The organism is Actinomycetospora atypica (assembly GCF_042653685.1).
Taxonomy (GTDB): Bacteria; Actinomycetota; Actinomycetes; order Mycobacteriales; family Pseudonocardiaceae; genus Actinomycetospora; species Actinomycetospora atypica.
On sequence record NZ_JBHSIV010000012.1, the window covers coordinates 114,563 to 164,679 of the forward strand.

44 protein-coding genes and 2 pseudogenes (1 of these 46 cut by a window edge) are annotated in these 50,117 nt (G+C 74.8%); 21 read left to right on the plus strand and 25 right to left on the minus strand.

The window, feature by feature from the left end; all coding sequences use genetic code 11:
• Nucleotides 1–560: the 5' portion of a TetR/AcrR family transcriptional regulator gene (locus ACFPBZ_RS13750; RefSeq protein ID WP_378036626.1), read on the minus strand. 28 nt of this gene lie to the left of the window's left edge; 560 of the gene's 588 nt are visible here — the first part of the coding sequence; it begins with the start codon at nt 558–560; its stop codon lies off the left edge, out of view.
• 562 nt (nt 561–1,122) lie between these two features.
• Here ACFPBZ_RS13750 and ACFPBZ_RS13755 point away from each other — a divergent pair.
• The 3 genes from ACFPBZ_RS13755 to ACFPBZ_RS13765 all read left to right on the plus strand — a co-directional run bounded on the left by ACFPBZ_RS13755 (nt 1,123) and on the right by ACFPBZ_RS13765 (nt 3,344).
• Nucleotides 1,123–1,704 carry a hypothetical protein gene (locus tag ACFPBZ_RS13755; protein ID WP_378036627.1) on the plus strand — a complete coding sequence of 194 codons (582 nt, stop codon included), beginning with the start codon at nt 1,123–1,125 and terminating at the stop codon, nt 1,702–1,704.
• 183 nt (nt 1,705–1,887) lie between these two features.
• Nucleotides 1,888–2,454, plus strand: a complete 567-nt coding sequence (locus ACFPBZ_RS13760; RefSeq protein ID WP_378036628.1) for a mycothiol transferase — start codon at nt 1,888–1,890, stop codon at nt 2,452–2,454.
• Nucleotides 2,451–3,344, plus strand: coding sequence for an aldo/keto reductase (locus ACFPBZ_RS13765; protein ID WP_378036629.1), 894 nt, complete (start codon nt 2,451–2,453; stop codon nt 3,342–3,344). Before ACFPBZ_RS13760 ends, ACFPBZ_RS13765 begins: the two co-directional genes overlap by 4 nt.
• 16 nt (nt 3,345–3,360) lie before the next feature.
• Here ACFPBZ_RS13765 and ACFPBZ_RS13770 read toward each other — a convergent pair whose 3' ends face one another.
• From ACFPBZ_RS13770 to ACFPBZ_RS13780, 3 genes are read right to left on the minus strand one after another with little or no spacing between them, the layout of a single operon-like run.
• Nucleotides 3,361–4,596 (minus strand): cytochrome P450, encoded by a 1,236-nt coding sequence (locus ACFPBZ_RS13770; protein WP_378036630.1) that lies wholly within the window; start codon nt 4,594–4,596, stop codon nt 3,361–3,363.
• Nucleotides 4,593–5,237, minus strand: coding sequence for a TetR/AcrR family transcriptional regulator (locus ACFPBZ_RS13775; RefSeq protein ID WP_378036631.1), 645 nt, complete (start codon nt 5,235–5,237; stop codon nt 4,593–4,595). The genes ACFPBZ_RS13770 and ACFPBZ_RS13775 overlap by 4 nt, the downstream gene beginning before the upstream one ends.
• Nucleotides 5,234–6,928 (minus strand): GMC family oxidoreductase N-terminal domain-containing protein, encoded by a 1,695-nt coding sequence (locus ACFPBZ_RS13780; RefSeq protein WP_378036632.1) that lies wholly within the window; start codon nt 6,926–6,928, stop codon nt 5,234–5,236. Before ACFPBZ_RS13780 ends, ACFPBZ_RS13775 begins: the two co-directional genes overlap by 4 nt.
• A gap of 83 nt (nt 6,929–7,011) precedes the next feature.
• On the opposite strand from ACFPBZ_RS13780, the gene ACFPBZ_RS13785 reads away from it, so the two are divergent.
• Together ACFPBZ_RS13785 and ACFPBZ_RS13790 are read left to right on the plus strand one after the other, a co-directional pair.
• Nucleotides 7,012–7,434: a CopG family transcriptional regulator gene (locus ACFPBZ_RS13785; RefSeq protein WP_378036633.1), complete on the plus strand. Its 423-nt coding sequence runs from the start codon at nt 7,012–7,014 to the stop codon at nt 7,432–7,434.
• An 11-nt stretch (nt 7,435–7,445) separates the two neighbouring features.
• Nucleotides 7,446–8,570, plus strand: coding sequence for an extracellular catalytic domain type 1 short-chain-length polyhydroxyalkanoate depolymerase (locus ACFPBZ_RS13790; protein ID WP_378036634.1), 1,125 nt, complete (start codon nt 7,446–7,448; stop codon nt 8,568–8,570).
• Here the strand turns inward: ACFPBZ_RS13790 and ACFPBZ_RS13795 are convergent.
• Nucleotides 8,567–9,202, minus strand: coding sequence for a hypothetical protein (locus ACFPBZ_RS13795; RefSeq protein WP_378036635.1), 636 nt, complete (start codon nt 9,200–9,202; stop codon nt 8,567–8,569). The two genes, ACFPBZ_RS13790 and ACFPBZ_RS13795, sit on opposite strands and share 4 nt — an antisense overlap.
• 43 nt (nt 9,203–9,245) lie before the next feature.
• The gene (locus tag ACFPBZ_RS13800) at nt 9,246–9,617 is read right to left on the minus strand and encodes a DUF2255 family protein (RefSeq protein ID WP_378036636.1); all 372 of its coding nucleotides are present in this window, start codon (nt 9,615–9,617) and stop codon (nt 9,246–9,248) included.
• 179 nt (nt 9,618–9,796) lie between these two features.
• Between ACFPBZ_RS13800 and ACFPBZ_RS13805 the strand changes: the two genes are divergently transcribed.
• On the plus strand, nt 9,797–10,231 hold the full coding sequence (locus ACFPBZ_RS13805) for an MOSC domain-containing protein (protein ID WP_378036637.1): 435 nt from the start codon (nt 9,797–9,799) through the stop codon (nt 10,229–10,231).
• Nucleotides 10,232–10,242: 11 nt separating this feature from the next.
• Here ACFPBZ_RS13805 and ACFPBZ_RS13810 read toward each other — a convergent pair whose 3' ends face one another.
• Together ACFPBZ_RS13810 and ACFPBZ_RS13815 are read right to left on the minus strand one after the other, a co-directional pair.
• Nucleotides 10,243–11,130, minus strand: a complete 888-nt coding sequence (locus ACFPBZ_RS13810; RefSeq protein WP_378036638.1) for a GAF domain-containing protein — start codon at nt 11,128–11,130, stop codon at nt 10,243–10,245.
• Between the two features lie 72 nt (nt 11,131–11,202).
• The gene (locus tag ACFPBZ_RS13815) at nt 11,203–12,066 is read right to left on the minus strand and encodes an alpha/beta hydrolase (RefSeq protein WP_378036639.1); all 864 of its coding nucleotides are present in this window, start codon (nt 12,064–12,066) and stop codon (nt 11,203–11,205) included.
• Nucleotides 12,067–12,285: 219 nt separating this feature from the next.
• Here ACFPBZ_RS13815 and ACFPBZ_RS13820 point away from each other — a divergent pair, with 219 nt between their 5' ends.
• Nucleotides 12,286–13,602, plus strand: coding sequence for a bifunctional o-acetylhomoserine/o-acetylserine sulfhydrylase (locus ACFPBZ_RS13820; RefSeq protein WP_378036640.1), 1,317 nt, complete (start codon nt 12,286–12,288; stop codon nt 13,600–13,602).
• A gap of 38 nt (nt 13,603–13,640) precedes the next feature.
• The gene (gene metX / locus ACFPBZ_RS13825) at nt 13,641–14,810 is read left to right on the plus strand and encodes a homoserine O-acetyltransferase MetX (protein ID WP_378036641.1); all 1,170 of its coding nucleotides are present in this window, start codon (nt 13,641–13,643) and stop codon (nt 14,808–14,810) included.
• Here metX and ACFPBZ_RS13830 read toward each other — a convergent pair.
• Entirely contained in the window at nt 14,761–15,174 is a 414-nt protein-coding gene (locus ACFPBZ_RS13830; RefSeq protein WP_378036642.1) for an ArsR/SmtB family transcription factor, read from the minus strand. The genes metX and ACFPBZ_RS13830 overlap by 50 nt on opposite strands.
• Before the next feature lie 89 nt (nt 15,175–15,263).
• Here ACFPBZ_RS13830 and ACFPBZ_RS13835 point away from each other — a divergent pair, with 89 nt between their 5' ends.
• The 9 genes and pseudogenes from ACFPBZ_RS13835 (at nt 15,264) to ACFPBZ_RS13875 (ending at nt 24,089) form a co-directional block, all read left to right on the plus strand.
• Complete coding sequence (locus tag ACFPBZ_RS13835) at nt 15,264–15,980, plus strand: alpha/beta fold hydrolase (protein ID WP_378036643.1); 717 nt, start codon at nt 15,264–15,266, stop codon at nt 15,978–15,980.
• A gap of 55 nt (nt 15,981–16,035) precedes the next feature.
• Nucleotides 16,036–16,929, plus strand: coding sequence for an oxidoreductase (locus ACFPBZ_RS13840; RefSeq protein WP_378036644.1), 894 nt, complete (start codon nt 16,036–16,038; stop codon nt 16,927–16,929).
• A gap of 80 nt (nt 16,930–17,009) precedes the next feature.
• A complete protein-coding gene (locus ACFPBZ_RS13845) occupies nt 17,010–17,813 on the plus strand; it encodes a PaaI family thioesterase (protein ID WP_378036645.1) in 804 nt (267 codons plus the stop codon).
• Between the two features lie 135 nt (nt 17,814–17,948).
• Nucleotides 17,949–19,139: an LLM class flavin-dependent oxidoreductase gene (locus ACFPBZ_RS13850; RefSeq protein WP_378036646.1), complete on the plus strand. Its 1,191-nt coding sequence runs from the start codon at nt 17,949–17,951 to the stop codon at nt 19,137–19,139.
• 232 nt (nt 19,140–19,371) lie between these two features.
• Nucleotides 19,372–20,317: pseudogene (locus tag ACFPBZ_RS13855) on the plus strand (ABC transporter ATP-binding protein); the annotation flags it as partial.
• Nucleotides 20,318–20,847: 530 nt separating this feature from the next.
• Complete coding sequence (gene cbiE / locus ACFPBZ_RS13860; RefSeq protein WP_378036647.1) at nt 20,848–22,119, plus strand: precorrin-6y C5,15-methyltransferase (decarboxylating) subunit CbiE; 1,272 nt, start codon at nt 20,848–20,850, stop codon at nt 22,117–22,119.
• Nucleotides 22,116–22,856 carry a precorrin-4 C(11)-methyltransferase gene (cobM, locus tag ACFPBZ_RS13865; protein WP_378036648.1) on the plus strand — a complete coding sequence of 247 codons (741 nt, stop codon included), beginning with the start codon at nt 22,116–22,118 and terminating at the stop codon, nt 22,854–22,856. Before cbiE ends, cobM begins: the two co-directional genes overlap by 4 nt.
• A 73-nt stretch (nt 22,857–22,929) precedes the next feature.
• Nucleotides 22,930–23,661: a cobalt-precorrin-6A reductase gene (locus ACFPBZ_RS13870; RefSeq protein ID WP_378036649.1), complete on the plus strand. Its 732-nt coding sequence runs from the start codon at nt 22,930–22,932 to the stop codon at nt 23,659–23,661.
• Between the two features lie 188 nt (nt 23,662–23,849).
• Nucleotides 23,850–24,089, plus strand: a complete 240-nt coding sequence (locus ACFPBZ_RS13875) for a ribbon-helix-helix domain-containing protein (RefSeq protein WP_378036650.1) — start codon at nt 23,850–23,852, stop codon at nt 24,087–24,089.
• Nucleotides 24,090–24,150: 61 nt separating this feature from the next.
• On the opposite strand, the gene ACFPBZ_RS13880 is transcribed toward ACFPBZ_RS13875, so the two are convergent.
• A complete protein-coding gene (locus tag ACFPBZ_RS13880) occupies nt 24,151–25,392 on the minus strand; it encodes an MFS transporter (RefSeq protein WP_378036651.1) in 1,242 nt (413 codons plus the stop codon).
• A 218-nt stretch (nt 25,393–25,610) separates the two neighbouring features.
• Here ACFPBZ_RS13880 and ACFPBZ_RS13885 point away from each other — a divergent pair, with 218 nt between their 5' ends.
• The gene (locus tag ACFPBZ_RS13885; RefSeq protein ID WP_378036652.1) at nt 25,611–27,491 is read left to right on the plus strand and encodes a S9 family peptidase; all 1,881 of its coding nucleotides are present in this window, start codon (nt 25,611–25,613) and stop codon (nt 27,489–27,491) included.
• 16 nt (nt 27,492–27,507) lie between these two features.
• Here the strand turns inward: ACFPBZ_RS13885 and ACFPBZ_RS13890 are convergent, their stop codons facing one another.
• The 8 genes from ACFPBZ_RS13890 to ACFPBZ_RS13925 all read right to left on the minus strand — a co-directional run bounded on the left by ACFPBZ_RS13890 (nt 27,508) and on the right by ACFPBZ_RS13925 (nt 37,733).
• Nucleotides 27,508–28,236: a helix-turn-helix domain-containing protein gene (locus ACFPBZ_RS13890; protein WP_378036653.1), complete on the minus strand. Its 729-nt coding sequence runs from the start codon at nt 28,234–28,236 to the stop codon at nt 27,508–27,510.
• Complete coding sequence (locus tag ACFPBZ_RS13895) at nt 28,233–28,874, minus strand: DUF3159 domain-containing protein (protein WP_378036654.1); 642 nt, start codon at nt 28,872–28,874, stop codon at nt 28,233–28,235. Before ACFPBZ_RS13895 ends, ACFPBZ_RS13890 begins: the two co-directional genes overlap by 4 nt.
• A 34-nt stretch (nt 28,875–28,908) precedes the next feature.
• Entirely contained in the window at nt 28,909–29,472 is a 564-nt protein-coding gene (locus ACFPBZ_RS13900) for a TetR/AcrR family transcriptional regulator (RefSeq protein ID WP_378036655.1), read from the minus strand.
• Nucleotides 29,469–32,597: a carboxyl transferase domain-containing protein gene (locus ACFPBZ_RS13905; RefSeq protein WP_378036656.1), complete on the minus strand. Its 3,129-nt coding sequence runs from the start codon at nt 32,595–32,597 to the stop codon at nt 29,469–29,471. Before ACFPBZ_RS13905 ends, ACFPBZ_RS13900 begins: the two co-directional genes overlap by 4 nt.
• 15 nt (nt 32,598–32,612) lie before the next feature.
• A complete protein-coding gene (locus tag ACFPBZ_RS13910; RefSeq protein ID WP_378036657.1) occupies nt 32,613–34,190 on the minus strand; it encodes an AMP-binding protein in 1,578 nt (525 codons plus the stop codon).
• Nucleotides 34,191–34,288: 98 nt separating this feature from the next.
• Nucleotides 34,289–35,761: a precorrin-3B C(17)-methyltransferase gene (gene cobJ, locus ACFPBZ_RS13915; protein ID WP_378036672.1), complete on the minus strand. Its 1,473-nt coding sequence runs from the start codon at nt 35,759–35,761 to the stop codon at nt 34,289–34,291.
• A 62-nt stretch (nt 35,762–35,823) separates the two neighbouring features.
• Entirely contained in the window at nt 35,824–36,474 is a 651-nt protein-coding gene (locus tag ACFPBZ_RS13920; protein ID WP_378036673.1) for a precorrin-8X methylmutase, read from the minus strand.
• 38 nt (nt 36,475–36,512) lie between these two features.
• Entirely contained in the window at nt 36,513–37,733 is a 1,221-nt protein-coding gene (locus tag ACFPBZ_RS13925) for a hypothetical protein (RefSeq protein WP_378036658.1), read from the minus strand.
• Nucleotides 37,734–37,780: 47 nt separating this feature from the next.
• On the opposite strand from ACFPBZ_RS13925, the gene cobN reads away from it, so the two are divergent.
• Nucleotides 37,781–41,428: a cobaltochelatase subunit CobN gene (gene cobN / locus ACFPBZ_RS13930; protein WP_378036659.1), complete on the plus strand. Its 3,648-nt coding sequence runs from the start codon at nt 37,781–37,783 to the stop codon at nt 41,426–41,428.
• 42 nt (nt 41,429–41,470) lie between these two features.
• Here cobN and ACFPBZ_RS13935 read toward each other — a convergent pair whose 3' ends face one another.
• Together ACFPBZ_RS13935 and ACFPBZ_RS13940 are read right to left on the minus strand one after the other, a co-directional pair.
• Nucleotides 41,471–42,280: an SAM-dependent methyltransferase gene (locus tag ACFPBZ_RS13935; protein WP_378036660.1), complete on the minus strand. Its 810-nt coding sequence runs from the start codon at nt 42,278–42,280 to the stop codon at nt 41,471–41,473.
• Nucleotides 42,281–42,349: 69 nt separating this feature from the next.
• Nucleotides 42,350–42,847 carry a MerR family transcriptional regulator gene (locus tag ACFPBZ_RS13940; RefSeq protein ID WP_378036661.1) on the minus strand — a complete coding sequence of 166 codons (498 nt, stop codon included), beginning with the start codon at nt 42,845–42,847 and terminating at the stop codon, nt 42,350–42,352.
• A gap of 87 nt (nt 42,848–42,934) precedes the next feature.
• Here ACFPBZ_RS13940 and ACFPBZ_RS13945 point away from each other — a divergent pair, with 87 nt between their 5' ends.
• Both ACFPBZ_RS13945 and ACFPBZ_RS13950 read left to right on the plus strand, forming a co-directional pair.
• Nucleotides 42,935–43,147, plus strand: a complete 213-nt coding sequence (locus ACFPBZ_RS13945) for a DUF2795 domain-containing protein (protein WP_378036662.1) — start codon at nt 42,935–42,937, stop codon at nt 43,145–43,147.
• A 153-nt stretch (nt 43,148–43,300) separates the two neighbouring features.
• The gene (locus tag ACFPBZ_RS13950; RefSeq protein WP_378036663.1) at nt 43,301–44,467 is read left to right on the plus strand and encodes a L,D-transpeptidase; all 1,167 of its coding nucleotides are present in this window, start codon (nt 43,301–43,303) and stop codon (nt 44,465–44,467) included.
• Nucleotides 44,468–44,476: 9 nt separating this feature from the next.
• On the opposite strand, the gene ACFPBZ_RS13955 is transcribed toward ACFPBZ_RS13950, so the two are convergent.
• The 5 genes and pseudogenes from ACFPBZ_RS13955 to ACFPBZ_RS13975 form a co-directional block, all read right to left on the minus strand.
• Entirely contained in the window at nt 44,477–45,133 is a 657-nt protein-coding gene (locus tag ACFPBZ_RS13955; RefSeq protein WP_378036664.1) for an FHA domain-containing protein, read from the minus strand.
• Nucleotides 45,133–46,422 (minus strand): vWA domain-containing protein, encoded by a 1,290-nt coding sequence (locus ACFPBZ_RS13960; RefSeq protein WP_378036665.1) that lies wholly within the window; start codon nt 46,420–46,422, stop codon nt 45,133–45,135. Before ACFPBZ_RS13960 ends, ACFPBZ_RS13955 begins: the two co-directional genes overlap by 1 nt.
• Nucleotides 46,419–47,636: a PP2C family protein-serine/threonine phosphatase gene (locus ACFPBZ_RS13965; RefSeq protein WP_378036666.1), complete on the minus strand. Its 1,218-nt coding sequence runs from the start codon at nt 47,634–47,636 to the stop codon at nt 46,419–46,421. The genes ACFPBZ_RS13960 and ACFPBZ_RS13965 overlap by 4 nt, the downstream gene beginning before the upstream one ends.
• Nucleotides 47,633–49,834, minus strand: coding sequence for a tetratricopeptide repeat protein (locus tag ACFPBZ_RS13970; protein WP_378036667.1), 2,202 nt, complete (start codon nt 49,832–49,834; stop codon nt 47,633–47,635). The genes ACFPBZ_RS13965 and ACFPBZ_RS13970 overlap by 4 nt, the downstream gene beginning before the upstream one ends.
• Nucleotides 49,831–50,117 (minus strand): annotated as a pseudogene (locus tag ACFPBZ_RS13975) (hypothetical protein); the annotation flags it as partial. The pseudogene ACFPBZ_RS13975 and the gene ACFPBZ_RS13970, both read right to left, overlap by 4 nt.

A 50,117-nucleotide genomic window follows, 5' to 3' on the forward strand; every position in this document is an offset into this window, starting at 1 on the left:
CGGGCGAGGCGGTCGGCCGCCTCCGGGTGGGGGAGTCCGGGGGAGACCAGGTGGCTCACGGTCAGGCGCACCACCGCGTCGACGGCGTCGTCGACGACGGCCCCGCGGATGTCGGGCCGCCGGCGCCGGACCCAGTCCCCGACGACGCCCGCCCCGCCCGCGATGATCGCGTCGCCCCGGGTGGTCAGGAAGGGCAGCAGGCTCGTGTCGCCGCTGCGGCTGCCGGTCAGTATCGCGCGCAGCAGCGGGTTGTCCGCGGCCTCGTCGAGGGTGAAGCGGACGGCGAGCCGGACGCCGTCGGGCACCTCGTCGGTGTTCTCCAGGATCGACGCTATCCCGCCGAAGAACCGCTCCGCCTCCCGCTGCACCAGCGCCTCGCCGACGCCGTCCTTGGTGCCGAACTCGCGGTAGAGCGTCGGGCGCGAGACCCCCGACTCGGTCGCGACCTCCCCGATGCGCACCCGGTCCCAGCCACGGTCGACGGCCAGCGTCGCGGCCGTGTCGAGCACCCGCTCGCGCACCTGGCGCCGGAACTCCACGCGGAGCGATTCGCCGGTCATGGATGGAGTGTCACTCATTGCGACCGTTCGCGTTCGCGGCGGAACCGGCTGACGGCCGTTCGGGTGTCGACACTCCGTCCGTTACCGCATCGTGACCCGACTATTTGGTGCGGGCTTTCGGCCTGACCTGCAGGTCTGTCCGGCGTAATCGGCTACGGGAACGCTAGGCCGAACGAGTGGCTTGGTCACGGTAGGCCACGTCTGTGTAACGACGGGCGAGACCTACCGATGAGTCGGCGTAACCGGTGTTCGACCGGCAGTCGGGGTAACGAAGAGGGGAGTCGCAAGGATGCGTGTACGTCCCGGTCGTCTACTGCCGAGCGTGATCGTCGGCGGACTGCTGGCCTCCGGGCTGGCCCTTGGTGCGGGTACTGCGATTGCTGCCGACGGATGGACCGACGGACAGGCATGCAAGGTCCTCCTAGTCACAGGTGTGGCAAAGGGCGACAACTGCGTGGGGAAGATGTCAGGGCTGCCGCTGGGCCCTCTTTCGCAGGCGACGGCCGTTGTTCCGGCCGCTCCTCCGGAGGAGTCGCAGGAGAGCGAAGCGCCTGCGCCCGTCGTGTCCTCCTCCACCACGACGTCACCTCGCAACACGACGGACAAGGACGCGCCCGCTACGACGACGACGACGGCGCCGCCTGCTGATTTGCAGGGTGGCGGCGCTGGCAGAGGCGGCCCGGCCATCGCAGCCGGTGGCGGGGCCCCCGCGCCGCTCGCGGGTGCGCCCGCCGGTGCCGCTGCCGGACCGCTCGGGGCCTTCTCGCCTGCTGCGTTCGGCGGCATCGCGCCCGCCGGGCTGGCGTCGAACCTGTTCGGGGCCAACGCCTACGACCCGGGCCTGCTCTTCGGCTCACCCCTCGGCGGGGCCGCCGCGCAGCTGTTCAACCCGCAGGCCGGCTCCGGCGTGACCACGGTCAGCCAGGCGCAGGTCCTGGCGAGCCCGGGCCGCGGCTACGGGACCCCGGCCACGGTCGGCGTCATCATCCTGGCGTGCCTGATCGGCTTCGCGGTCCGGCACCGGGTGATCACCCGCATGAAGGCCCGCGACCTGCCCGAGGAGACCGCTCCCCGGCACGCCGCCCCCGAGGTGGAGCAGATCGACGAGGACTCCGAGGCGAGGACCACGGTCCTCACCCGCTAGGCAGACGATCATGCCGAGCGCGACGTCGCGCTCGGCATGATCAAGTGCCTAGCGACGTACTTCCCGGGTGGTCACCGCGCCGACCTCCCGGGCCCGACGGCCGGCTCGACCGGCCACGGCGATCCGGCGACGTACCTCCCCTGGCCGTCGCCGGATCGCCGACACCTCCTACCGTCGTCGCCCGTGAGCGACACGCCCTGGGAACCGCCCCTCGCCGGCACCGAGGCCGAGCACCTCGTCGGAGCCCTCGACCGGCTGCGCGCGACGTTCCGGTGGAAGGTCGACGACCTCGACGACGACGGCCTCGCGTTCCCCCTCGGGGTCTCCGCCCTCACCCTCGGCGGGCTGCTCAAGCACCTCGCGTGGGTCGAGGCGCTGACGTTCCGGACGAAGCTCCACGGCGAGCCGCTGGGGGAGCCCTGGGACGACGGGCACTGGGACGACGACCCCGACTGGGAGTTCACGTCCGCCGCCGCCGACAGCGCGGCCGAGCTCTACGCCCGGTACGACGAGGCCGTCGCGCACTCCCGGAGCACCCTCGCCGCCGCGGTCGCCGAGGACGGGCTCGATCGGCCGGTCCACCTCACCGGCGCCGACGGCACGCCCGCGAGCCTGCGCCGCATCGTCCTCGACCTCGTCGAGGAGTACGGCCGCCACACCGGGCACGCCGACCTGCTGCGCGAGAACGTCGACGGCCGCGTCGGCGAGGACCCCCCGCCCGGATGGGCCCCTGCCACCATGGGCCGATGAGCTCCCGTCTCGTCCTGGGCTGCATGCGGATCGAGTCGCTCGACGACGAGGCCGTCCGGTCGCTCGTCGGCGCCGCGCTCGACGCCGGCATCACGGTGTTCGACCACGCCGACATCTACGGCTCCGCCCGCCACGCCTGCGAGCAGCGCTTCGGCGACGCCGTCCGGTTCACCCCGGCGAAACGCGAGCAGGTGGTCGTCCAGTCGAAGGTCGGCATCCGCGAGGGCTACTACGACTTCTCCCGCGAGCACGTCGAGCGCACCGTCGACGAGTCGCTCGCGGCGCTGCGGGTCGACCACCTCGACGTCCTGCTGCTCCACCGCCCCGACGCCCTCGCCGATCCCGACGACACCGCGGCGACCCTCGAGCGACTGGTCGCGGCCGGGAAGGTCCGCGAGGTCGGGGTCTCCAACCACACCGCGGGCCAGATGGACCTGCTGCAGCGCAGCCTGCCCCGGCGCATCTTCGTGAACCAGCTGCAGTGCGGGCTCGGGCACGCGGCGCTGATCGCGTCGGGGCTCGCGGCGAACATCGTCGGGCTGGAGCAGTCGGCCGACCGCGACGGCGGCGTGCTCGACGCCTGCCGCCGCGACGGCGTCGTCGTGCAGGCCTGGTCGCCGTTCGGCGACGCGAGCGGGCGGGTGGTCCTCGGCGACCGCGAGAACCACCCGGTGCTCAACGACGCCCTCGACGAGGTCGCCGCCGCGCACGGGGTGAGCACGGCGGCGGTCGCGGTGTCGTGGCTGACCACGCACCCGGCGGGCATGCAGGTGGTCGTCGGCTCGACGAGGCCCGAGCGGATCGCCGAGGCCGCGCCCGGGGCGGAGCTGCGGCTGAGCCGGCCGGAGTGGTACCGGCTGTTCACCGCCGCCGGGCACACCCTGCCGTAGCAGGACGGGCGCCGTCCTAGGAGGGCAGGCGCACCGGCAGGTGCTTGATCCCGTTGACGAAGATCGAGCGCAGGCGGTCGGGCTCGCCGACGACCTCGAGCTCCGGCATCTCGGTGAGCAGCCGCCGGAACATCACCCCGGCCTCGCGGCGCGCGAGGTGGGCGCCGAGGCAGAAGTGCGGGCCGTGGGCGCCGAAGCCCTGGTGGGGGTTGGGGGAGCGGCGCAGGTCGAGCCGGTCGGGCTCGGCGAACACGGTCTCGTCGCGGTTGGCCGAGCCGTAGACCAGCAGCAGCTTCTCCCCGGCGCTCACCGGGACCCCGCCGACCGTCGTGTCGTCGACGACCGTGCGGCGCATCCAGTTGATGGGGGAGGCCCAGCGGACCACCTCGTCGACCGCGCTAGGGAGCTCCGGCTCGGCCGCCCAGGTCTCGCGGGCGGACGGGTCGACGTGCATGCCCCAGACGCCGTGGGTGACCGCGTTGCGGGTGGTCTCGTTGCCGGCGACGCAGAGCAGGATGAAGAACGACGCGATCTCCTGGTGGGTCAGGCGCTCGCCGTCGACCTCGCCGTGGACCAGGGCGGAGAGCACGTCGTCGCGGGGCTCGTCCTGCACCGACGCGGCCAGCTCGGTCATCAGCCCCGAGAGCCCGGCACCCGCGGTGAGGTAGTCCTGCAGCGGGTTCTCGGAGGAGACGTACTCCGGGTCGTCGCCGGCGAGGATCATGTTCGACCACGTGAACACGTCGGCGCGGCGCGACTCCGGGATGCCCATCATGTCGCAGATCAGCAGCAGGGGGAGCGGGGCGGAGATCTCGGTGACGAGGTCGAACTCGCCGCCGTTGTCCCGGGCCTTCGCGCGGGCCCGCTCGAGCACCTCGTCGGCGATCCGCTCGACGTCGTCGATCAGCCCGGAGACGCGGCGCGGGGTGAACGCGCTCGCCGCGATCCGCCGGATCTTGGTGTGGCGGGGGGCGTCCATGCTGATCAGGGAGCCGAAGAACTCGTGGGCCTCGGCGGGCAGGTCGAGGATCGAGACGGCTCCCTGGCCCGAGCAGAAGCGGTCGGGGTTGCGGCTCACCTCGTCGACGTCGGCGTGGCGGGTGACCACGCGGAACCCGTTGCCCTTCGGGAAGCCGGGGAACTCGGGCTCCTCGTACCAGGGCAGGCCGTCGGTGGCCCGCAGGTCGGCGAAGGCGGCGTAGCGCTTCTCCCAGGGGAGGTCCCAGAACTCGCGGTTGCCGAGGTCGTTCACGGTTCCTCCGGAAGAAGATGGAACAGGGTGGTCGTCAGGATCGTGCGGACGGCGGGCCGGTCGAGCGAGCCGCGGACGAGCCACTCGCGCGATGCGGCGCGGACCATGCCGAAGAAGGCGCGCAGGCGGGCCCGGCGCCCCTCGTCCTCGGGGTCGTCGCCCAGGGCGGTGAGCACCCGGTCGACCGCGGTCTCGTCGGCCTCCTCGACCACCGCGTCGATCTCGGCGTCGCCGGAGAGCCCGAGCCCCACCGAGAGCCACAGCCCGCGGCGGGTCTCGACGGTGTCGAGGAACCACTCGACGGCGGCCGCGGCCCGGTCCTCGCGGGTGTCGCCGGGCAGCTCGGCCGCGGCCTCCTCGGGGATCGTCAGGAGCACGCGCAGCGCCTCGAGGTAGAGGCCGCGCTTGGTCTCGAAGTAGTGGTTGAGCAGGCCGCGGGCGACGCCGGCCTCGCGGGCGAGGTCGGTGGTGGAGACCTCGGCGTAGGGGCGCACGGCGTAGACCCGCAGGGCGGCGTCGAGGATCTCGGTGCGTCGGGCGTCGGGGTCGAGCCGCCGGCGGACCTCCGGTGCCGGCGGGACACGGAGCGCAGCGGAGCTGGACCCGGGTGACGGGGCCGCCCCCGACGACGAGGTGGTCACCGCAGGACCGTCAGCGGCAGCCGCAGGGCGGCCGGGGCGTCGTCGGGAACCACCGGGCGACGCGGGGGCACCGGCTCCACCCGGCGGTAGGGCTCCCCGGGGGCGGGTCGCGCATCGGTCTCCCCGGCGTTCGGCCAGTACGACATCGCCCGCTCGGCCAGCGCCGTGATCGTCAGCGACGGGTTCACGCCGAGGTTCGAGGGCACCGTCGAGCCGTCCATGACGTGCACCCCCGGGTGGCCGTGCAGGCGGTGGTAGGCGTCGACCACGCCGTCCTCGGGCGTGGTCCCCAGCACCGCGCCGCCGAGGAAGTGGCCGGTCACCGGGATGTTGACCAGGCTCGACGCGGCACCCACCGGCACCCCGCGGATGCGCTTCGCGACCCGGCGGGCCACCTCGTGCCCGGCCGGGATCCACGGCGGGGTCGACGAGCCGCTGCTGCGCAGTCCGGGCAGGAACCGCCGGCGCCGCAGCTCGAGGGAGTTGTTCAGCGTCTGCATCACCAGGAGCACGATCGACTGCTCCGACCAGCCCTTCGGGCGGTGCAGCAGGGGGAGCTCCCGCCGACGGGCCACGACCTCGCGCAGGACCTGCCGCCAGCCGGGGCCGCGGGCGCCGATCGTCGGGTCGTCGGAGGAGGCGGTGCCGTCGACGAGCATCGCCGACATCAGCGAGAGCAGGTTGGAGCCGTGCCCGTAGCGCACCGGCTCGACGTGGGTGTTCTCGTCGACGTGGATCGACGAGGTGATCGAGACGCCGTCGGTGAAGTCGACGCCCGCCTCGTCGGTCCGGGCGGCGAGGATCGCCTCGGAGTTGGTGCGCACCTGGTCCCCGAGCCGGGAGCTGATCCGCGGCAACGTCGCCGACTGCTTCGCGAGCAGGCGGGCGGTGCCCAGCGCCGACGCCGAGACGACGACCTGCCCGGCCGTCAGCACGCGTCGTCGGGACCGGTGCCCGAGCCTCGGGGTCTCGCGCACGACGACCTCGTAGCTCCCGTCCGGCATCGGACGGATCGTCGTGGCGGTGGTGAGCGGGTGGACGACCGCGCCCGCGGCCTCGGCGAGGTAGAGGTAGTTCTTCGCGACGGTGTTCTTGGCGCCGTGGCGGCAGCCGGTCATGCACTCGCCGCAGTGCCTGCACGTGGTGCGGGCGGGGCCGGCCCCGCCGAAGTAGGGGTCGGGGACCTCCACGCCGTCCTCGTCGCCGAAGAGCACCCCGACGTCGGCGTTGCGGTACGTGTGCCCGACCCCCAGCTCCTCGGCGACGTCGCGCATCACCGCGTCGGCGGCCGAGGTCCGTGGGTAGGTCTCGACGCCGAGCATCCGGGACGCCTGGTCGTAGTGGCGGTCGAGCTCGTCGTTCCAGTCGACGTCGACGGGCCAGGTCCCGTCGGCGAACACCCGGGCCGGCGGGCGGTAGAGGGTGTTCGCGTAGACCAGCGAGCCGCCGCCGACCCCCGCGCCCGAGAGCACGAGGACGTGGCGCAGCGGGTCGACCCGGAAGATCCCGTGCAGGCCCAGCCGCGGGGCCCACAGGAAGTCGCGCAGGTGCCACGAGGTGCGGGCGAACTCGTGGTCGGCGAATCGTCGGCCGGCCTCGAGCACGCCGACCCGGTAGCCCTTCTCGGTCGCCCGCAGGGCCGCGACGCCGCCGCCGAACCCCGAGCCGATCACGAGGACGTCGTAGTCCATGGCGGAAGCGTGCCCCCGCTGTTGGCAGCCTGTCAAGAGTGCCGGGTTGCGGACCTTCCGCCAGCCGTGCACCATCCAGGTGGATGGCGAGCGGAAGGCGGGGCAGCGTGGCGGTGGAACCGGATCGCACGGAGAAGATCACCGTGAACCTGGGTCCGGTCGACCTCGGCCGGATCGACCTCCTCGTACAGGAGGGCTTCTTCACCACGCGCACCGACTTCATCCGCACCGCGGTGCGGAACCAGCTCGAGCGCAGCGACGCGACGATCGAACAGACGGTCGCGCGCCGCACGCTCGTGCTGGGGACCCGCCATCTGACGCGCGCCGAGCTCGAGGGGCTGCGGGCGCGTGGGGAGCAGATGCACCTGCGGGTGCTGGGGCTGGCGACCATCGCCGACGACGTCGATCCCGACCTCGCTCTCGCCACGATCGCCTCCGTCGAGGTGCTCGGGGCATTCCGCGCGTCACGCGCGGTGAAAGCGGCCCTCGGGCCGCGCATCGTCTGAGGAGGACGACCATGGGTATCACCACCGGGCTCGCCAGGTCGACACGCCTGATGCTCGCCGGACGGCTCCAGGAGGCGACCGCGGAGATCCAGCGGTCGCTGGGCGCCGCGTCCCCGATGGGCTCCGGGCCGATGAGCTCGGGGCCGATGGCGGGCCGCTTCACACCCGGGTCGATGTCCGGGGCGTTCACGCCCGGCTCGTTCGGCGCCGGACGGTTCGGCGCCGGGTTCCCGAGCGGCACCTTTCCCGGCGGAAGCGGCTTCGGGGGCGCCGGCTTCGGGGGCACGACGACCGCCGGCACCGGCTCCACCGCGCCCGGCAGCGTCACGCGCGGGTCCGCGAACGGGCTCGCCTACCGCCTCTACGTCCCGACGAGGCCGCAGTCGCCCGCACCGCTGCTCGTCGCGCTGCACGGGGGCACCCAGGACGCCGACACGTTCGCCACCTCGACGGGCCTCGACGAGGTCGCCGAGCGCGAGGGCGTCGTCGTGGTCTACCCCGAGCAGTCGCGTTCCGCGAACGCCATGGGCTACTGGAACTGGTTCCGCCCCGGCGACCAGGTCCGCGACGCGGGCGAGCCCGGGCAGATCGCCGCGGTGGTGCGGGAGGTCTCGGCCGCCCACGAGGTGGACCGTGACCGCGTCGGCGTCGTCGGCTTCTCCGCGGGCGCCGCGATGGCGGCCGTCCTGGCCGCGGTCTACCCGGACGTCTTCTGCGGGGCCGGGGTCCACTCCGGGCTGCCCTACCGCGCGGCGACCGACGTCGGGTCGGCCTTCGCCGCCATGAAGTCCCCGCCGGCGACCGTGGCCGACGCGGGCCCCGTCCCGCTGTGCGTGATCCACGGCGACGCCGACCCCACGGTGGCGCCGGCCAACGCCGACGCCGTCGTCCGCTCCGGGCTGCTGGCCCGGACCGGCGCCCGCGAGGAGCGCACGACGGGGCAGGTCGAGGGCGGCCGGTCGTGGACCCGCCGGCGGTGGAGCGAGGACGGCGGCCGCGTGGTCGTCGAGTCGTGGACCGTGCACGGCATGACCCACGACTGGTCGGGCGGCCGGGCGGGCGCCTCCTACGCCGACCCCACCGGGCCGGACGCCTCGTCACTGCTCGTCGAGTTCCTGGGCATGCGCCGGAGCTAGGTGTCCCGGGGCCGGCCGAACAGCTCGGTCCGCAGCCGGCCGTCGTCGTCGTACAGCTCGTGGACGCCCTCCACGAACTCCCGCCGGGTCAGCGCGGCGATCGACGGCCACTGCGCGGCGGGCCGGGTGAGCGGCCCGTCGGTGCCGGTGAAGGCGCCCATGCCGTGCAGGGCGATCCACCGCGGGTCGTAGACGCTCGCGGTGGCCGCGTCCCACTGCGCCACCCGGTCGATCAGGCCGGGGAGCAGGCCGGGCTCGTGGAAGGCCCACCGGTTGATCGGCGGGCCGTAGGTCTCGGTGAGCACGCCGCACGCGGCCGCGGCGGTGGGGTCGGTGCACCGGTTCGCGTCGATGCGGGCGCGGAGCTGCGCGGCGTAGAACCAGAACGCCCCGGTCTCGCCGTGTCCGGCCCCGATGGTCCAGCTCCGCTGCGCTGCGTGTCCCTCGCCGAAGACCACCGCCGCCATCGCCATCAGCACCGGCGGCGAGTGCTCCTCGGGTGCGGCGAGGACCCGGGCGACGGCCTCGCCGCGGGCCCGGGGGTCGGCCAGCGCGGCGAGGGCGACGTGCTGGTCGGAGACCTCGATGTCGGCGTACTCCCCGGTCGGCGTCACGGGGACGTGGTTCGTCATGCCCCGACCCTGCTCACCGGGCGCTCCGCGGACCTCCGTGCAACTACCCAGGGACGATGGTGACGGTGGCGCCCCGCGCGTCGGCGGCCGTGATCCGGTCGAGGGCGCCGGAGAAGCGGCGGTACTTGCTGCGGTACACACCGTCGAGGGCGTCGCCGTAGACGTCGTCGGCGTCGGCGAACGCGACGTCGCGCTCCACGCCGTCGGCCCGGATGCGGCCCGCCATCCGCGTCCGGGTGCCCCGGAACCAGGCCGCGCCCCGGCCGGTGACCGACCGCAGGTAGAGCTCGTCGCCGAGCCGGACCACCCAGACCACGCGGTCGGGGCGCAGCGTCCCGTCGGCGCGGCGGGTCGCGATCTCGACCTCGTCGGCCCGCCCGATCCGGTCGAGGTCCTCCGCGTCCCAGGCACTCATGCGGTGCTCCTCCCGCGGCGCCGTCGGGCCGACCCCACGACACGACGGTACGAGGTGGCCGTGACCAGGGCCTTGATCGGGAGGAGTGTGGGGGACCGTTCGGTCCGCGCCCCGTTCCCTCACCCGGATGTCGATCATGTCCGGCACGGCGGGCCGCACCGTCCGTAGGCTCGGCGGACGTGACGATCCGGGTGGCCGCGCTGCACGTCGCGCCCGAGCGCAAGGCGCCGATGGTGGCCGTCGACCACATCGACGTCGAGGCCGGGAAGGGCGTCGTCGGGGACCGCTACTTCGGCACCCGCCACCGCCACGTGTCGGTGCAGTCGCTCGAGGAGCTCGCCGAGGCCGCGGCCGCGCGGGGCGCGCCGGTGCCGGCGTCGGACACCCGGCGGACGGTCACGCTCGACGCCGGCCGGGTCCCGACGACGCCGGGGGACCGGCTGACGATCGGCGACGTGGAGCTCGAGGTGGTCCGCCGGGCCGCGCCGTGCCGGGTGATGGAGACCAGCGTCGGGCCCGGCGCCGCGCGGGCGATGCACGACCGCGGCGGGGCGGTGTTCCGCGTGCTGACCTCGGGGACGATCTCGGTCGGCGACGAGGTCGCGGGCCGGTAGTCCGTGCGGGATCAGGCGGGTCCGGCCGGGGACCCCTTCTCGGCGACGAGGCGCAGCGCGATGTCGACGTAGCGACCGAGCAGCTCCCCGAGCGACCGGGCGTGGTCGTCGAGACCCTCGGGCCGGCGGGTGAAGAGATCGAGCGACCCCACCCGCTCCCCGTCGTGCACCGGGACCGAGAGCACGGCCCGCACGCCGAGCTCGGCCGCCGCGTCGCAGAAGTGGTTCCAGTCGGGATCGTCGGCGTCCGTCGTCGCGTGCACCGGGGTGCCGGTCTCGGCCGCGTCCCGGCCGGGACCGCCGGCCACCGACTGCACGGCGGACAGGGCGCGGGCGACCTCGTCGGACGACTCCGCCCAGGCGACGGTGCACCGCCGGTCCCACACCGTGATCCCGGCGTGCGCGATCCCGGGGACGGCGCGGGCGTACCCGAGCAGCTCGACGACGACCCCGTGCGCGCGCCGCGACCGGTCGTAGCGCGGGACGACGGCCCAGAGGTCGGCGAGCTGCGACCGCTCGGCCGCCGTGAGCTCCAGGCGCGCCTCGCGCAGCACCCGCTGGGCCCGCAGCTCGGCGGTGAGGACCTGGGCGCGGACGGTCAGCTCGTGCAGGCCGTCGCGGGCCAGGCGGGCCCGCTCCGCGGCGAACCGGGCGTGGGAGAGCCGGACGGCGCGGTTCTCCTGGGCCTGCCCGCTGCTGCCCGCGACCTCGTCGGGATCGACGTCCGCCCCGGGCGGCCAGGACCCGGCGTCCTCCGTGAGCTCGGCGTGCCCCGTGAGCTCGGCGTGCCCCGCGAACTCGGCGTACTCCGCGAGCTCGGTGATCAGGGCGACGAGCTCGTCGACCTGGTCCCGGGCGCGCGTCGGGTCCTCGCCCTCGTCACGCGCCAGCGTCGTCATCGATGTCCCCCCGGACCCGGGCCAGGAGCCGCGGGCTCCTCCATCCGGGGGGACGCTACACACCTCGGCCCGTCACGCTCCGGTCAACATCCGAACGGTGGCCTCCTGCACCGGTCCCGGGGCCGCCAGCCGCGCGCAGGCGTCGAAGTGCGTGCCCCCGGACTGCGGGAGGATCGTCGTCGGGACCCCCGGCCACGCGGTGGCGAGCAGGCGCTGCTGCCGCTCGAACTCGCCCGGTTCGTCCCCGCCGCAGGTCAGCATGAGCGGGCCGGGTCCGGTGGGGGCGTGGTGCACGGGGCTCGACCGGCGGGCGTCGTCGGGGGACATCCCGAGCACGTCGTTGAGGTACGACCGCCGGATCGGCTCGAGATCGTAGAGCCCGCTGATCCCGACGACGGGCCCGACCGTGTCGGCGGGCAGGCCGTGGTCCGCCCAGTCGGTCGCCATGGCCATCGCCACCAGGTGCCCGCCCGCGGAGTGCCCGACGAGCCCGAGGCCGGTCGCGCGGGCCCCGAGGTCGCCGGCCCGGCGGGCGAGCTCGGCGATCCCCGCCCGGACGTCGGCGACCACGTCGGCCACGGCGACGTCGGGCACCAGCCGGTAGTCGAGCGAGGCGAAGACGGCGCCGGCGGCCAGGAACGGCTCGGCGAGGAAGCCGAAGGTCTCCTTGTCGAGCGCCTGCCAGTAGCCACCGTGCACGAACACCACGAGCGGCGCCGGACCGTGGCCCGGGGCGGGGGAGTAGACGTCGACGCCCTGGCGGGGGTCGTCGCCGTAGGTGATCACCTGCGGCGGGTGGTCGCGACGCATCGCCCCGCTGCGTGCCTGCCAGTCGGCGAGAGTCGCGTCGGGGTCGGGCTCCAGGGCCCGCGCGTCGTACTGGGCGTCGAGCCATTCCCTCGTCGCGCCCTCGGGCACGTCTCCCGGTTCCGTCATGTCGTGCGACTACCCCGCACGTCACCGTGATCACCGTCGGGCGGTGACGCTGCCGCCGCTCCCGCGTCACCCTCTAAGCTGATCGGCGTGCTCCACACCGCCGTGCTCGAGCCCGTTCGTGACGAGTTCTGGCCCAGTCGCCGCACCGACGCCTTCGACGAACACTGTCGTCGTGCCGGCTGACCGCAGAGAACCCACGATCCCAGGAGAGACCCCGCCATGAGCACCCCCGAGAACAACTGGTCCTTCGAGACCAAGCAGATCCACGCGGGCGCCACGCCCGACCCGTCGACCAACGCCCGGGCGACGCCGATCTACCAGACCACGTCGTACGTCTTCCGCGACACCCAGCACGGCTCCGACCTGTTCTCCCTCGCCGAGCCGGGCAACATCTACACGCGGATCATGAACCCGACGACCGACGTGCTCGAGCAGCGCGTCAACGCCCTCGAGGGCGGCGTCGCGGCGCTCGCCTTCGCCAGCGGCAGCGCGGCCACCACGGCCGCGATCCTGACGATCGCCGAGTCGGGCGACCACATGGTGTCGAGCCCCAGCCTCTACGGCGGCACGTACAACCTCTTCCACTACACGCTGCCGAAGATGGGCGTCGAGGTCTCGTTCGTCGAGGACCAGGACGACCTGCAGCAGTGGCGGGACGCCGCGCGCCCGAACACCAAGCTGTTCTTCGCCGAGACGCTGCCGAACCCGGGCAACAACGTCCTCGACATCCGCGGCGTCGCCGACACCGCCCACGAGGTCGGCGTGCCGCTGCTGGTCGACAACACGGTGCCCACGCCCTACCTGGTGCGCCCGATCGAGCACGGCGCCGACATCGTCATCCACTCGGCCACCAAGTTCCTCGGCGGGCACGGCACCTCGATCGCCGGCGTCGTCGTCGACGGCGGCACCTTCGCCTTCGGCGAGCACGGCGACCGCTTCCCCGGCTTCACCGAGCCCGACCCCAGCTACCACGGCCTCAAGTTCTGGGAGGCCCTCGGCCCGGGTGCGTTCGCGGCCAAGATGCGGGTGCAGCACCTGCGCGACACCGGTGCCGCGCTAAGCCCGTTCAACGCCTTCCTGATCCTGCAGGGCATCGAGACGCTGAGCCTGCGCATGGACCGGCACATCGCCAACGCGCAGGCCCTCGCGGAGTGGCTCGAGCAGCGCGACGAGGTCGAGCAGGTCTGGTACGCGGGCCTCGAGTCGAGCCCGTGGCACGCCGCGCAGCAGAAGTACCTGCCCCGCGGCGCCGGCAGCATCGTCGCCTTCGAGCTGCGCGGCGGCGTCGAGGCGGGTCGCTCGTTCGTCGACGGCACCACGCTGCACTCGCAGCTGGCGAACATCGGCGACGTCCGCAGCCTGATCGTGCACCCGGCGTCCACCACGCACAGCCAGCTCTCGGAGCCCGAGCAGCGCTCCAGCGGCGTCACCCCGGGCCTCGTCCGGCTCTCGGTGGGCATCGAGAACCTGGAGGACATCCGGGCCGACCTCGAGGCCGGCTTCACCGCGTCCAAGTCGGCGACGTCGAGCTCCTGAGAGTGACCGACCTGATGGCCGGTGGACCCGGTTCGTTCATGGCGGACGGACCGGGCCCCCCACCGGAGACCGACACCGTGCCGGTCCTCCCTCCCGCCACCGGCGCGTGGCGGGAGGGGGACCCGGCCGGCGGGCGCCGCTTCGTGACGCTGCCCGATCCGCTGCCCCTCGAGACCGGGGCGGCGCTGCCCGACGTCACGGTCGCCTACGAGACGTGGGGGACCTTCGACGGGTCCAACGCCGTCCTCGTGCTGCACGCCCTCACCGGCGACTCCCACGTCGTCGGGCCCGCCGGGCAGGGGCACCCGACCGCGGGCTGGTGGGCGGGCCTCGTCGGGCCGGGCCAGGTCGTCGACACCGACCGCTGGTTCGTCGTGGCCCCGAACGTCCTCGGCGGCTGCCAGGGCACCACGGGCCCCGCGTCCGCCGCGCCCGACGGCCGCCCCTGGGGATCCCGGTTCCCGCGCACCAGCGTGCGCGACCAGGTCGCGCTCGAGGTGCGGCTGGCCGACCAGCTCGGCATCTCCTCGTGGGCCGCGGTGCTCGGCGGGTCGATGGGCGGGATGCGGGCGGTCGAGTGGGCCGTCACCCACCCCGACCGGGTCGAGCGGCTGATGCTCGTGGCCTGCCCGGCCGCGGCGTCGGCCGACCAGATCGCGTGGGCGTCCCCGCAGCTCGCCGCGATCCGCGAGGACCCGAACTGGTGCGACGGGGACTACCACGACCGCGGCCGCGGGCAGGGCCCGCACGTGGGGCTCGGGGTGGCGCGGCGGATCGCGCACGCCACCTACCGGACCGCCGAGGAGCTCGACCTGCGCTTCGGGCGGCGCCCGCAGCCCGGCGAGGACCCCTACGACGCGGCGCATCCCGGCCGCTTCGCCGTCGAGTCCTACCTCGACCACCACGCCGAGAAGCTGGTGCACCGCTTCGACGCCGGCTCCTACGTAGCGCTGACGGCCGCGATGAACGGCCACGACGTGTCCCGGGGCCGCGGCTCACTGGCCGACGCGCTCGGCCGGATCACCGCCCGCACGGTGGTGGCGGGCGCGACGAGCGACCGGCTCTACCCGCTCTCCCAGCAGGAGCAGCTGGCCGACCTGATCCCCGGATCGGGCCCGGTGGAGGTCATCGAGTCGCCCTACGGGCACGACTCGTTCCTCATCGAGTCGAGGCGCCTCGGACAGATCCTGTCGCCGTTGCTGGAGTGAGCTGCTCGAAGGCGACCCCGTCGTGGATGCGGTCGAGCAGGTCCTTCACCACGGCGTCGGCGAGCCGGTAGCGCACCACCCGCCCGTCGCGGTGGGCGCTCACGAGGTTCTGCGCCCGCAGCAGGCGCAGGGCCTGGCTCGTCGTGGAGTCCTTGAGGCCGGCCGCGAGCGCGAGGTCGGACACGCAGATCTCGCCGACCTCGTGGATGCACAGCAGCAGCGTCAGCCGCGTGGGGTCGGCGAGCAGCGCGAACCGCGACACCCAGCCGTGCATCGTCGGGGCGTCGGGCAGGGCCGCGACGGCGGCGCAGACGCGGTGGTCGCCGTCGACGCCGATCGCGTCCGCATCGCCCGTGAGGTGCACGGGCGCAGTATTTCACGTCCGGCCTGCGGCCACGTGCGTGCGCTTCGGTGCCCGGACACGGAAACGGACACCGGGTAGCGTCGGCCGACGTGAGTGCTCCGGTCATCCCGCCGTTCCGCGGGAACGTCCTCGGCGAGGCGCGCTGGCAGCTCGAGCTGGCGATGCTGCTGGTCAGCGACGTCTTCCGGGGTCACGGCGTGCCGCCGGGCGACGGCGCCGCGGTGCTCACCATCCCGGGCTTCCTCGCGGGGGACCCGTCGCTCGCGGTGCTGCGGACCTGGCTGCGCCGCTGCGGCTACCGCACCTACCGGTCGGGGATCTCCTGGAACGTCGACTGCTCGGAGGCCGCGGTCCGGCGCCTCGACCGGCGCCTCGCCGAGGTGTCCGAGCGCGCCGGCGGCCCCGTGACGCTGATCGGGCACAGCCGGGGCGGGCTCCTCGCGCACGCGCTGGGGGTACGACGACCGTCGCGGGTCCGGCAGGTGATCACGCTCGGCAGCCCGCTGTCCTCGCCCTTCGACGCCTCGGTGCTCACGCTCGCGGCGGTCGGCGGGGCCCGGCTCGGCCAGAACCTGCTGCGCCCCGCCCGCACCCAGTGCCTGACGACGGCCTGCCCGTGCGCGTTCGGCTCCGACCTGCGCGCGCCCGCCCGGGTCCCGCTGACCAGCATCCGCACGAGCGAGGACGGGATCGTCCGCCCGGAGTCGTGCGTCGTGGCCGACGGCGACAACGTCGCGGTCCGCGGCAGCCACATCGGGCTGTGCGTGAGCTCCCGGGTCTACGAGGAGATCGCGCGACTCCTCTGAGCGCTCGCCCTTCTCCCGTCGCTTCGCTCGCCCCGGCCCGGGGTACCGATCACCCATGGCTCCGTGGACCTCCGCCGACATCCCCGACCAGTCGGGACGCACCTTCGTCGTCACCGGCGCGAACTCCGGACTCGGCCTCGTCGCCGCCGGACAGCTCGCCGCGCACGGCGCCCACGTCGTCCTGGCGTGCCGCAACACCGACAAGGGCGAGCAGGCCGCCGCCGAGATCCGCGCACAGGGCGGCCCGGGCTCCACCGCGGTCGAGGAGCTCGACCTGGCCGACCTCGCCTCGGTCCGCAAGTTCGCCGCCCGGCTCGAGGGCCCGGTCGACGTCCTGATCAACAACGCCGGGCTGATGGCCATCCCCGAGCAGCGCACGGTCGACGGCTTCGAGATGCAGTTCGGGACGAACGTGCTGGGTCACGTCGCGCTGACCGGGCTGCTCCTCGACCGGATCACCGACCGCGTGGTGACGATGTCGAGCGTCATGCACCGCATCGGCCGGGTCCGGCTCGACGACCTCAACTGGGAGCGCCGCCGCTACCAGCGCTGGCTCGCCTACGGGCAGTCGAAGCTCGCCGACCTGATGGTCGCCTACGAGCTGGAGCGCCGCTTCGTCGCGTCCGGCTCCCGGCTGCGCTCGATGGCCGCGCACCCCGGCTACAGCGCCACCAACCTGCAGTCGCGCACCGAGTCGATCCAGGACGTCGTCATGGGGCTCGGGAACCGCTTCTTCGCGCAGGGCCCCGAGATGGGCGCGCTGCCCGAGCTCTACGCCGCGACGGTGCCCGACCTGCCCGGCGGCGTGTACATCGGCCCCGACGGCTGGGGCGAGTCCTCCGGGCACCCGATCCCGGTGGGCTCCACCGCGGCGTCGCACGACCGCGAGGTCCAGCGGGCCCTGCTGCGGGCCTGCGAGGAGCTGACCGGCGTCGAGCTCGCCGCCTGAGCGGGCGGCCCCGTCCGACAGGACGGGGCCACCTCGCCCGACCGGGGCGTGCCGCGGGACGACCCGGCATGATCGCCCGCGTGAGTGACGACCCGACGCCCCTCGCCGTCCTGCGCGGCCTCGTCGCGCAGGACGCGCCCCTGGCGCCGGTGCACGCCGCGCTCCACGCCCGGCTCACCGACGTGCAGCGGGGGACCTGCTCGGGGCGCCTCCCGACGCAGGCGGGGGACGGCCTGCTCGAGTCGGTGCTGATCCTCGCCGACTTCGTCATGGGCGTCGCCTACTCCAGCACGCTGCGCGCCGGCGACCGGATCGTCACCGTGCGGATCGGGGTCCAGCTCCTCGGGCGGCCGCTGGCCGGGGAGGAGCTCTTCGGCGTCGGCCGGCTCGACGACGCCCGCAACGGCGTGGGCCTGAGCTCGGGCACGATCACCGACCGCGAGGGCGGGGAGGTGGCCCGCTGCCTGGCCCGCAACGCCGTCCTGACCGACGACGTCGCCGGGCAGTACGGGCGCACCGCGCCGACATGGTCGAACCGGCCGTCGTCGTGGCGGCTGCTCATGCCGCACCGCGGCGAGGACCCCACCCGCGATGGCACGACGATGATCGCCCGCCCCGACCACACGAGCGCCAACTCGGCCGGCGTGGTGCAGGGCGGCGCGCTCGCCGGGCTCGCGGCGCGGGGGCTCGCGCACTCCCTCGACGTCGTCCCCGAGGACTTCGCGGTCAGCTTCGTGCGCTCGGTGCGCCCCGACGGCTCCCCGGTGATGTGCCGCGTGGTGGTGGAGCACGGCGGGCGGCGGCTCAAGGTCGGGCGCGCGGAGCTCGTCGACGACCGCGGGAAGCTGCTGGCCTCGGCGTCGGGGACGTCGTTCCGGCACTAGTCGCCGGGGCCGGCCCGGGCCTCGTCGGGAACGTTCGACGGAGCTGTGACGGCGCGACGCCGGGGCATGGACACCCCGGAGACGGGCGCTTAGCGTCTGTGACCGAGCTGACACCGACGTCGAGGAGTCCCCATCGTGAGCAGGCTGCGTTTCGGCACGTTCCTGGCCCCGTTCCACCGGGCCGGTGAGAACCCCACCCTCGCGCTGCAGCGTGACCTCGAGCTGATCGAGCACCTCGACGCCCTCGGCGTCGACGAGGCCTGGATCGGCGAGCACCACTCGGCCGGCAGCGAGATCATCGCCTCGCCGGAGATCTTCATCGCCGCCGCCGCCGAGCGGACGAAGCGGATCAGGCTCGGCACCGGCGTGACCTCGGCGAGCTACCACAACCCGCTCTGGGTGGCCGACCGGATGGTCCTGCTCGACCACCTCACTCGCGGCCGGACGATGCTGGGCGTGGGCCCGGGCTCGCTGCCCAGCGACTCGTCGATGATCGGGCTGAACCCGACCGACACGCGCGAGCTGCTCGACGTGAACCTCGACATCATCATGCGGCTGCTCGCCGGCGAGACGGTCACCGCGCAGACCAAGACCCACAACCTCGTCGAGGCCCGGCTGCAGCTGCGTCCCTACACCGAGCCCTGCTTCGACATCGTCGTCGCGGCCGTGGCCTCGCCGACCGGCCCGCGGATGGCGGGCCGGCACGGGGTGGGCCTGCTCAACATCGGCGCGACGATGTCCCAGGACGGCTTCGACGCGCTGGCCCACCACTGGAACGTCGTCGAGGAGCGCGCCGAGCACTACGGGCAGCCCGCGCCCGACCGGGACAAGTGGCGCCTCGTCGGCCTCATGCACATCGCGGAGACCAAGGAGCAGGCCTACCGCGACGTCGAGTACGGCATCGAGAACTGGTTCCGCTACTTCCAGAAGACGGCGGCGTTCCCGCAGATGGGGGTCGAGGGCGGCGACGTCAAGGAGATGATCGACTTCATCAACGAGGCCGGCATCGGGGCGATCGGCACCCCGGAGGACGCGCGGGCGCAGGTGCAGCGGCTCGCCGACCAGTCCGGCGGGTTCGGCGCGATGCTGCTGCTCGGGCACGAGTGGGCCAACCCCGAGGCCACCAAGCGCTCCTGGGAGCTCCTCGCGCAGAACGTCATGCCGCACTTCCAGGGCCGGACCTGGGGCGGGGTGTCGCACGCCGAGTCGACCCAGCAGGCCAAGGAGCGGGCCGGCCTGCGGCGCGACGAGTACGCCGCGACCCAGATGGCGGCCGTCGAGCACATGACGAAGAAGTACGCCGACGAGGTCGCCTCGAAGGGCTGATGCAGCACCGCCGCGCGGCCGGTCGACGTCGATCGGCCGCACGGCGTAGCCTGCGGGTCCCGGATGAGACCTCGCCCCGGCCCCGGCGACCGCCTCCAGTGACGATGCGACCGCCCCTGTGCGCCGCGCCGTCCGCTCCCGATCCCGGCCCCCCGCGGGTCGGTGCTCCTGCCGGTGTCGACCGCCCGCACCGGTTCCCGGTGCCGCGCGGAGATGCGCAGCGAGGGGTCACATGGCCGGGGTCGAGGTCGGGATCAAGAACCTGTCGAAGTCGTTCGGCAGTGCGAACATCTGGTCCGACGTGACCCTGACGCTGCCCGCGGGGGAGATCTCCGCCCTGCTCGGGCCGTCGGGCACGGGCAAGTCGGTGCTGCTGAAGTCGATCATCGGGCTGCTCAAGCCGGAGAAGGGGTCGATCTTCATCCGGGACACCGACCTCGTGCAGTGCTCGGAGTCGAAGCTCTACGAGATCCGGAAACTGTTCGGTGTCCTGTTCCAGGACGGGGCCCTCTTCGGGTCGATGAACATCTACGACAACATCGCGTTCCCGCTCCGGGAGCACACCCGCAAGGGCGAGTCGGCGATCCGGGACATCGTCATGGAGAAGCTCGACCTGGTGGGGCTCGACGGCGCGGAGGACAAGCTGCCCGGCGAGATCTCCGGCGGGATGAAGAAGCGCGCCGGCCTGGCCCGCGCCCTCGTGCTCGACCCCGAGATCATCCTGGTCGACGAGCCCGACTCCGGGCTCGACCCGGTCCGCACGGCCTACCTGAACCAGCTGCTGGTCGACCTGAACACCCAGCTCGACGCCACGATCCTCGTCGTCACCCACCACCTGGGGACCGCGCGGTCGATGCCGGACAACATCGGGATGCTGTTCCGGAAGAACCTGGTGATGTTCGGGCCGCGGGAGGTGCTGCTGACCTCCGAGGAGCCGGTGGTCCAGCAGTTCCTGCAGGGTCGCCGCGTCGGTCCCATCGGGATGTCGGAGGAGAAGGACTCCGCCCAGATGGAGGCGGAGATGGAGGAACTGAAGAAGCAGGGCGGGTCGGCGGAGGCCGAGGAGTCGTTCATCGACCCGCAGATCAACCCGACCGAGGGCATCGGGGAGCGCAAGGCGGTCCGGCGCCGGAAGGACCGGGTGATGCAGGTGCTGCACACCCTCCCGGAGAAGGCGCAGACCGCCATCCTCGAGCAGCTCACCGACGACGACCGGGAGCGCTACGGCATCAGCCGGGACGCCGCGCAGACCGAGGTCATCGAGATCACCCGGGACAACCCTCCCGAGGACGCCGACCCCTTCGGCCACCACGCGATGGAGGACGCGTCGTCCGCGGCGGACGACGACGGCTCGGAGGCCGACCCGGACGCCCGCGCCGCGGCCCCCGCGCCGCCGGACTCGGACGACCCCCTCGTCGGGGTCCCGGTCGACGACCACGCCGGCGGGACCGTGGTGCTCCCGCAGGGGGAGTCGGCGGGTTCCGGGTCGTCGGAGCCCGGGCCCTCTGCTGAATCGGAGCCCGAGCCCTCTGCCGAGCCGGAGCCGGAGGCCCCGGCGCACCCCGGGATGCTCGCGCGCCTGCGGGCGAGCTTCAGCCGGGGCTGAGCCCGGGGGCGTCCGTCGTCACGTCCGCCGACGCCCGACCGGGGCGCCGCGGGCCCTTAGGGTGCACGGCGTGCCTGTCAGCGAGTCCCGCGTCCGCCTCCGGTGAGCGTCACCGTCGTCGGCATCGGCGCCGACGGCTGGCCTGGGCTGGCCGCGCCGGCCCGCACCGCGTGCGAGCGGGCCGCGGTCGTCCTCGGAGCCCCCCGGCAGCTCGACCTCCTGCCCTCCTCGGTGGGCGCGCGCCGGGAGGCGTGGCCCGCACCGCTGGTCCCGTCGCTGCCGCACCTGCTCGAGCAGCACGGCGGCGGCGAGCTCGTCGTCCTCGCGAGCGGCGACCCGATGTTCTTCGGGATCGGCTCGAGCGTCCTGCGGCTGCGGCCCGACGCGGTCGTCGTGCCGCACCCCTCGTCGGTGGCGCTGGCCTGCGCCCGGCTCGGCTGGGCGGAGCAGGACGTCGTCGTGCTCTCCGCGGTCGGGCGGCCGGTCGAGGCCGTGCGCGCCGCCCTCGCCCCACGGCGGCGGCTCCTGGTCCTCGCCGACTCCGGGGCGCTGCCGGGCCGGCTCGCGGCGCTGCTCGTCGGGGCGGGCTACGGGGAGGCGCGGCTGACCGTGCTCGGCTCGCTCGGCGCGGCGCACGAGTCGCGGGTCGAGGGGACCGCCCGCGCCTGGAGCGCCCCCGACGGCGACCCGCTGGCCGTCGTCGCGATCGACTGCCCGGCGCTGCCCGACGACGCCCTCCTCGGCCGGGCCCCCGGCCTGCCCGACGACGCCTACGCCCACGACGGCCAGCTCACCAAGGCCGAGATGCGCACCCTGTCGGTCGCCGCGCTGCGCCCGCTGCCGGGCCAGCTGCTGTGGGACGTCGGCGGGGGAGCGGGCTCGGTCGGCATCGAGTGGTGCCGCGCCGAGCCGACCGCGCGCGCGGTCGCGATCGAGGACCGCGCCGACCGGGCCGAGCGCATCGCCGCCAACGCCTCGACCCTCGGCGTGCCCGGGGTGCGGGTGGTCCGGGGCCGGGCCCCCGAGGTGCTCGCCGGACTCGAGGCGCCGGACGCGGTGTTCGTCGGGGGCGGGGTGTCCGCGCCCGGCATGCTCGACGTCTGCCGGCGCGCGCTGCGCTCCGGCGGCCGGCTGGTGGCGAACGCGGTGACCCTCGAGGGCGAGGCCGCCCTGGCCGCCGCGCAGGCCGAGCACGGCGGGACGATCCGCCGGATCGCGGTGTCGCGGGCGGCCCCCGTCGGGCGCTACCTCGGGTGGAAGGCCCTCGCCCCGGTGACGCAGTGGATCCTGCGGGTCGGCGACGACGGCGCCCGGGCGAGCCCCGACGTCCACGACGTGCCCCCGCCGACCCCGCCCCCCTGGAGGATCCCGTGACCGTCCGCTTCGTCGGCGCCGGACCCGGCGCGGCCGACCTCATCACCGTGCGCGGCCTCCGGGCGATCGCCATGAGCCCCGTGTGCCTCTACGCGGGCTCGCTCGTCCCCGAGGACCTGCTCGGCCAGTGCCCGCCCGGCGCGCACAAGGTCGACACCGCCCGGATGACCCTCGACGAGATCGTCGCCGAGCTGGTCGCCGCCCACGAGGCCGGGCACGACGTCGCCCGCCTCTGCAGCGGCGACCCCGCCGTGTTCTCCGCGGTCGCCGAGCAGTCTCGCCGGCTCGACGAGGCCGGGGTCCCCTGGGAGATCGTCCCGGGCGTCCCCGCCTTCGCCGCCGCGGCCGCCGCACTGCGCACCGAGCTCACCGTGCCCGGGGTGGGGCAGTCGGTGGTGCTCACCCGCGACGCCGCGAACGCCACTCCCATGCCCGAGGGCGAGTCGCTCGACGTCTGGGCCGCCGCCGGCGGGACGCTCGTGCTGCACCTCGCGGTCCAGCGGTGCGCCGAGGTCGTCGGGAAGCTGCTCGCGCACCGGCCGCCGCACGAGCCGGTCGCCGTGGTGGCCCGGGCGTCGCGGCCCGACGAGGTGGTGCTGCGCGGGACCCTCGCCGACATCGCCGAGCGGGTCGAGGCCGCGGGCATCAGGCGGACCGCTGTGATCGTCGTCGGGCCGGTCGTGGGCCTGGAGCAGGGCTGCGAGAGCCACCTCTACTCGGCGTCGCGCGAGCGGTGAGCGCCCTTGGCTGCCGGAGCGAACGGCACTCTCGCGCACATAGAAGCAGCGAGAGTGCCGTTCGCTCCCGCGGGTGCCCGTGACCGCGCGGCGGATCCTCGTCCTCGGCGGCACCGCGGAGGCCCGGGAGCTGGCCGACGCGCTGGCGGCCGAGCCGGGCGTCGTCGTCACCACCTCGCTCGCCGGGCGCACCCGCGACCCGCGCCTCCCGGCCGGCGACGTCCGCACCGGCGGGTTCGGGGGCGTCGAGGGGTTGGCCGCCGCGCTCGGGCAGGTCGACCTGCTCCTCGACGCCACCCACCCGTTCGCCGCCCGCATGACCGACCACGCGGCCATCGCCGCGGCCGCGACCGGTGTCCCGCTGGTCGTCCTGCGCCGTCCCGGGTGGACCGAGGGCCCGGGCGACCACTGGATCCGGGTCCCGACGACGAGGGCGGCGGCGGTCGCCGTCGTCGGCTACCGGCACGTGTTCCTCGCGATCGGGCGGCAGGGGGTGGGGGAGTTCCTCGGGACGTCGGTCGCCGTGGTCCGGTCGATCGAGGCGCCGGACGTGCTGCCGCCCGGGGCCGAGCTCGTCCTCGCCCGGGGCCCGTTCGCCCTCGACGACGAGCGGGCGCTGCTGCGCCGCCACGAGGTCGACGTCGTGGTGGCCAAGGACTCCGGCGGCGCCACCGAGGCGAAGCTGACCGCGGCCCGGGAGCTCGGCGTGCCCGTGGTGCTCGTCGACCGCCCGGCGCTGCCGCCCGGGGTGCGGGTGGTCGACGACGTGGCAGGGGCGCTGCAAGTCTGCCGCGACCGGGCGTAGCCCGCCCGACCGGACGAACGGGCCGCTCGTCACCTTCGACAGTGACGAACGCGCCGCTCGTCCGGCCGGGGGACGTGCGCGCCTCCGGCACGACCGTGTCGATCGGACACGGTTCCGCCGGACCTCCGTGCTGCTCGGAGGCCCGTAAGTGCCGGACGACGAGGGTATGAGGGCAGTACGCTCGGAGTATGAGTGCCGAGCGGATCACGGTGAGCCTCCCCGCCGAGCTCGTCGCGCGCGCCCGGGCCGCCGTCGACGGGGGCGAGGCCCCGAGTGTCTCCGCCTACGTCGCGGAGGCGATGCGGGCGAAGGCCGAGAGGTCCGAGGCTCTCGGGCGCCTCGCGGCCGTGCTGGGCGGAAGACCGCCGGTGGCGGAGCTCAACGCCGTCCGCGCCCGGTGGGGGCTGCCGGGCCTGCCGACCCCGTGATCGGCGGACGCGTCTGTGCCGTGGAACGGGGCTGGGCGGTCGTGACCGGGACGCCGGAGCTCTACCGCGGCATCGTCGGGGTGGAGGTCGAGGAGATCGCCTGACCGGCCGGGTCGAGGCCCCGGAGGGCGCCGGACGCGGCCACCGCGAGGAGCACCGCCACCCACACCGCGACGACCGTGACCCCCGCCGCGACCGGCGAGCCGACCTCGGCGACCACACCGGCGACGGCGATCCCCGCCGGTGCGGCCACCACCAGCAGCGCGTTCTGCAGGCTCAGCACCCGGCCCCGGACGCCTTCCGGCGTGCGTTCGGCCTGCAGGACGCCGAGCACCGCCCCCACCAGCGCGTTCGACAGCCCGAGCATCGCGGCGCCGACGAGGACCACCGCCGGGGAGGCCAGCGTCGAGATCGTCCCGAGCCCCGCGGTGGTGCCGATCAGGGCGACGCCGACCCAGAGGCCTCGTCGTCCCCGGCTGCCGACGCCGGTGTAGGCGGTGGTCCCGACGAGCATGCCCGCCGCGAGCGCGGTCAGGACGAGACCGAGCAGGTCGGGCCGGGCGATCGTCGTGACGTACACCGGCAGGACCAGCCCCTGCAGCCCGCCGATCACGAAAGCGAGGCCGAGGGTGAGCGCGACCGTGCCGCTCAGGAACCGGCTGCGCCGCAGCACGCGGGCCCCGGCGCCGAGCTCGGCCAGGATCGACGTCCGCTCGGTCACGGCCTCCTCGATGCGGCCGTAGCGGTGCGGGACGGCCAGCGTCAGCAGGGCGGCGGCGCCGGAGGTGGCGGCGGTGACGAACAGGACCGTGGAGCCGTCGAACACCGCGAGCAGTGCCCCTGCGGCGGCCGGGCCGACGACCAGCGCCATCGAGGTCGTCGCCTGCCGCAGCCCGACGAGGCGTTCGAGGCCCAGTCCGGTGTGCCGGGCGAGGGCGGGCACCAGGACCTGGCGGGCGGTCATGCCCGGGACGTCGCCGAAGGCCCCGACGATCGCGAGTCCGACGAGCCATCCCAGGTCCAGTCCCCACAGCAGGTCGACCACCGGGATCGCGGCGACGGAGGCGGCGGAGACGACGTCGGCGAGGATCGAGCAGGTCCGGCGGTTGACCCGGTCGAGGACGAGTCCGGCGGCCAGCCCCACGACGAGCGCGGGCACGGCGGTCGCCGCCGAGACCGCGCCGACGCTCGCCGGGCTTCCCGTGATCTGCAGGACGATCAGCGGCAGTGCGACCGCGGCGATGCCGTTGCCGAGCAGGCTGAGGACGTGGGAGGCGAGGTAGGCGATCGCTACTGACCGCACGGTCTCACCGGATCCCGGGTCGGGCGAACTCGGCCCGGCGGTCGACCATCCACCGGGAGAGCTGTCGGCCTCGTCGGTAGGTCGTGACCATGGTGGCGACCGTCGGCCGTGCCGTCGCGGCACGCTCCAGTCGGGGAGGCGCACGTCACACCGGGACTTGAGGGTGCCCCGACGGCATCGTTTCTGCTGGCGCCATGACCCGCTCCGCCGTCCGTCCCGTGCCCGTGTCAGTCGAGGATCTGTTCGCCCCGCCCGAGTACGCCCGCCCGACGATCTCCCCGGACGGGAGGTGGCTCGCGTTCCTCGCGCCGTGGCGCACCCGGCTCAACGTGTGGGTGGTCCCGTTCGACGGGGTCGACGACCTCGACCTGTCCCGGGCCCGCCGGGTCACCGCCGACGACCGCCGTGCCGTCTTGGACTACCGGTGGACCGACGACCCGCGCCACCTGCTCTACCTGCAGGACGACGACGGCGACGAGAACCACCACGTGTACCGCGTCGACCTCGACGACCCGGACGCCGCAGCGGTCGACCTCACGCCCTACCCGGGCGCCCGGGTCTGGCAGCTGACCCAGGTCCCCGGGCTGCCCGGCTCCGTCGTCGTGCTGCTCAACCACCGCAGCCCGGGCCGGATCGACCTCTGCGAGATCGACGTCGCCACTGGCGAGCTCACCGTCCTCGCCGACGGCACCGACGGGAACTCCTGGTTCGCGACGAGCACCCGCGAGATCTACGGGATCGCCGTCACCGACGACGGCTGGGAGCTGCGGCAGCGGCTGCCCGACGGGGCCCTGCGCCACGTCGCGGACTTCGCCGGCGACGACCACCCCTACGGCCCGCCGACTTGGCCGACCCCGGACGGGCGCGGCCTGTGGGTCGGCAGCTACGGCGACGGCGACCGGCTACGGCTCGCCCGGCTCGACCTCGCGACGGGGGAGGAGACCGTGGTCGACGGCCACCCGACCCACGACCTCGACACCACCGCGCTGGTCTCTCCGTTGATGCCGCCGACGCTCGTCACCGACCGGCGCACGGAGGAGCTCATCGGGGTGCGGTACTCCCGCGAGCGCCAGACGATCCGGCCCCTCACCGACGCCTTCGCCGAGGTCCTGGCCGCGCTCGGGGGCCTGTCCCACGGTGACCTCGGGTCCGTGTCGTCCGACGAGTCCGGCCGCTACTGGGTCGCGTCGTTCGTCCACGACCGCGACCCCTCGTCCTGGATCCACGACCACGCCACGGGGGAGTCCCGCCTGCTCTTCCGGCCCCTCGGACGCGTCGACCCGGCGTCCCTGGCCCCGATGCTCCCGGCGTCGGTCACCGCCCGGGACGGTCTGGAGATCCCTTCGTACCTCACGCTGCCGGTCGGGCACGACCCCGAGGAGCACGCCCCACCGCCGATGATCGTCATGCCGCACGGCGGGCCCTGGTTCCGCGACGCGTGGGGGACCGACCTCTTCGGTCAGTACTTCGCCACGCGCGGGTACGCCGTGCTCAAGCCCAACTTCCGCGGGTCGACCGGCTTCGGGCGGGCCCACATGCAGGCCGGGATCGGGGAGTTCGCCGGCGCGATGCACGACGACCTCGTCGACGCCGTCGAGTGGGCGGTGTCCCACGGGTACGCCGATCCGGGCCGGGTCGCGATCTTCGGCGGGTCCTACGGCGGCTACGCGGCGCTCGTCGGGGTCACCGTCACCCCGCACCTGTTCGCGGCGGCGGTCGACTACGTCGGGGTGTCGGACCTGGCGGCCACGATGCGGAGCTTCCCCGAGGCGGTCCGTCCGGGCCTGCGCCACAACTGGTTCCGCTACGTCGGCGACCCCGACGTCCCGGAGCAGGAGGCGGACATGCTCGCCCGGTCGCCGATCACCCACCTCGACCGGGTCGTCACGCCGCTCATGATCTTCCAGGGCGCGAACGACGTGCGGGTCAAGCAGTCGGAGTCCGACAACGTCGTCGAGCGGCTCCGGGCCCGCGGGGTGGAGGTGGCCTACCGGGTCTTCCCGGACGAGGGCCACGCCTTCGTCAACCCGGAGAACCTCATGACGATGTTCCGGGAGGCGGGGGAGTTCCTCGCCGACCATCTCGGCGGACAGGCGTAGGAGGGTCGGCGGAGGGTCAGCCCCGCTCGGCCGCGTCCGCGCGGTACGCCTTCCGCATCCGGCGCAGGACGTCGAGCTGGGCGGGGCTGTACACCTCCTGGGACACCTGCTCCACGATCCGCCGGTACCGCTGCGGGTTCGAGGAGCCGAGCGAGAAGATCCTGGGATAGCGCTCCTGGAGCACGTGCAGGCTCGCCACCATCCGCTCCGCCAGGTCCTGTCGGCGGGACTCGTCGGCGTCGGGCGGCAGATCGTCGAACTCCTGGTCGGTGTCCATCCGGGCGTCCGCGGTCAGCAGCTCCGCGTAGCTCGTGCGCTCGTCCTCGGGGAGCAGGCGCCCCATGACCGACGTGAGCCGTCGGTCGGACTCGGAGAGGGGACTCGTCGCGACCACGGCGAATTCCGCCGGGAGGTCGGTCGGGAGTCGCGACGCGAGGATGCCGGCCACCTCGGCCCGCACCTGCTGCAACCGCTCGATCTGCGCCGCCAGGTCCTCGTCGAGCGCCCGCAGCGCCTCCTCCGGGTACTCGTCGCGGTCGCCGAGCTCGGCGATCTGCGCGAGGCCGAAGCCGAGGTCGACCAGCCGCTTGATCCGCAGGAGCCGGATCAGGTGCGTCACGCCGTACTGCTTGTAGCCGTTCGACCGCCGCTCGGGCTCGGGGAGCAGCCCCACCTGGTGGTAGTGCCGCACGCTCCGCAGGCTCGTGCCGGCCAGCTCGGCGATCTCCCGGGTGCTCCAGGTCATCGGGGCCCTCGCTGCGACGCCACCCGCGCGGGGGTGACGAGACGGTTGGTGGTGCGGCGGAACGCCCAGAAGACCACGATCGCCACCACCGCCGTCAAGGGGACGCCCAGGACGATCCGGGCGAGCGCGAGGCCGCCGGTCGAGTCGATCCACCACAGCCACCCCGAGACCGCGGCCCGCGTCGCGAACATGGCGGCCGCGGCCGTCGTCGCGACGGTGTGCGCACGCCGGGACACGCGGTCGTCGCGCCAGGCGTGGCCGCCACCGTGGATCGCGTTCCAGACGAGGCCCGTGACCGGCCGGCGGATCACGAGGGAGCCGGCGACCGGGACGAGGCAGACCAGCGACCCGACGATCCCGACGAGGAAGTAGTCGCTCGCCGATCCGGTCCAGACCGCGATGCCCGCCGCGACGCCGACCCCGAGGACCCCGCCGAGCGCGGTGGAGGTGGGCTCCCCGCGGGCCTTCCGGACGATGCCGAGCGCCACGGCGACCGCGAGGGAGACGCCCGCCGTCACCGGAAGCGAGGTCACGGTCGTGAGCAGGGCGAACACCACCTGCGGGGCGCCCGTGCCGACCAGACCCCACCAGCCGCCGAGGCGGTCGAGAGTGGTCAGGTGTGGGTTCTCGGTGAGCATGCCGGGCAGGAGACGGCATGCCGTCGCGGCACACTCAAGCCCGGAGGCCACCGAGCGCGAGGTAGGCCGCGACCGCGGCCTCGACGAGCTCGTCGTGCACGCCCGGGTCGTCGTCGATCCGCTCGGCGAACCGCCGGACGATCCCGGTGATCGCCTCGGACACGTGCTCGGGCGCCATCACCGGGGTCGCCCGCCCGTCGGCGGCGAGGCGGGCGAGGAAGCGGGCGTTGCGGCGGTGGATGCGGTCGAGCAGCTCGTCCTGGAGCGCGGCGTACGCCGGGTCGGTGCGGGCCAGGTGCGCGAGGACGTCGAGGACCCGGCGGTGGCGCACCGTGAGGTCGAGGTAGTCGGTGACGGCCCGGCGGGCGATCGCCTCCGGCTCGTCGGTGTCGCGGACCTCCTGGGCGGCGAGCACGTCGTCGCGGACCCGGGCGACCAGCGCCGCGACGACCTCGGCCTTCCCGCCGGGGAAGTGCGCGTAGACGGTCGGGCGGGTGACACCCCCGGCCTCGGCCAGCTCGCCGATCGACGCCGCCTCGACCCCGCGGCGGGCCAGCACGTCCTGCGCCCCCGCGAGGATCGCCTCGCGGGTGCTCACCGGGTGTCCACGATCGCGCGCCGCGGGGGGAGCGGTCCCTCGGCCGCCTCGAGCGCCGCGAGCACCACGGCGGCCGTGTCTGCCGGGTCGATCACGTCGTCGATCTCGAACACCTCGGCCGCCGAGAGCGCCTTGCCCTGCTCGTAGAGGGCGGCGACGAGCTCGTCGTACCGGGCCTTGCGGGCCTCGTCGTCGAGCGCGGCCAGCTCCTTCTGGTACCCGAGCGCCACCGCGCCCTCGAGTCCCATCCCGCCGAACTCGCCGCTCGGCCACGCCACCGTCACCACGGGCACCCGCATCGACCCGCCCGCCATCGCCATCGCACCCAGCCCGTAGGCCTTGCGCAGGACGACGCAGACCACGGGCACGCGCAGGTTCGCCCCCGCGACGAACATGCGGGAGAACCGGCGGACGGTCGCGGTCGCCTCGGCCTCCGGGCCGACCATGAAGCCCGGGGTGTCGCACAGCGAGACCACCGGGAGCCCGCGGAAGTCGCAGAGCTGCAGGAACCGCGCCGCCTTCTCCGCGGCCTCGGCGTCGATCGCGCCGCCGAGGCGGCGCGGGTCGTTGGCCAGGAGCCCGACGGGCCGCCCCGCGATGCGGGCGAACGCGGTGACCACCCCGACCCCGTACTCCGGGCGCAGCTCGAGCAGCGACCCCTCGTCGGCGAGGACCGTGACGGCTCGGCGGACGTCGTAGACCCGCAGCCGGTTCTCCGGCACGACGTGGCGCAGCGCCCGCTGGTCGGGGCGGGTCCCGGACGAGGCCCGGTCCAGCGCGAGGTAGCGCTTCGCGACCGCGACGGCCTCCGCCTCGTCGGGAACGAGGACGTCGATCACGCCGTTGGGCACCTGCACGTCGGTGGGGCCCACGTCGCGCGGCGCGACCTCCCCGAGCCCGCCGCCCGCGATCATCGCCGGGCCGCCCATCCCGAGGTTCGCGCCCTCGACGGCCACGACGAGGTCGGCGCACCCGGCCAGCGCCGCGTTGCCGGCGAAGCAGTACCCGGCGACCACGGCCACCGTCGGGACCCGGCCCGAGAGCCGCGCGAACAGGGCGAACGTCGGCACGTCGAGCTGGGCGACGGCGATCGTGTCGGTCTCGCCGGGCCGCCCGCCACCGCCCTCGGCGAAGAGCACGACGGGCAGGTCGTGGTCGAGCGCGAGCTGCAGCGCCCGGTCGGTCTTGGCGTGGGAGAGGACGCCCTGGGTGCCGGCCAGCACCGTGTAGTCGTAGGCCAGCACCACGCAGCGCCGTCCGTCGACCGCGCCGATCCCGGTGACGATGCCGTCGGCGGGGGTGCGTTCGCGCAGGTCCTGCAGCGTCCGCCGGGCCCGCTGGGCCGCGACGGCGAAGGCGCCGTACTCGACGAAGGTGCCCTCGTCGCAGAGGTCGGCCACGTTCTCCCGCGCGGTCCGGCGCCCGGCGTCCCGGCGGCGTTCCAGGGCGGTGGGGCGGGCGTCGTCGGTGGTGAGCCGGCGGCGGTCGCCGACCTCGGCCAGGTCGGGGCGGACGTGGTCGGGGTCGGCGGCGGTGGTCTCGGTGGTGGCCGCGTCGTCGTCGGTGTCCGGGTCGACGACGGCCAGGACGTCGCCCTCGGCCACCACGTCGCCGACCGCGACGGCCACCGCGGTGACCGACCCCGCCCGCGGCGCGGCGAGGACGTGCTCCATCTTCATCGCCTCGAGCACGACGACCGCCGCGCCCGCCGCGATGACGGTCCCCGGTCCGGCCTCGACGGCGACGACCGTGCCGGCGGTCGCTGCGCGGAGGGTCTCCCCGGACGGAGCGAACGGCACTCTCGCGCGCATAGAGGCAGCGAGAGTGCCGTTCGCTCCGGGACCCACGGGCTCGTCGGGAACGATCTCCGGGAGGAGCCGCTCGACGAGGCCCGTGTCGGGCGTCAGCACCTCCGGGCGCGCGAGCAGGGCCCGCAGCACCGGGATCGTCGTCGGGACGCCGTCGAGGTCGAAGGCGCCGAGGGCCCGGTCGAGGTGGGCGAGCGCGGCGGGCAGGTCGGTGTCGTGCGCGACGGCCTTGGCGAGCAGCGAGTCGTACCGCGGGTCGATCGTCAGCCCGGTCCGGCCGTGGGTGTCGGTCCGGAGACCGCGCCCCGACGGCGGGGTGAAGCGGGTGAGCGTGCCGCCGTGGGCGCGGACGGAGGCGTCGCGCCCGAGGGTCTCGGCGCACACGCGGGCCTGGACGGCGACCCCGCGCGGCTCGGCGTTCAGCCCGAGATCGGCGAGGCGCCGGCCCGCCGCGACGCGGAACCCGGCCGCCACCAGGTCGATCCCGAGCACCTCCTCGGTGACCGTGTGCTCCACCTGCAGGCGCGGGTTGACCTCGAGGAACGCGACGTCCGTGCCGGCGACCAGGAACTCGGCGGTGGCGAGCCCGCGCAGCGCGACCGAGATCCCCAGGAGGTACGCGTATCCGTGGAGCCGGGCACGGACCTCGTCGGGAAGGTCCGGAGCCGGGGCGATCTCGACCATCTTCTGGTGGCGGCGCTGCAGGCTGCAGTCGCGGTCGGCGAGCACGACGACGTCGGTGCCGTCCCCGAGCAGCTGGACCTCCACGTGGCGGGCGCCCTCGAGGTAGCGCTCGACGAACACGCGGTCGTCGCCGAACGCGGCGCGCGCCTCCGCGGCCGCCGCGCGCCGGGCCTCGTCGAGAACGCCCCGGTCCCGGACGACGCGCATCCCGCGGCCACCGCCCCCGGCGACCGCCTTCACGACGATCGGCGTGGTCCCGTCGTCGTCGAGCACCGGCACGTCGAGGGACTCCGCGTGCGCCCGCGCGCGCTGCTTGTCGCCGAAGAGCTCGAGGGTCTCCGGGGACGGCCCCACGAACACGAGGCCGGCGTCCGCGCAGGCCCGGGCCAGGGCGGGGTTCTCGGACAGGAAGCCGTAGCCGGGGTGGACCGCGTCGGCGCCCGCGTCCTGCGCCGCCGCGACGACCGCCGCCACGTCGAGGAAGGCGGCGGGTCCGGTGCCGGGGAGGGCAGGGCCGACCGTCGTGTCGTCGTCGGCGGCCCGCAGCGCCACGGCGTCGAGCCCGACGGCGGCCGCCCCGTCGAGCAGGCGCCGGGCGATCTCGCCGCGGTTGGCGATCAGGACCTTGTGCACGTCAGCTGTTCCCTGTCAGGAGTTCCGGGTCACTCGGATGCCGGCCGCCTCGCGGTCCCAGGTGGTGGGGCCGACGCCGGCGTCGCGGAGCAGCTTCTTCTGCACCTTGTGCGTCGGGGTCTTGGGGAGGGCGTCGGCGACCTCGACGTAGCGCGGCACCATGAAGTAGGGAAGCCGGTCGACCAGAAACGCCGTGAGCTCGGCCGGGTCGAGCTCGGCGTCGTCCTGCAGCACGACGATGATCTTGATCTCGTCCTCGGTCAGCGCCGACGGGACCGCGACCACCGCGCTCTCGTAGACCGCCGGGTGGGCGTTGACGGTGCGCTCGACCTCGAAGCTCGAGATGTTCTCGCCGCGGCGGCGCAGCGCGTCCTTCATGCGGTCGCAGAAGAAGAAGCGGCCGGCCTCGTCGGTGCGGAACGCGTCGCCGGTGTGCAGCCAGCCGTCGCGGACCACGCGGGCGGTCTCGTCGGGGCGGCCGTGGTAGCCCGCCATCACCGTGTGCGGCACCTGCGGGCGGACCAGCAGCTCGCCGATCTCGCCGGGGGCGACGTCGCGGCCCTCGACGTCGACCAGGCGCAGGTCGTAGCCGTCGCGGGGGAACCCGGCCTCGCCGCCGACCACCGTCTCCGGCGGCCCGTCGAGCACCGCGCCGATCTCGCTCATCCCGTAGACCGCGGCGAGGTCGACCCCGAAGCGGCGGCGGAAGGTGTCGACGTCGCTCGCGAGCGGCGCCATGACGGCGAGCTCGAGCGGGTTGTCGGCGTCGTCGTCCGCGGGTGGGCGTTGCGCGAGGAGCTCGGCCATCGCGCCGAGCATCGTCGTGACCGTGATGCCGTGGGTGCGGACGATGTTCCAGTAGCTGCTGACCGAGAAGCCGGGCTCGAGCACGCACGCGATGCCGTGGATCAGGGCCTGGTAGACGCCGTACCACTGGCCCGCGAGGTGGAAGACCGGCAGCGTGACCAGGGCCCGGTCGCCGGCGTGCGGGCGCTCCTGGTGCTCGCGGCTGGCGTAGGTGTAGGCGTGCGCGTGGGGGACGAGCACGCCCTTGGAAAGCCCGGTGGTGCCCGAGGTGTACATGATCGCGTGCAGGTCGTCGGGCCCGCGGCGGACGGGGCTCGCGGCGTCGACCTCGATCTCGTCCAGCTGGAGCACCCGGAACCCGCCTCGCGGCAGGACGTCCCCGGGGTCGCCCCGGACCACGACCGTCCGCAGCGCCGGGACCTCGTCGGCCACCCGGGCCAGCCGGTCGAGGTAGTGGGCCTCGGCGACGAGGGTCTCGGCGCCGCAGTCGCGCAGGACGTGCGCGAGGAAGGCGCCCTTGTAGGCGGTGTTGACCGGGACCTCGACCCCGCCGGTGAGCACGACGCCCATCCAGACGTGCACCGCGTCGAGCGAGTTGTCGAGCAGCAGGGCGACCGGCCGGTCGACCCCGGCGCCCAGGCCAGCGCCGAGGCGCAGCGAGCGCTCGAACGCCTCGGCGAGGGTCCAGGTGCCGGCCCGGTCGGTCTGGGTGACGGCGTCCCCGACGTCGAGGGCCCGCTCGACGGCGGCCAGCAGCGTGCGCTGCTCGAGTGGAGGCAGGCCCACGACGATCCCCTTCCGCGACAATGCGTCGCGGACTTTACAGGGGTGTCAAGGGTGCGGGGCCCGTGAGCACTAATCCGTGCCGGGGCGCGGAATAGTGCTCACGTGGCCGAAGGCCACCTGCGCGGGGAGAAGACCCGGTCGCCGACCCACCGGGTCTGCGACGAGCCGATGATCAGCAGCGTGCGCATGTCGACCTCGGCGGGTACTAGCGCGCCGAGCTCGACCACCCGCACCGACTCCTCCGGGCCGTCGACGTCCCGCCCGACGATCACCGGGGTCGACTCGTCGCGGAACTTCAGCAGGATGTCCCGGGCCGCCTCGACCTGCCAGGTCCGGGACCGCGACGCCGGGTTGTAGAGCGCGACCACCATGTCGGCCTCGGCCACCGCGGCGAGGCGGCGCTCGACGACGTCCCAGCTCTTGAGCCGGTCGGACAGGCTGATCGTCGCGAAGTCGTGCCCCAGCGGCGCCCCGATCCGGGCGGCGACGGCGTGGGCCGCGGTGACGCCCGGGACCACGTGCACCGGGACGTCGGGGTAGTCCTCGGCGGCCACCTCGACGACGGCGCTCGCCATCGCGAACACGCCCGGGTCGCCCGAGGAGACGACGGCGACCCGCCGGCCCGAGCGCGCCAGGTCGAGGGCGAATGCCGCGCGCTCGGACTCGACCTTGTTGTCCGAGCCGTGCACGCGCTGGCGGGGGTTCGGGGGCACGCGGGCGACGTAGGTGGTGTACCCGACGACGTCGTCCGCGGCGGCGAGGGCGGTCGCGGCCTCGGGGGTGAGGCGGTCGCGGGAGCCGGGGCCGAGCCCGACGACCGTCACCGAGCCGGTCGTACATGCCCCGTTTGTGTCGTTGAGCGTCAGCATGGCCGCAGTGCTGACACCGTCGGCGCGGGCCTGCTCGGTGGTCGCGACGTGCACCCGCGACGGCACGATGCCCACGCTGAAGTACGGGACCGAGTCCGGGTCGATCTCCTCCAGCCGGCCCTGACGCTCGGTCGGCATGCTCGCGCGCTCGACGTAGTGGGCCTCCTCGGCCCGCCCCGAGCGGCGCAGCGCCGACCGGACGCCGGTGAAGGTCCGGCCCAGCTTCATCACCGCGGCCGAGTCGGTGTCGGCCAGGCGCCGGGTTAGCTCGTCCTCGTCGAGGGTCCCCGGCAGCACCGTGAGGACCTCGTCGCGCTCCACCAGCGGGGTCCCGAGCGCGGCGGCCGCGGCGGACACGCTCGTCACGCCGGGCACCACCTCGGTGGGGAAGCGGTGCGCGAGCCGCTTGTGCAGGTGCATGTAGGAGCCGTAGAAGAACGGGTCGCCCTCGGAGAGCACGACCACGTCGCGCCCGGCGTCGAGGTGGGCGGCCAGGCGGGCCGCGGCCTCGGTGTAGAAGGCGTCGATGCGGCCCTGGTAGTCGTCGGTGTCCTCGGTGGTCACCGGGTAGGTGAGCGCCTCCTCGACCTGCGTGCCGAGGTAGCGCTCCGCGATCGTGCGGGCGTTCGATCGGCCGTGGCGCGCGCAGTGGTAGGCCACCACGTCGGCCGCGCGGACCAGCTCGACCGCCCGCACCGTCATGAGGTCGGGGTCGCCCGGGCCGACGCCCACCCCGTACAGCCGTCCGGTCCCACCCGCTGGCGTCACTGCTGCGCTCCCAGAGCCAGCGCGTTCACGGCCCCGACCGTCATCGCCGAGCCACCGCGCCGCCCGTGCACCACAACGTGCTCGAGCGAGCCGTACGCGGCCAGCGCCGCCTTCGACTCCATCGCGCCCACGAAGCCGACCGGCAGCCCCAGCACCACGGCCGGTCGGGGCGCGCCGGCCTCGATCAGCTCGAGCAGCCGGAAGAGCGCCGTCGGGGCGTTGCCGATCGCGACGACCGCGCCCTCGAGCAGGGGCATCCACAGGTCGAGCGCCGCGGCGGTGCGCGTCGTGTTCAGCAGGGCCGCCTTGGCCGGGACGTCCGGGTCGTTCAGCGTGCAGACCACGTCGTTGCCCGCGGGCAGGAAGCGACGGGTGATCCCGGAGGCGACCATCATCGCGTCGCACAGGATCGGCGCCCCGCCCGCGAGCGCGGAGTGCGCCGCGGCCACGGCGCCGGGGGAGATCTCGGTGTCGGCGGCGAGGTCGACCATCCCGCAGGAGTGGATCATCCGGACGACAAGGTCGTGGGCATCGTCGGGAAGGTGGGACAGGTCGGCCTCGTCCCGGATGATCGCGAACGAGCGGCGGTAGATCTCGGGGCCGTCGGCGACGTAGGCCGGGACGGCCGCCGTCGTCGGCTCGTGGATCACGCCCTGCCCGGCCGCGGCGCCGGCGCTCGCAGTGGTCACTCGATCACCTTCCCGGAGCGCACCACCGTGCGGTAGGTGCCTCTCATCTCGTCGTTCCCCGCTACTGCCTCCACCACGGCGACCCGCCCGCCGGGTGTCCCGCAGGCCCGTCCGCACCCCACCCAGTGCTGGCGGACCGTGCCCCCGACGTGCCCCGAGGCGACCCCGGCGGCGAGGTCGCCGCGCACGTCGGAGAGGGACTTCGCGCACCGCGGCGCCCCGACGCAGGCCGAGAGCCCCCGCCAGCGCGACGCCGGGTCGGTCTCGACGAGGCCCGCCAGCCGGTCGGCCGCGGCGGCCGGGTCGGCCAGGCCGCGGAGCACGAGCGTGCGCCACGGGGTCGCCCGCAGCGTGGCGCCCCCGTCGAGCAGGGCGACCAGCGCGCCGGCGGTCGGGGCGTCGACCTCGCCGAGGCGGGGGAGGACCTCGAGGGTGCCGTCGGCGGCGGGCCCGAGCCTCGTCGGGTCGGCCGGGCCGGGGTGCAGGACATCGTTCCCGACGCCCGCCGTGGTCACCCCGTCCAGGTCGGCGAGCATCGCCGCGCGCGCCTCGTCGTCGAGCTCCCGCACCCGCCAGGCGGTCCCGCGGTGGGTGGTGAAGGCGTCGATCGCGGCGAGGGCGAGGGCGGCGGGGTCGTCGTGGCGGCGGCCCGTGTCGGTGCCGTCGAGGAGCAGCGCGGAGCCGGCCCCGGTGACGACGACCGTGACGTCGGCGCCCTGGCCGCTCACGTCGCCGGTCGAGCGTGTGCGATCCCTGACGTCCAGCGTCTGCGACGTGCCATCGCTGACCCGGTCCTCGAGCGCGACCAGCAGCCGGCCCGGCACGTCGGTGCGCCCGCGCAGGCCGGCCGCGACCCGGGCCGCGGGCTCGTCGAGCAGCGTGGAGCGGGGGGAGGCGATCAGGCCGCAGGGGACGTCGCGGCCCGACCCGTCGAGCAGGGCGGCCGGGTCGTCGGGCACCGAGAGGGTGTCGGCGAGGTCGTCGGCGGTCCTTCCCGCGAGGCCGCGCACCTGCCACGATCCCCGGGAGGTCAGTTCCAGCGGTGCCCCGCCCGACGCGGCGGCTCCGGCGAGCAGCCGGAGCTCCCGGGCCGTCGTCGCGCCGCCCACGGGACGGAACCTCGCCAGTGCGCCGTCGGCGGCGTCGTGCCGGCGCCAGGCCCCGGGACAGGCGTCGGGCCGGGCACGGGTGGCGCGGCGGTCGCGGGAGCGGGGCACCGGCTCACAGTACGGGGCGATGGCACACCATCTCGTCAGATGGTGAGATGAGGGGCGTGCTGCTCCTCCTCTCGACCTCCGACACCGACCTCCGTTCGGCCCGGGCCGGTGGTGAGTCCGGAGCCGTGCCCTGGCGGTGGGCCAACCCGTCGCGCGTCGACCCCGAGCAGGACCTCCCGGCGCTGCTCGAGGGCGTCGACCTCGTCGTCGTGCGCCTGCTCGGCGGCCGGATGGCGTGGGAGGCGGGGCTCGACGCCCTGCTCGACCGCTCCCAGCCCCGGCCCGTCGTCGTGCTGGGCGGGGAGCAGGCGCCCGACGCGCAGCTGATGGAGTCCTCGACGGTGCCCGTGGGCGTCGCGACCCAGGCGCACCTCTACCTCGCCCAGGGCGGCCCCGACAACCTGCGCGAGCTCGCCGGGTTCCTCTCCGACACCGTGCTGCTCACCGGGCACGGGTTCGCCCCGCCCGCGGAGATGCCGAACTGGGGTCGGCTGGCCGGCTGGGACGTCAGCGATGGCACATCGCGGACGTCGGATGTCAGCGATGTGCCATCGCTGACACGGCCCCGGGTCGCTGTCGTCTACTACCGCGCCCACCACGTCGCCGGGAATACCGCGTTCGTCGACGCCCTCTGCCACGCCGTCGTCGACGCGGGCGGCGTGCCCGAGCCGCTCTACTGCTCGAGCCTGCGGGCCCCCGACGAGGGCCTGCTCGAGCGGCTCCGCGAGGCCGACGTCCTCATCACGACGGTGCTCGCGGCCGGCGGCTCCCGGCCCGCGGCGGCGTCGGCGGGGCAGGACGACGAGTCGTGGGACACCGGCGCGCTCGCCGCCCTCGACGTCCCGATCCTCCAGGCCCTGTGCCTGACCCGGAGCCGCGAGGACTGGCTCGCCGACGACGACGGCGTGAGCCCGCTCGACGCCGCGAACCAGGTCGCGGTCCCGGAGTTCGACGGCCGGATCATCACCGTCCCGTTCTCCTTCAAGGAGATCGACGGCGACGGCCTGCCCGTCTACGTCGCCGACCCCGAGCGCGCCGCGCGCGTCGCCGGGCTCGCCGTCAACCACGGGCGGCTGCGCCACCTGCCGAACGCCGAGAAGCGCGTCGCCCTGGTGCTGTCCGCCTACCCGACGAAGCACGCCCGCATCGGCAACGCGGTCGGCCTCGACACCCCGGCCTCGGTGGTCGCGCTGCTGAGCGCCATGCGCGAGGCCGGCTACGGGGTCGGGGAGGTCCCCGGGCTCGCCGAGGGCGACGGCGACCTGCTCATCCGGGCCCTCATCGCCGCCGGCGGCTACGACCAGGAGTGGCTGACCGAGGAGCAGATGGCGGCCAACCCCGTCCGGATCCCGGTCGACGAGTACACCGCCTGGTTCGCGACCCTGCCCGAGGACTTCCGGGCCGGCGTCGAGGAGCACTGGGGCGCGGCGCCGGGCTCGATGTTCCTCGACCAGGGCGCCATCACCGTCGCGGCCCTGCAGCGCGACAACGTCGTCGTGATGATGCAGCCCCCGCGCGGGTTCGGGGAGAACCCGATCGCGATCTACCACGACCCCGACCTGCCGCCGAGCCACCACTACCTGGCCGCATACCGGTGGCTGCAGGCCGGCTTCGGGGCCGACGCGCTCATTCACGTCGGCAAGCACGGGAACCTCGAGTGGCTGCCGGGCAAGACCGCGGCGCTCTCGGCCTCCTGCGCGCCCGACCCGATCCTCGGGAACCTGCCGCTGGTCTACCCGTTCCTCGTCAACGACCCGGGCGAGGGCACCCAGGCCAAGCGCCGCGCCCACGCCACCCTGGTCGACCACCTGGTGCCGCCGATGGCGCGCGCGGAGTCCTACGGCGACCTCGCCCGCCTCGAGCAGCTGCTCGACGAGTACGCCTCGATCCAGGCGATGGACCCCGGGAAGCTCGAGGCGATCCGCGGGCAGATCTGGCAGCTGATCCAGGCCGCGAAGCTGGACAGCGACCTCGGGGTGAACGACCAGCCCGACGAGGACCGCTTCGACGACTTCATCATGCATCTCGACGGCTGGCTCTGTGAGATCAAGGACGCCCAGATCCGCGACGGCCTGCACGTCCTCGGGCGGGCGCCGGCCGGGCAGGAGCGGGTCGACATGGTGCTCGCGATCCTGCGGGCGCGGCAGATGTGGTCGGGCGTGCAGTCGCTGCCGGGCCTGCGCGAGGCGCTGGGTCTCGACGAGGCGGCCGGTGCGGCCAGTCGGATCGACGTCGACCGCGCCGAGGAACTGGCGCACAGCCTCGTCGTCGGGATGGAGAAGCGGGACTGGCTTCCCGACGATGCCCGGGACGTCGCCACCGAGGTGCTCGGCGAGCAGACCGACGACACGGTGGTGCGCATCCTGCGCTTCGCGGCCACCGAGGTCGTCCCGCGCCTCGGCCGGACCACCGAGGAGATCGACGGCGTCCTGCACGCCCTCGAGGGCGGGCACGTGAAGGCGGGGCCGTCGGGGTCGCCGCTGCGCGGGCTGGTCAACGTGCTGCCGACCGGCCGGAACTTCTACTCGATCGACCCGCGCGCGGTCCCGTCGCGGCTGGCGTGGGAGACCGGGCAGATGCTCGCGGACTCGCTGCTGGAGCGCTACCGCGCCGACCACGACGACGAGTGGCCCACCTCGGTGGGCCTGTCGCTCTGGGGAACGGCCGCCATGCGGACCTCCGGCGACGACGTGGCCGAGGCGCTGGCGCTCATGGGCGTGCGGCCGGTGTGGGACGAGGCCTCGCGGCGGGTCACCGGGCTCGAGGTGGTCGAGGCCGACGAGCTGGGCCGGCCCCGGGTCGACGTGGTGCTGCGCATCTCCGGGTTCTTCCGCGACGCGTTCCCGCACGTCGTGGCCACGATGGACGACGCGGTGCAGATGGTCGCGGCGCTCGACGAGCCCGACGAGGACAACTTCGTCGCCGCGCACGCCCGGGCCGACGCGGCGTCGGGCAGCACGTGGCAGGCCGCGACGACGAGGATCTTCGGCTCGCCGCCCGGGGCCTACGGCGCGGGGCTGCTGCAGGCGATGGACTCGCGCGACTGGCGCGGCGACGCGGACCTCGCCGCGATCTACACGACCTGGGGCGGGCACGCCTACGGCCGCGACCGGCAGGGCGAGTCGGCGGTCGAGGAGATGAACGCGGCCTACCGGCGGATCGCGGTGGCGGCGAAGAACATCGACACCCGCGAGCACGACATCGCCGACTCGGACGACTACTACCAGTACCACGGCGGCATGATCGCGACGGTCCGCGCGCTGACCGGGGTCGCGCCCGCGGCCTACGTCGGCGACTCGACCCGGCCGGAGGCGGTGCGGACCCGCTCGCTGATCGAGGAGACCGCGCGGGTGTTCCGCTCGCGCGTGGTGAACCCGCGGTGGATGGCCGCGATGCGCCGCCACGGCTACAAGGGCGCCTTCGAGATGGCCGCGACGGTCGACTACCTCTTCGGGTGGGACGCGACCGCCGGCACCGTCTCGGACTGGATGTACGGCTCGCTCACCGAGAACTACGTGCTCGACGAGCAGAACCGGGCGTTCCTGCGCGAGGCCAACCCGTGGGCGCTGCGCGGCATGGCCGAGCGTCTGCTCGAGGCCGTCGACCGCGGGCTGTGGGCCGAGCCCGACCCGGCGATGGTCGAGGCGCTGCGCGAGGCGTTCCTCGAGGCCGAGGGGGACGCGGAGGGTGCCTGACGGCCTGTGAGCACTACTCCGTGTCCCAGCACGGATCAGTGCTCACGGGCGCGAAGCGCACACCACCGCGTAGTAGCCCGCCGGCTCGGCCCCGCTCGGTCCGGGCCAGGCGGTGACGTCGACGAGGCCGGGGTCGAGCACGTCCCAGCCCGCGATCAGGGTCTCCACCTCGGCGCGGCGGCGCAGGCGGACCGGGCCGATCGACTGCTCGATGACCGGGACGACCTCGTCGAGGGCGTAGTGCGGCAGCAGGTCGGCGTGGGGGAGGCTCAGCACCAGCAGGCTCCCCGGGGCGAGGGCCGTGCGGTAGGCGGCGAACACCGCGGCGAGATCCTCGGTGTCGGTGGTGGTCAGCCACTGCAGGACCGAGTTGCATACGAGGGTCACGGGGCGCTGCAGGTCGAGCCCCGACGCCGCGGCCTCGGCGAGCACCGTCCCGACGTCCCGGAGGTCGGCGAGGCGGACCGCGACGTGCGCGTCGGTCCAGGCCCCGAGGAGGGACTCCCGAGTGTGCGCGACGGCCACGGGGTCGACGTCGACGTAGACGACCCGCGTCCCGTACCCGGTCGACGTGTGCAGCGCGCCCACCGAGGGGATGCCGGACCCGAGGTCGACGAACTGGTCGTGCCCGCGGGCGAGCGCCTCGCGCACGGCCCGCGCGACGAAGGTGCGGGCGGCCTGCAGCCGGACCTCGAACCCCGGGTGGTTCGCCAGCAGTTCCTGGACCGCCGCCCGGTCGGCCGCGAAGTTCGCCCCGCCGCCGAAGAGGTAGTCGGTGGCGCGAGCCAGGTTCGGGCGGTCGACGTCGAGGGCGTCGGTGACCGCGCGTTCCTCGAACCGATGGGCCTCCACCCGCGGGAATGTTGCCATATCCGGCCCAGCGCGCTGGGCCGAACAGGCGTAGGCGTCGTGGTCCCGGTCTCAGTCGCCACAGCTCCCGCCGTAGGCGGCGATCTTGTAGTCGACCACGGCGAGGGCGGTCTGCAGGTCGCGCAGGTGCGACACCACGGTGGCCCGGTGCTCGAGCAGGAGCGCCAGCCGGTCGTCGCTCGTCTGCGGCCCGGCCTGGGCGAGCGCGATGTAGCGCGACACCGTCGCGATCGGCATGCCCGACATCCGCAGCCAGGTCAGGAACACGACCCGGCCGAGCGCCGACCGGCCGAACACCCGCCGCCCCCCGCCGTCCCGGTCGACCTGGAGGAGCCCGATGCGCTCGTAGTAGCGCAGCGTGTGCGCGGTGATCCCCGTCAGCTCCGCGACCTCGGCGATCCCGAGGGTGTCCGGGAGGTCGTCGGGCAGGGCCATCATCCGCACCAACTCGCCGTCGAGCGGCGGCAGGGAGCCGTCCTCGGACCGGGCCGACTCCAGGACGGCCCGCAGCCGGTTGGCCGGGTGGTGGTCCTCGAGCGTTGTCGTCATGAACCGAATCTAGGCCTTCGAGTGCGCTCGAAGGCAAGGGGTGGATCACGTTGACGGTGTTCGTGGCCGTCGGTACCTGTGGATCCCGTGAGGGCCTCCGCGTTCGCCGCCGCGCTCGACGGTGTCGAGTTCCCGGTGCGGCGGTGGCAGCTCGTGGCGGCCGCCGACCGGTACGGCGTCGACCCCGCGACCCGTCGGAAGGTCGACCAGCTGCCCGAGCGGACCTACCACGACGTCTTCGACGTGGTGGTCGCGCTCTCGTCCACCCCGGCGCACCTCCGGGAGCGCCGACCCCTGTAGGACGGACCGCCCGAACCGGCCGCAACCGGCCCACCGGGGCGCGAACCAGGCGTTCTACCTGCGGAAACAGGCCCGCCCGTGGGACGGGAACCCGCGGCGGGTGTGCGATCGTGGACCCCGGTGCGGCCCCCGCGCCGGGATGCGAGGACAGGCGTGGCGCGGTCGTGGACCCTGGGGACGACGGCGCTGCTCGCCGCGCTGCTCCTCGCCGCCGGGTGCTCGGCGTCGGGCGGTACCCCGCCGGCCGCCGCGCCCGCCGGCGCCTCGTCGACGATGCCGCGCCCGGGCCCGTCGGTCACCGTCGACCCCACCGCCGACGTGAACCCCGCCGCCCCGGTCCACGTCCGGGCCGCGGGCGGGCGGCTCGTCTCGGTGCGGATGACCAACCCCGCCGGCGACCGGGTCACCGGCACCACGGCCCCCGACGGCTCCACCTGGACGACGAGCGAGCCCCTCGCCTACGGCCGCACCTACACCGTCGTCGTGGACGCCGTGACGCCCGAGGGCGCCCCGACGCACCTGCAGTCGGCCGTCTCCACCCTCGCGCCGCGCCGGCAGGACGCCGCCGCGGTCGACCCGGGGACGACGGACGTCGGCGTCGGCCAGCCGATCGCGGTGACGTTCGGTCACCCCGTCACCGACAAGGACGCCGCGGTGCGGGCCCTGACCGTCACCTCGGACCCGCCGCAGCCGGGCGCCTGGCACTGGATCTCCTCGACCCAGGTCGACTACCGCCCCGCGCGGTACTGGGCCCCGGGCAGCACCGTCACCCTCGCCGGGAAGCTCTACGGCGCCGACCTCGGCGGCGGCGACTTCGGGGCGAAGGACCTGCACGAGACGTTCCACGTCCACGACGCCTGGGTGGCGAAGGCCGACGGCGCCACCGAGCAGATGCAGCTGTTCGACAACGGTGCCCTGGTCCGGACGATGAACATCAGCCTGGGGTCGGCGAAGTTCCCCACGCACACCGGCACCCACGTCGTCTCGGACAAGCAGCCGAGCGTCGTCATGGACTCCGCCACCTACGGCGTCGGCCCCGGCGAGCCCGGCTACTACAAGGAGACCGTGGCGCTCGACGAGCGCATCTCCGACGATGGCGAGTTCGTGCACTCCGCGCCGTGGTCGGTCGGCCAGCAGGGCAGCGACAACGTGTCCCACGGCTGCGTGAACCTCAGCCCGGCCGACGCGCAGTGGTTCTACGACCACTTCGGCATCGGCGACGTCGTCGAGGTCACGAACTCCGGCGGCCCGGCCCTGCCGATCTGGGACCGCTGGGGCGACTGGGCGATGCCGTTCGACCAGTGGCGCGCGGGCGCCTGAGACCGGCGCTCAGATCGGCCGCTGCTCCACGACGATCGTCGTGAAGGCCCCGACGTGGACCCGGTCGCCCGGGCGCAGCGGGACCCTCGTGTCGATCGCGATCGGGTCGTCGCCGTAGTTGATCGTGGTGCCGTTCGTGGAGCCCGGGTCGAGCACCGACCAGCCCGAGCCGTCGGCCGCCGGCAGCAGCACCGCGTGCAGGTGCGACACCCCGGGGTCGAGGGGCGGGCCGGCCAGGTCGACCTGTGGGGGCGGGGTGGACCCGTTGACGCGGCGCCGCCCGATCCGCACCTCGTCGCCGTCGAGGGGGATCTCGGCGCGCGGGTAGTAGTTCGGGAACGTCACCTCGGCGATGTCGGGTCCCTCGCGCGCCACCACCGACTCGTAGTAGCGCCGGTCGGCCTCCACGGCCGCCACCCACGCCCCGTTCGGCGGCGGTGCGGGGGCCGGAGCCGCGGACCCGCTCACGAGGAAGTCGTGCCCGTCCTCCTCGCAGAACCGCCCGGTGCGCGGCGAGCCGCACCGCGGGCACCGCTCGTCCGGCTCCGGGTCGGGGGTGCCGACCGGCCCGGCCGGGCCCGAGGACCCGGCGATGGGCACGCCGCACTCGTCGCAGAAGTCGTCGGTCTCGGAGTCGTGGCCGTGGCGGCACCGCGCGGCGGTCATCAGCCCTCCCGCACCCGGGCCGTGCGGGTGGAGCGCACGTCGAGGGTCATCTCGTCGGCCGCCGCGACCTCCCGGCGCAACCGGACCCGCCCCGTCGTCGGGTCCTCGACCTCGACGACCTTCTCCAGCAGCGCCGAGGTCTCGGTGTTGCCCGACTCCGCGGCGAGCGCGACCGCCCGCCCGAGCCGCGCGGTGGCGGTGCGGACGTCGCCGGCCCGGCGGGCGTCGAGGCCCTCCTGGATCGCGTCGGCGAGCTCGGCCTGCCCGGTGTAGTGCGCGACGCGGCGGTCGAGCCGGGTGGACAGCGCCGAGTCGGCGGTCCAGGTCACCGGCACCCGCGTCTCGCCGATCGGGGAGTCCGACAGCGCCGCCGCGGCGATGCCGACGCGCGCCGCGAGGATCTCCTCGCCGACGCCGAGCGGGTCGAGTGCGACCCGCACGTGGTACTCGCGGGTCTCGTCGCCCCAGGAACCGGTGGGGTACAGGCCCACGAGCGGTTTCGCCGGGTCGGGGGTGCGGCGGGCGGTGAGGTCCTCGACGGCGGGGGAGACCTGCTTGACCGACCGCACCGTGGCGCCGCGCGGGGTCCACACCCGCAGGGCGACGTCGCCGACGCCCTTGCCCACGGCCTTCCCGACGATGCCCTCGAAGTCGGCCGCGAGGTGGTCGGGCTGCGCGACGATGTCGGCGGTGCCGAGCAGCCGGGAGGCGATGCGGCGGACCTCGTCGACCACCCAGTCGGTCCCGATGCCCCGGGCGTCGCAGGTGAAGACGCCCTCGCAACGGTCGAGGGCGGCCGCCAGCTGCTCGGGGGTCTCGTGCTCGTCGCGGCCGTCGGTGAGCATGATCGCGTGCCGCAGCCGGTCGGGGTGCGGGGCGAGCAGCCGCTCGGCGACGGTCAGCCAGGTGCCGATCGCGGTGCCGCCCGAGGGCTGGAGGTTGTCGACCGCCGCGACCGCCTGACGCCGGGTGATCCGGTCGAGGACCACCATGCGCTCGGAGGTCGGGAACACCATCGAGGCCTGGTGGCGGCCGGCCACCACGGCCACGAGGGTCCCGTCGGGCAGGGCGTCGAGCGCCGCCCGCGTGGCCCGGCGCGCCGCCTGGATCTTCGTCCGCGGGTCGCCCATCGAGCCCGAGCAGTCGAGCAGGATCACCTCGGCGGCCTCGGCCGGGCCGCTCACGCCCCCGAGGCCCGAGGCGGTCACCGACACGATCACGTCGACCTCGGCGCCGTGCTCGGGCAGGTGGGCGTTGTGGAAGGCCTCGATGGCGAAGGTCGCGGTCACAGGGCCTCCCAGTGCCCCACGTCGATCACGACCAGCGTGGTGTTGTCCGTCCCCCCGTCGTCCATCGCCGCCGCGAGCATCGCGTCCGCGGTGCTCGCGGGGTCGTCGGACACGAGGTCGGCGAGGTCGGCGGGCAGCGGGATGTGGTTCCACAGCCCGTCGCTGCAGATCAGCACCACGCCCGCGCGGTCGGCGGCGTGCGCCACGACGTGGGCCGGCCCGGGCGGGCCGTCGGCGGCGACCCAGCGGGTGATGGCGTGCGCGCGGGGGTCGGCGTAGGCGGCCTCGGGGGAGAGCAGGCCGATCGCGACGGCCTCCGCGGCCCACGAGTCGTCGGTGGTGAGCACGGCCGAGGCCTCGGGCTCGTCGGGCACCAGCCAGTAGGCGCGGCTGTCGCCGATCCAGCTGATCACCAGCACCTCGCCCGCCACGATGGCCGAGACGTAGGTGCAGGCCGGCGAGTTGCGGGGCTCGCCGAGCGTGGTGACGGCCTCGATCGCCGCGTCGGCGCACACGTGGGCGAGCTCGCCGAGGTCGAGCCCGCCGGTGGCCTCGAGCTCCGGGTCGCCCGCGTCGGGGTGCGCGATCGCGTCGCGGGCCGCCTCGAGCACGGTCTCGCACGCCGTCGCCGACGCGGCGGCGCTGCCGGGCACCGACGCCACGCCGTCGCACACCACGGCGACGGTGACGTCCCCGGCGTCGCCCGCCAGCGGCAGCCGGACCAGGCCGTAGGCGTCCTCGTTGGCGGCCCGGACCCGGCCCCGGTCGGTGACGGCGGCGGCTCCCGGCACGGCGTGGGCGGCGTGCTCGCGCTGGTCGGGCGGGACGGTCCCCGGGGTCACGCCCCCGTCGGGTCGTCCGCAGTCGTCACAGAACCCGTCGTCGGCGATGGTGCCCTCCCCGCAGGCCGTGCACGGCCTGCCCGTCGTCTGCCCCGGGTCGCCGGGGGCGTCGTGCCCGTCGTGCCCGTCGTGCCCGTCGCCGGGTCCGTGCTCGCCGGGCGCCGGCTCCGCCGGTCCGTCCTCGTCGGGGGCGTGCTCACCCGTCGCCGACCCCGCCCGCGCGGTCACCGGGCGCGAGGTGCTCGCGGCGACCTCGGGGCCGACGGTCTCCGGCAGGGCGGTGCCGCAGCCCTCGCAGAACCGGTCGCCGGGCTCGCCGAGCTCCCCGCAGGTCAGGCAGGCGGCGCCGCCGCTCATCGTCGGGGTGGTCATCGCGCGGTCCAGGGGCGGGCGTCGTTCGCGGCGTCGACCAGGGCGAACCGCTCGTCGAGCGAGGCGGCGTAGCGCGCCCGCAGCCGGTAGCGCTCCTCGATCCCGCGGCCCAGTCCGTCGTCGTCGAGGGAGCACCCGAACAGCTCGCCCCGCGGCTCGTCGGCGGGCAACCGCCGGTAGGCCTCCAGCACCTCGGTCTCCAGTTCGGCGGCGCGCTGCGCGTCGAGGTCGATCCCCGTCGTCCGCGTCCCGGCCTCCATGACCGCCGAGCGTGTCAGATCCGGCGCGCCGAGGAGCACCCGGACCGCTGCGACCTGCGCCTCCGCCGCGTGCACGGACGTCCGCGGGACGTCGTCGAGCACCGCGACCGCGCCCCGGCGGTCGCCCGCGGCCACCCGCAGGCGCGCGAGGGCGAATGCGGCCCCGGTCCACGCGCGGTCGGTCCGCCAGATCCGGGCGAACCGCTCCTCGGCGATCCCCGAGTCCCCCGCGGACTCGCCCAGCACCGCGAGGGCGAACTGCGGGGCGAGCTCGCCGGGCAGGGCGTCGGCGACCTCGTCGACGAGCCGGGCGGCGGTGTCGGCGTCGCCGGTCGCGGCGGCGTGCCGGGCCCGCAGCCAGGTCCAGGTCCACTCGCCGTCGAGGGCGTGCTCGGCGAGGGCACGGCCGGCGGCATCGGGGTCGCCCGCGTCGAGGTGGGCGGCGACCGCGGAGAGCCGGGCCTGGTCGGTGTCGGGGGCGTCGGCGGCCGCCACCGTGGCGAGGACGGCCCGGGGCCCCTGTGCCGCGGCCGCCACGATCTCGGGGGTGGCGGGATCGTCGGGGTCGGGCAGCGGGGAGGGCATGGCGTCGGCCAGCTCACGGGCGGTGGCGGGCGCGTCGATGCCGACCGAGGCGGGCGGCGCGGCGAACATCGTCGAGAGCCGCGGCGGGGGCGGGGTGTGCTCGCTCGTCAGCTGCCGCAGCACCCCGACCATCTGGTCGGCCATCTCGTCGACCGAGACGAACCGGGCCGCGGGGTCGGAGGCGGTGGCGCGGTCGAGCAGGCGCCGCAGCGGCTCGTGGGCGAAGGCCGGGGCGTCGTCGGGGTAGGGCAGGACGTCGCGCATCGTGCCGTGGAAGTCGAAGTTCGCGACGAGCACGGCGAGCGTGCGGCCCACGGTGTAGACGTCGGAGGCCACCGACGGGCCCGCGCCGTGGGGAGAGATCTCGGGCGCCTGGTACCCGACCGTGCCCCACACGTCGCCCCCCGGCTCGTCCATCCGCCGGACGGCGCCGAGGTCGATCAGCGTGACGTCGGTGCCCGTCTGCACCACGTTGTCGGGCTTGAAGTCGCAGTACAGCAGCCCGCGCTCGTGCATGTGCCCCAGCGCCGGGAGCACCTCGAGCACGTAGGCGAGGGCCTGCTCGGGCGGCATCGGCTCGCGCGGGTCGCGCATCCGGCGGAGCGACCGGCCCCCGATGTACTCCATGACGATGTAGGTCGCGTCGCCGTCCGCCACCACGTTGTAGATCCGGACGATCCGCGGGTGTACGAGCTGGGCGAGGAAGCCCTGCTCGGCGTCGGCGGCGGCGAGGGCCGCGGCGTCGCCGGTGTTCAGCAGCCCCTTGAGGACCACCCAGCGGTCGCGGACCTTCCGGTCGCGGGCCAGGTAGATCCACCCCAGGCCGCCGTGGGCGAGGCAGCCGAGGACCTCGTACTGCCTGGCGACCAGGTCGCCCGGGCCCAGCTGCGGGGTGAAGGTGAAGCGGGTGCCGCACTGCGGGCAGAACCCCTCGACGCGTCCCGGGCGGCCGTCGCGGCCCCGCCCGACGGGCGCGTCGCACGCCGCGCAGTACCGGCTCGACTCCGGCACCACGGGCTCGGCCATCACCGCCGAGGCGGGGTCGGCGGCCGGCTCCGGGTCGATCGCGACGAGCCCGGCCCCGATCCGGCGCCGGGACGAGCCCGACCGGGTGCGCCCCGACCCGGTGCGGGCCGACGCGCTGCGCCCCGAGGGCGTGGAACCCGACCCGCCCGGCCGGGCGGCCCTCGACGAGCCGGAGGGCGGCCCGGTCGCGCCGGTCGGAGGTCCGTCCGCCCCGGTCGGGGGCCCGTCCGACGACGGGACCGGGGTCTCGACACGGCGCCCGCAGGTGTCGCAGAAGCCGTCGTCCTCGATCTCCCCGTCGCAGCCCGGGCGGGCGCAGGCGGTCACGGCGTGGTCTCCAGCGCGCGCTGGTAGGCCCGCACGGCGACCGTGGCCGCCGCGAGGTCGCAGGGCGCGGTCCACAGCAGGTCGTGGGCACGGGTGTGGAGCTCGTCGAGGGCGAGGTCCTCGCTGCGGCCCCGCGCCGAGGCCTTGGCGCGCAGCGCCCCGAGGCGCCCGCGGAGCTCGGCCCGCCGGTCGAGCAGCCCGGCGAGGATCTCGTGGTCCTCGGCGGCGCGCCGGTCGGCGGCGGCGAGCGCGGCGGCGGCCGCGGCGACGCCCGCCTCGCGGG

Coding starts and splice junctions, on each gene's coding strand:
- ACFPBZ_RS13765 (WP_378036629.1), top strand. CDS start 2,451: ATGAGCTCCCGTCTCGTCCTGGGCTGCATGCGGATCGAGTCGCTCGAC.
- ACFPBZ_RS13780 (WP_378036632.1), bottom strand. CDS start 6,928: ATGGACTACGACGTCCTCGTGATCGGCTCGGGGTTCGGCGGCGGCGTC.
- ACFPBZ_RS13785 (WP_378036633.1), top strand. CDS start 7,012: ATGGCGAGCGGAAGGCGGGGCAGCGTGGCGGTGGAACCGGATCGCACG.
- ACFPBZ_RS13790 (WP_378036634.1), top strand. CDS start 7,446: ATGGGTATCACCACCGGGCTCGCCAGGTCGACACGCCTGATGCTCGCC.
- ACFPBZ_RS13795 (WP_378036635.1), bottom strand. CDS start 9,202: ATGACGAACCACGTCCCCGTGACGCCGACCGGGGAGTACGCCGACATC.
- ACFPBZ_RS13800 (WP_378036636.1), bottom strand. CDS start 9,617: ATGAGTGCCTGGGACGCGGAGGACCTCGACCGGATCGGGCGGGCCGAC.
- ACFPBZ_RS13810 (WP_378036638.1), bottom strand. CDS start 11,130: ATGACGACGCTGGCGCGTGACGAGGGCGAGGACCCGACGCGCGCCCGG.
- ACFPBZ_RS13815 (WP_378036639.1), bottom strand. CDS start 12,066: ATGACGGAACCGGGAGACGTGCCCGAGGGCGCGACGAGGGAATGGCTC.
- ACFPBZ_RS13820 (WP_378036640.1), top strand. CDS start 12,286: ATGAGCACCCCCGAGAACAACTGGTCCTTCGAGACCAAGCAGATCCAC.
- metX (WP_378036641.1), top strand. CDS start 13,641: ATGGCGGACGGACCGGGCCCCCCACCGGAGACCGACACCGTGCCGGTC.
- ACFPBZ_RS13840 (WP_378036644.1), top strand. CDS start 16,036: ATGGCTCCGTGGACCTCCGCCGACATCCCCGACCAGTCGGGACGCACC.
- ACFPBZ_RS13875 (WP_378036650.1), top strand. CDS start 23,850: ATGAGTGCCGAGCGGATCACGGTGAGCCTCCCCGCCGAGCTCGTCGCG.
- ACFPBZ_RS13890 (WP_378036653.1), bottom strand. CDS start 28,236: ATGACCTGGAGCACCCGGGAGATCGCCGAGCTGGCCGGCACGAGCCTG.
- ACFPBZ_RS13895 (WP_378036654.1), bottom strand. CDS start 28,874: ATGCTCACCGAGAACCCACACCTGACCACTCTCGACCGCCTCGGCGGC.
- cobJ (WP_378036672.1), bottom strand. CDS start 35,761: ATGACGGTGCGGGCGGTCGAGCTGGTCCGCGCGGCCGACGTGGTGGCC.
- cobN (WP_378036659.1), top strand. CDS start 37,781: ATGAGGGGCGTGCTGCTCCTCCTCTCGACCTCCGACACCGACCTCCGT.
- ACFPBZ_RS13940 (WP_378036661.1), bottom strand. CDS start 42,847: ATGACGACAACGCTCGAGGACCACCACCCGGCCAACCGGCTGCGGGCC.
- ACFPBZ_RS13955 (WP_378036664.1), bottom strand. CDS start 45,133: ATGACCGCCGCGCGGTGCCGCCACGGCCACGACTCCGAGACCGACGAC.
- ACFPBZ_RS13965 (WP_378036666.1), bottom strand. CDS start 47,636: ATGACCACCCCGACGATGAGCGGCGGCGCCGCCTGCCTGACCTGCGGG.